Raw genomic sequence first — 55,775 nt, forward strand, 5'->3', positions numbered from 1 at the left:
ACCGACATCGTGTAATCGCCTTCGGCTGCGCTACGCGCAGAGCCCTGGTCTGAGCACCCAGGCCGCAGGCAAACCGCGCCGCAGCGAAGCAGAGAAACCGAACCGTTGGCACGGGCGACGACGATGCCCGTCGCAGACCGACTAGGACGCGCGCGCAGCGCAGTCGTAGGCGTCCCACCACTGACGCTATTGGAACGCTGTACCCGAGCCCTACATGGGGATCGTACAAGAGCCGGTTATCGCAGGCACTGGTTCTGAATCACTATGCGTAGCTGGCTCGAACGGGCAACCAGGCATCGCGAGACCAAAGCCCTTTGAACACAAGAAGCGCATCGCCGACGAAACAGCGGCGCCTGCCAAGCACGATCCCACCGCTTGAACCATTTTGAACAACTCAAACAACCCACCCCGCGCCGCCGCCCTCGGCGGCGCGCTACCATCAAAAGCTTTGTAAATCCGCTATCCCCCCATGACCTTCGTCGTCACCCACACCTGCATCCAGTGCCGCCATACCGACTGCGTGGAAGTCTGCCCGATGTCGTGCTTCCACGAAGGGCCCAACTTCCTCGCGATCGATCCTGACCAGTGCATCGACTGCTCGATGTGCGTGCCGCTGTGTCCCGTGGGCGCGATCTATTCCGAACATGACCTGCCCGAAGACCAGCGCCATTTCCTGGCCCTCAACGCCGAACTGGCGCGCCGCGCGGACTGGCCGCCGCTGCTGAAGGCGAAGGGGCCGCTGCCCGGTCACGCCGACTGGGCCGGCCATCCGGACAGGCTGTCGCTGCTGATCCGGTAAGCGGCGCGCGCCGCCGATTCAGCGCTTCTGCGCGCGGTATTCGGGAAACGCCTCGGCCAGCGTCAGCACCGTGCCGGTCAGGCTGCCGTCATAGCCCGGCAAGGCATTGACGCGCTCGCGAAAGCTCTCGCTCGTGAGCGCGCCGACGGCATCGGCCAGTGCGGGGCTGGTCAGCTTCTTCTTTTCGATCGCGAAGAAGTAGCGCTCCTTGAGCACCGGCACGAACTCCAGCCCGAAGCGCCGCGCCGCGGTTTCCACGCCAAAGCCCACGTCCGCCATGCCGCTGCCGATATACGCGGCGACCGCCGCATGCGTGAACTCGCCGTTGTTGTAGCCCTCGATCCGTGCCGGATCGATGCCGCGCGCCGCCAGGATCAGGTCCAGCAGCAGCCGCGTGCCGGAGCCGACCTGCCGGTTGACGAAGCGCACTTCGCGCCGCGTCAGGTCTTCCAGTGTCAGCACGCCGAGCGGGTTGCCCATGCGCACGAACAGCCCCTGGCTGCGCACGGCCAGATGGATCAGGCAGTGCGTGTCGGGCTTGAGCCACGTGGTGAAGTGGCGAACCATGCCATGCTCGAACTCGCCGACCGGCACATGGAAACCGGCGATGTCGCAGGCGCCTTCCGCCAGGGCGGCCACGGCTTCCACGCTGCCGCAGTACTTCAGGTCGTGCCGCACCTGCTGCTCGTCGAGGAAATCGCGCAGCGCCGCCACCGCGAAACCATGGCTGGCGTGCAGGCGCACGGCCGGGTCGGTCCGGTCCATCAGCTTCTTCAGTTCGATCTCCAGCTCCGACGCCAGGCTGTCCAGCGTCGGCGACAAGCGCGCGCCAATGCGCTTGCTGGCCCATACCAGCTGCTGCGCCAGCGGCGTCAGGGCACTGCCGCGTCCGCGCGTCTTGTCGATCAGCGGGCCGCCGAACAGCGCCTCGGCATCGCGCAGGATGCCCCACGCATAGCGGTAGGACAGCGACACCGCCTCGGCCGACTGGCTGATGCTGCCGGAGGCCTCGATATGGCCGAGCAGCGCCACCAGGCGCGAAACGTCCAGCGGCTCCGCAGTCGGGCTGTCATCGTCCCGGATCTGCAGGTGAGGGGAGATCGAGATGCGGATCATATGAAAAAAATAGCTTATTGAACCCTGCCGGACAACTACTTATAGTCGCTCCAACGGCCATAAAGCCGTCGTTATACCCCGGTAAATAGGAAAAAAATAGCATATAAACGGTCGCCCCGCCGAGGATGCGGCCCCCACAGGAGACGCCATGCCAGATACCGCTACCCTCGCTACGGCGCCGGCCGACGCAGCCCGCACAGCGGCCATCGCCGCGATCGTGGCGGCCCGCCAGGACATGCCCGGAGCCCTGCTGCCCATCCTGCATGAAATCCAGGATACCCAGGGCTACATCCCGGAGACGGCCGTGCCGGTCATCGCCAAGGCATTGAACCTGTCGCGCGCCGAAGTGCATGGCGTGATCACGTTCTACCACCATTTCCGCCAGCAGCCCGCCGGCCGCCACGTGGTGCAGGTCTGCAGTGCCGAGGCCTGCCAGTCGGTTGGCGCCGAGGCGCTGGCCGAACACGCGAAGCGCGCGCTGGGCTGCGATTTCCATGAAACCACCGCTGACGGCGCGGTCACGCTGGAGCCGGTCTACTGCCTGGGCCAGTGCGCCTGCGGCCCGGCTGTGATGATGGGCGAGCAGCTGCACGGCTACGTCGATGCCAGGCGCTTCGACGTGCTGGTGCGCCAGCTGCGCGACGTCCAGCCCGCCAACGAGGAGGCCCAGGCATGAGCGCCGCCGTCACCACCATCTTCGTCCCGCGCGACTCCACCGCGCTGGCCCTGGGCGCCGACGACGTGGCGCGCGCGATTGCGCGCGAGGCCGCGGCGCGCGGCGAATCCGTGCGCATCGTGCGCAACGGTTCGCGCGGTATGTTCTGGCTCGAGCCGCTGGTCGAGGTGCAGACCGGCGCGGGCCGCGTGGCGTACGGCCCGGTCAGCGCCAGTGATGTGCCGGGGCTGTTCGATGCCGGCCTGCTGCAAGGCGGCGCGCATGCGCTCGCGCACGGCCTGACCGACGAGATCCCCTTCCTCAAGCGCCAGGAACGCCTGACGTTCGCACGCGTCGGCATCACCGATCCGTTGTCGCTGGACGACTACCGGGCGCATGAAGGCTTTGCCGGCCTGGAACGCGCGCTCGCGATGGAACCCGCCGCGATCGTGCAGGAAGTGACCGACTCGGGCCTGCGCGGCCGCGGCGGCGCGGCCTTCCCGACCGGCATCAAGTGGAAGACCGTGTTGGGCGCGAAGTCGGCCGTCAAGTACATCGTCTGCAATGCGGACGAGGGCGATTCGGGCACGTTCTCCGACCGCATGGTGATGGAAGACGATCCGTTCATGCTGATCGAGGGCATGACCATCGCCGGCCTCGCCGTGGGCGCGGAGCAGGGCTATATCTACTGCCGTTCCGAATACCCGCATGCGATCGCCGTGCTCAATGCCGCCATCGCCATCGCTACCGCTGGCGGCTGGCTGGGCGATGACATCCGCGGCAGCGGCAAGCGTTTTCACCTTGAAGTGCGCAAGGGCGCCGGCGCCTACGTATGCGGCGAGGAAACCGCGCTGCTCGAAAGCCTGGAAGGCAAGCGCGGCGTGGTGCGCGCCAAGCCGCCGCTGCCCGCGCTCGAAGGCCTGTTCGGCAAGCCCACGGTCATCAACAACGTGATCTCGCTGGCCACGGTGCCCGTAATCCTCGCGCGTGGCGCGCAGTACTACCGCGACTTCGGCATGGGCCGTTCGCGCGGCACGCTGCCGTTCCAGCTGGCCGGCAATATCCGCCACGGCGGCCTGGTCGAGAAGGCGTTCGGCATCACGCTGCGCGAACTGCTCCACGACTACGGCGGCGGCACGCGCAGCGGCCGCGCCGTGCGCGCGGTGCAGGTGGGCGGCCCGCTCGGCGCCTACCTGCCGGAATCGCGCTTCGACGTGCCGATGGACTACGAGGCCTATGCCGCGTTCGGCGGCGTGGTCGGCCACGGCGGCATCGTGGTGTTCGACGAGACCGTCGACATGGCGAAGCAGGCGCGCTACGCGATGGAGTTCTGCGCGGTCGAGTCGTGCGGCAAGTGCACGCCGTGCCGGATCGGCTCCACGCGCGGCGTCGAAGTCATGGACCGGATCATCGCCGGCAACGAACCCCGGGAACGTGTCATGCGGCACATCAAGCTCGTGCGCGACCTGTGCGACACCATGCTCAACGGCTCGCTCTGCGCCATGGGCGGCATGACGCCGTACCCCGTGCTGTCCGCGCTCAATGAATTCCCCGAGGACTTCGGCCTCGCCCCCAACCCAGCCAAGGCGGCATAGGTCCACCTAAGCCGACTAACGAAGAGAACAACGGGAGACAACCATGGATTGCCGCGATGTGATTGACTTCGGCACCCCCGCCAGCGAATCGACCGAGCTGGTCACCCTCGAGATCGACGGTGTCAGCGTCACCGTGCCCGCGGGCACGTCGGTGATGCGCGCCGCGATGGAGGCGCAGGTCAGCGTGCCCAAGCTGTGCGCGACCGACAGCCTGAAGTCCTTCGGCTCGTGCCGCCTGTGCCTGGTGGAGATCGAAGGGCGCCGCGGCTATCCGGCCTCGTGCACCACGCCGGTGGAAGCCGGCATGAAGGTGAAGACGCAAAGCGACAAGCTGTCCGACCTGCGCCGCGGCGTGATGGAGCTGTACATCTCCGACCACCCGCTGGACTGCCTGACCTGCCCGACCAACGGCAACTGCGAGCTGCAGGACATGGCCGGCGAGGTGGGCCTGCGCGAGGTGCGCTACAACGACGGCGGCCCGATCGCGACCCACACCGAGATGAAGAAGGACGAGTCCAATCCTTACTTCACCTACGACCCGTCCAAGTGCATCGTCTGCAACCGCTGCGTGCGCGCGTGCGAGGAAACGCAGGGCACCTTCGCGCTGACGATCTCGGGCCGCGGCTTCGACTCGCGCGTGTCGCCGGGCACCAGCCAGTCGTTCATGGACTCGGACTGCGTGTCGTGCGGCGCCTGCGTGCAGGCCTGCCCGACCGCGACGCTGACCGAGACCTCCGTCATCAAGCTGGGCCAGGCGCCGCGCAGCGTCGTCACCACCTGCGCCTACTGCGGCGTGGGCTGCTCGTTCAAAGCCGAGATGAAGGGCAACGAGGTCGTGCGCATGGTGCCGTACAAGGACGGCAAGGCCAATGAAGGCCACGCCTGCGTCAAGGGCCGCTTCGCCTGGGGCTACGCCACGCACCAGGACCGCATCCTCAAGCCGATGATCCGCGCGAAGATCACCGATCCGTGGCGCGAGGTGTCGTGGGAAGAGGCCATCAACTACGCGGCTTCGGAGTTCAAGCGCATCCAGGCCAGGCATGGCAAGGATTCGATCGGCGGCATCGTGTCGTCGCGCTGCACCAACGAGGAAGGCTACCTGGTCCAGAAGCTCGTGCGCGCCGCGTTCGGCAACAACAACGTCGATACCTGCGCACGAGTCTGCCATTCGCCGACCGGCTACGGCCTGAAGCAGACGCTTGGCGAATCGGCCGGCACGCAGACCTTCAAGTCGGTCGAGAAGTCCGACGTGATCATGGTGATCGGCGCCAACCCGACCGATGGCCACCCGGTGTTCGCATCGCGCATGAAGAAGCGCCTGCGCGCCGGCGCCAAGCTGATCGTGGTGGATCCGCGCAGGATCGACCTGGTTGATTCGCCGCACATCCGCGCCGACTACCACCTGCAGCTGCGTCCGGGTACGAACGTCGCGCTGGTGACGTCGCTGGCCCACGTGATCGTGACCGAAGGCCTGCTGGCCGACGCCTACATCGCCGAGCGCTGCGAGGACCGCGCGTTCCAGCAATGGCGCGACTTTGTCTCGCTGCCCGAGAACTCGCCCGAAGCCATGGCCGAGGTGACCGGCGTGCCGGCCGACCAGCTGCGCGGCGCCGCGCGCCTCTATGCCACCGGCGGCAACGCGGCCATCTTCTACGGCCTGGGCGTCACGGAACATGCGCAGGGCTCCACCACGGTGATGGGCATCGCCAACCTCGCCATGGCGACCGGCAATGTCGGCCGCGAAGGCGTGGGCGTGAACCCGCTGCGCGGCCAGAACAACGTGCAGGGCTCGTGCGACATGGGTTCGTTCCCGCACGAACTGCCGGGCTACCGCCACGTGTCGGACTCGACCGTGCGCGGGCTGTTCGAATCGGCGTGGAATGTCCAGATCAGCCCCGAGCCGGGCCTGCGCATCCCGAACATGTTCGAGGCCGCGCTCGGCGGCAGCTTCATGGGCCTGTACTGCCAGGGCGAGGACATCGTCCAGTCCGACCCGAACACCCAGCACGTGTCCGAGGCGCTGTCGTCGATGGAATGCATCGTGGTGCAGGACATCTTCCTGAACGAGACCGCCAAGTACGCGCACGTGTTCCTGCCGGGCTCGTCGTTCCTGGAAAAGGACGGCACCTTCACCAATGCCGAGCGCCGCATCTCGCGCGTGCGCAAGGTGATGCCGCCCAAGGCCGGCTACGCTGACTGGGAAGCGACCATCCTCCTGGCCAACGCGCTCGGCTATCCGATGCACTACAAGCATCCGTCCGAAATCATGGACGAGATTGCCCGCCTGACGCCGACGTTCTCGGGTGTCAGCTACAAGCGGCTGGACGAACTGGGCAGCATCCAGTGGCCTTGCAACGAGCAGGCGCCGGAAGGCACGCCGACCATGCACATCGACCAGTTCGTGCGCGGCAAGGGCAAGTTCATCATCACCAAGTACGTGCCGACCACGGAGAAGATCACGCGCGCCTATCCGCTGATCCTGACCACGGGCCGCATCCTGTCGCAGTACAACGTGGGCGCGCAGACGCGGCGCACCGAGAACGTCCAGTGGCATGACGAGGACCGGCTCGAAATCCATCCGCACGATGCCGAGGAACGCGGCGTCAAGGACGGTGACTGGGTCGGCGTGCAGAGCCGGGCAGGGGAGACCGTGCTGCGCGCGATCGTCAGCGAGCGCATGCAGCCGGGCGTGGTCTACACCACCTTTCACTTCCCGGAATCCGGCGCCAACGTCATTACCACCGACAACTCCGACTGGGCCACCAACTGCCCCGAGTACAAGGTGACCGCGGTGCAGGTGATGCCGGTGGCGCAGCCGTCGGCGTGGCAGAAGGAGTACCAGGCGTTCAACGCGCAGCAGCTGCAGCTGCTCGAAGCCGCCAGTGCCGACCCGGCCCAGGCCGCGGCAGGCTGACAGGAGGATCGCATCATGATGCGCTGCCTGAATGCGCCGGAACTCGAACCGGCGCTGCAAGCGGACGGTGAGCCGGCCACGCACACCACCTTCGCCGTGAGCCGCTGGCGCAACGGCGAACACGCGCTGAGCCCGGACGAGCTGGCCGAAGAGGTGCCCGTTGCGCTGGAATACAACGGCATCTCGCACGCGGTGATGCTGGCCACGCCGGCGGACCTGGAAGACTTTGCGCTCGGCTTCAGCCTGAGCGAGGGCATTGTCTCCAGTCCGCGCGATGTGTACGACATCGAGGTCGAGCCGCGCGAGCACGGCATCGCGGTGCGGCTGGAGATCGCGTCGGAAGCCTTCATGGGCCTGAAGGAGCGGCGCCGTTCGCTGGCGGGCCGCACGGGCTGCGGCCTGTGCGGTACCGAATCGCTGGAGCAGGTGATGCGCATGCCGGCGCCGGTGAAAAGCGAAGCCAGCTTCCATACCGAACTGATCCAGGCCGCGTTCGTGCAGCTTCAGCTGCGCCAGGCGCTGCAGCGCGAGACCGGCGCCACGCATGCGGCGGCGTGGCTGCGTGCCGACGGCCATGTCGCGATGGTGCGCGAGGACGTGGGGCGCCACAACGCGCTCGATAAACTCGCCGGCGCGCTGGCGCGCAGCGGCGAGGACATCGCCACCGGCGCCGTGCTCGTGACCAGCCGCGCCAGCTATGAAATGGTGCTCAAGGCCGCGTCCATCGGCGCCGGCGTGCTGGCCGCCGTCTCGGCGCCCACGGCGCTGGCCGTGCGGCTGGCCGAGCAGGCCAACATCACGCTGGCCGGCTTCGTCCGCGCCAGCGGCCACGTGGTCTACACCCATCCCCAACGCCTGCAACACGAAGCGAGCCTGGCATGAAGATCGACAACCTGATTACGATGGCCAACCAGATCGGCAGTTTCTTTGAAGCGATGCCGGACCGGGAGGAGGCGCTGGCCGACATCGCCGGACACATCAAGCGGTTCTGGGAGCCGCGCATGCGCAGGGCCTTGCTGGGCCATGTGGATGCGGATGCCGGCGCCGGACTGCTGGGGATTGTCCAGGAGGCGGTGGGCAGGCATCGGGGCGTGCTGGAGTGAGGCGTTCGGGTATGGCCTGACCAGGTGCCCGGCATGGCAGGCACCTAGTCATCCGCATCGCGCGACGCCGTCTCCCTTTCCCGTCTTGCTGCCCGACGCCGCTCGGCATCCACCATCGCCTGCAGGCACGCCTCGGGCCCCCCATGCACGAGCCTGGCCGGGCAGGCCAGCATCAGGTTCTTCGGCAGCCCGAAGTCCTCGACCAGATACCCCTGCGCATCCCGGGCACGTCCGCGCGCATCGACGCCCGCGGTCGCGCGCTCGCGCAGCGACCCGTGTTCCCCGTAGTAGCCCCACACCGGCTTCTGCAGCGCCACGGCGAAGCCGACTTCGAAGGCCGTGCCCGAGTCCGGTTCGCCAGGCCCGCGGAAATCCCCGAGGTTGGCCATGACCCGGTCGGCACGGCGGATCAGCGCGATATTGGCGTCGTAGATCCAGCGAGCGGTGTCCGGCCCGGACAAGCCGGCGGGCGCCGCCTTGTCGAGCGGATACAGCCCTTCGAAGCCATACCGGGCGCATAGCGCCTTGAGTTGCTCTCCCCATTCCAGGGCATCCTCGCGGAACACATCGAATCCGGCCAGGTAGAGGGTCGTCATAGGGGTCTTCATGGCAAGGCGCGCAGGCGCAACGGTTGTTCAGGACGGCTGCCAGCATAGCGCAGCGCGCGTGCCGCTGGCCGGCAGGACCGGCAAGCCTGCGCTACCATTGCCGTTCCGTTTTTCGCCCGATTTCCATCCGCTCCCATGTCCGCAATCCAGATCCTCCAGGTGGGCCCGCTGACGCCGCCGACCAACCTTGCGCTGCAGGAGCGCTTCGGCGCTGCCGCGCTGTGGCAACAGGCCGATCCGCTGGCCTGGGCGCGCGAGCAGGGTGGCGAGGTGCGCGTCGTGGTGACCTCCGCCCGGCATGGCTGCAGCGCCGCGCTGATCGCCGCGCTCCCGCGCCTGGAGGCCATCGTCAGCTTCGGAGTCGGCTACGACTCGATCGCGCTCGACGCGGCCCGCGCCCGCGGCATCCAGGTCAGCAATACGCCCGAGGTGCTCAATGACTGCGTGGCCGACCTGGCCATTGGCCTGCTGATCGACGCGGCGCGCGGCATTGCCCACGGCGACCGCTTCGTGCGCGCGCAACGCTGGCCGCAGGGCGGCTTTGCGCTGACCACGCGGGTATCGGGCAAGAAGCTGGGCATCCTGGGCCTGGGCCGCATCGGCGAGATCGTCGCACGCCGCGCGGGCGGCTTCGACATGGAGATCGCGTACCACAACCGCCGTCCGCGCGAAGGCGCGCCGTGGCGCTTCGAGCCTGACCTGAAGGCGCTGGCGGCATGGTCCGACTTCCTCGTGGTGGCCTGCGTGGGCGGCCCCGAAACCGAGGGCCTGGTCTCGCGCGGGATCATCGAGGCGCTGGGGCCCAAGGGTATCCTCGTCAATGTCTCGCGCGGCAGCGTGATCGACGAGGCGGCAATGGTGGAGGCACTGGCCGACGGCCGGCTCGGCGGCGCGGGCCTCGACGTGTTCCGCGACGAGCCCAATGTCCCGCCGGCGCTGCTGGCGCTCGACAATGTCGTGCTGGCGCCGCACATGGCCAGCGGCACGCATGAAACGCGCGCTGCCATGACCGCGCTGACGCTCGAGAACCTGGAGGCGTTCCTGGCCACCGGCAAGGTCCTCAATCCGGTCCTGTAACACCTGCCGACCCGCGCCCTATACTGGGAAACACCGGTCGCCGGACCAGTGTCAGGAGGCAATATGGGACGCAAGTATATTGATTGCCGCGAGTTTCCGAGCGAGGCCAACTGCACGGTCGCCCTCAGCGCCGACAGCGAAGACGAACTGCTCGAAGCCGCGGTCCAGCATGCCGTGGCTGTGCACCAGCACCAGGACACCCCTGAGTTGCGCGCGCAGTTGAAGACCCTGTTCAAGGACGGCGCACCGCCGGCCTGAACCGTGTTGGCGCGCCGGCACCGGCGCGCCATCTCCCCTCCTGTCCCCTTTGTGCGGCATTCGCCGCCCGTGATATCCGCCTTGTGCCTGGGTCAATACCCATGCGGGCAGTCATGGCGCATCATTGACGCTTCGCTATATACAGCCTTATATTGCGCCTGAGAGTACGCTCAAGCCTATCCGCGCACACGCGCTTCCAGGACTTCCATGCAGACCTCCCGCTCCGCTCGCACGCCGGGCCCGGCTTTCCGGCGCCGTGCCGTTCATTTCGCCAGCGCCGCGCTGGCCGCCCTGGCGCTGGCCGCACCGCCCGCCTTCGGCGCCGACCTGGTGGTATCGGCGGCCGCGAGCCTGACCAATGCGTTCAAGACGCTGGCCGAGTCGTTCGAGAAGGCGCACCCGGACACCAAGGTAATCCTGAACTTCGGTGCGTCGGACGTGCTGATGCAGCAGATCATCAAGGGCGCGCCCGCCGACGTGTTCGCCTCGGCCGACCAGGAAGCCATGAACAAGGCCGAGGCCGAGAAGGTGGTGGTCCCGGCCACGCGCCGCGACTTCGCCGCCAACCAGGTCGTGCTGATCGTGCCCAGCGACAGCAAGCTCCATATCGGCGCGCTGCAGGACCTGACCAGGCCCGAGGTGAAACGCATTGCCTTCGGCAACCCGGCCTCGGTGCCGGTCGGCCGCTACACCAAGGGCGCGCTCGAAGCCGCCGGCCTGTGGGACGCCGTCTCGGCCAAGGGCGTGCCCGCGCAGAACGTGCGCCAGAGCCTGGACTATGTCGCGCGTGGGGAGGTCGAAGCGGGCTTTGTCTTCGCTACCGACGCGGCGGTCATGCCGGACAAGGTCAAGGTGGCCGTGCGCGTGCCCAGCCGCACGCCAGTGACCTACCCCATCGCCTTGACCAGCCTGACCAGGCAGAACACGCAGGCTACCGCCTTCGTGAGCTACGTGCTGTCGGCCGAAGGCCAGGCGATCCTGGCGCGCTACGGCTTCCAGAAGCCCTGATCCGGACCGGCACATACCATGAACGCTGTCTGGGTGCCGCTGCTGCTGTCGCTGAAGGTCGCGGGCTGGGCCACCGCGATCAACGCCGTGCTGGGCGTAGCCGCGGCCTATGCGCTGGCGCGCTGGCGCTCTCCGGCACGCGACGTGGTCGACGCGGTGCTGACGCTGCCGCTGGTGCTGCCGCCCACGGTGCTCGGCTACTACCTGCTGGTGCTGGTGGGCCGGCGCGGGGTGTTCGGCGAATGGCTCGGCACGCTCGGCATCGAACTGGTGTTCACATGGCAGGGGGCGGTGCTGGCCTCGACCATCGTCGCCTTTCCGCTGGTGCTGAAATCGGCGCGCGCCGCGTTTGAAGGCGTGGACCACCAGCTGGAAAACGCCGCGCGCGTGCTCGGCGTGCCGGAAGCGGGGATCTTCTTCCGCGTCACGCTGCCGCTGGCCGCGCGCGGCATCTTCGCCGGCGTGCTGCTGGCCTTTGCGCGCGCGCTCGGCGAGTTCGGCGCCACGCTGATGGTCGCCGGCAACCTGCCGGGGCGCACACAGACCCTTTCCGTCGCCATCTACGAGGCCGTGCAAGCCGGCGACGACAACACCGCCAACCTGCTGGTGCTGGTCACCTCGGTCACCTGCATCGCGATACTGGTGGTGGCGGGGCGGCTGGTTCCCGCCACGGCGCGCAACCCGGCCGAAATCTACGAGCGCGGACGCCTGCGGCGCACGCGCACGGCGCAGTGAGGCAGCCATGAGCATGCAGGTCAGCATTCGCAAGCGCATGGTCTCGGCCGACCGTCATTTCGAGCTGGACATCAGCTTCGATTCGGACAGCCGCCGCATCGCGCTGTTCGGCCCTTCCGGCGCCGGCAAGAGCCTGACGCTGCGCGCCATCGCCGGGTTGCTGATGCCGGATTCCGGGCGCATCGTGCTCAACGGCCGCACGCTGTTCGATGCCGAGGCCGGCATCAACGTGCGCCCGCAGGAACGCCGCGTCGCCTACCTGTTCCAGGAGTACGCGTTGTTCCCGCACCTGACCGTGGAGCAGAACATCGCCTTCGGCCTCGCCAGGGGCTGGCGCAATCCGCGCCGCGGCGCCATGCACCCGGAGACCGAACGCTGGATCCACGCTTTCGGCCTGCGCGAGATCCTCGGCAATTATCCCGCCGAGATCTCCGGCGGCCAGAAGCAGCGCGTCGCGCTGGCGCGCGCGCTGGTGGCAAAGCCCGATATCGTGCTGCTCGACGAACCGTTCTCGGCACTCGACCCCGCGCTGCGCCTGCGCATGCGCGAAGAGCTGCGCGCGTTGCAGGCCAGTCTGGACGTGCCGATGCTGGTCATCTCGCACGACCCGGCCGACGTGGAAGCGCTCGGCGAGCACGTGCTGGAGATCCGCGAAGGCCGGATCTTTGGCGGCGGTACCGCGCGCCGCCACCCGCCCGTCTACGCCCCGCTACCGGCCAGCGTGGTCTGAGCCGTGCGCAGCAGGTCGACATAGGCGCCCTCCAGCAGGGCGCCGGCTTCGACCCCCAGCTGGTCCAGCAGGCCGTGCGCTTCCGCGACGCCGTCGGCCACGCTCTCGTCATCGGCCAGCACCACCTCAAGCTCCAGGAACTCGCCGAGTTCTTCCACGCGGTCCAGGTGAATGCGCGTGCGGCCCGCCAGGTACAGCGTGCGTACCTTGCGCACGCGTCCCGCTTCGCCGTGGGCGGCCGCCAGCGCGGCACGCAGCGTATCGGGCGATGCCGTCGGGGAAAGGAGGTAGAAGCTCTCCTTGGGACCGGCCTGATCGGGGCGCGCGTAGAAGATCAGCTCGCCGCGACCGGCGCTGAACGCCCTGAGCTTCAGCCGGCCGTTGGGGCACGGGAAGAAGGTGTCGTCCTGCTCGATCCGTTCCGGTCCGCTGCTTGCCAGCGCCGCGACACGCGGCTCGATGGCGTCGATGCTGTCCAGGCGCGCCTTGATTTCGATATTTCTTGCCATGGGTACCTGCCTTGTTGTGCGTGTTCAGCCCAGCAGCAGCTTCGCCGCGATTGCCCACATGGTGACGCCGATCACCACCTCCAGCACTTGCCATGCGCGCGGCCGCGCGAACACCGGCCTCAGCAGCGCGGCGCCATAGCCCAGCGCGAAGAAGAACAGGAACGACGCCGTCACCGCGCCCGCGGCGAACTGCGTCTCGCGGCCGTGGAACTGCGTGGAGACCGAACCGATCAGCATCACCGTGTCGAGGTACACGTGCGGATTGAGCCAGGTAAATGCCAGGCAGACGCCGAGCGTCCCCAGCAGCGGCCGGGGCTCGGCATTGCTCGGATCGAGCACCGCCGACGACCGCATTGCCGCAAGGAAGCTGCGCGCGCCATACCAGACCAGGAAAGCCGCGCCGCCATAGCGCATGGCCGCGCCAAGCCACGGAAGCTGCCGGATCATGACCGCAAAGCCCGACACGCCAGCCAGGATCAGCAGGGCATCGGACAAGGCGCAGATGAGGCAGACCCAGAACACGTGCTCGCGGCGCAGTCCCTGGCGCAGCACGAAGGCATTCTGGGAACCGATCGCAAGGATCAGGGAAAGACCGAGGGAAAAACCGGCCAGCGAGGCGTCCATGTGCGGGAAGGTCGGGTCTTGCGAGGAAGCCCGACATTATGGACGACCCGCACGCGCTGCGCTGCCTGCCTACGCCACCACGCCCAGGATGACGCTGGACGCCTTGAATATCGCCAGCGCACGCACGCCCGCCGCAAGTCCGAGGGCCTGCACGCTCTCATTGGTGACGATGGCCGCCACGCTGCCGCCGCCATCCAGGTCCAGCACGATCTCCGCATTGACGGCGCCGGGCACGACGCGCGACACCACGCCGGGCAGCTGGTTGCGCGCGGACAGGCGCAAGCCGGGGTCCGGCAGCCCGATGAGGACCGACGACGCCTTGATCAGCGCAAACGCTTCCACACCCGGTTTCAGCTCCAGCGTCTCGACGCTCTCATGCGTGATCGTGGACACGATGGCCTGCCCGCCGGGCAAGGCCAGCACCACCTCGTCGTTGACGGCGCCGCCGCGGATGCTGTCGACCTTGCCGAACAGCTTGTTGCGCGCACTCGTGCGGATCATGAAACGCCTCATCACGTTAAGGTCTTCAGCCGCGCTATCGCCCAGGCGGCCAAGGTGGGCGACGAAGCGCCGGTGTTCTTCCTCGAGCGCCCGATAGGTGCGGATCAGCTGTTCGGCGCGCTCGGTGAGGCGCGTGCCGCCGCCACCCTTGCCGCCCGCGGCGCGCACCACGAGCGGTTCGCCGGCGCTGTTGTTCATGGCGTCGATGGCGTCCCAGGCGGCCTTGTAGCTGATGCCCACGGCGCGCGCCGCCGCCGTGATCGAGCCCTGTTCGCCGATGGCGGCCAGTAGCGCGATGCGATCCTTGCCGCCCCAGTCGTGTGAGCCGGAGCGGAACCAGATGGCCCCCTGGAGTTCAAGCATGGCGTGGATGGCGCCGCCCTGCGAAGGCGGCGCGGCAGAGTCGGAATGCGGTTATGGTAATCGCTTTGCGCCGTCGGCCGGGGACTCCGGCTCCTGATGCGCGGGGATATACCAGTGCATGCGCCCGCCGGCGAAATACTGCCGGTCCAACTGGCGCAGCAGGCTCCATGCCATGAAACGGTCGACCTCCAGGTCCACCCAGGCCCACGGGCGCTCGGGATCGCCTTCACGGACGATCTCCACGGAGTTGACCGGTACATGCTGCGCGAGCATGTCGCGCAGCATCGCTTCGGTGACGTTGCGGCGCAGGCCGCGGATCAGGATCTGCATGGCTTGCGTGGCCGTGCAACGCGACGCGCGCCGCGCGCTCGGGCGTTTGCGCACTCCCAGGCGATGGAATCGGCGTTGGCCACGCCGACGATCAGCACGCGCGCGGGCCGCCGGCGCGGCGCTTGCCGCCAGCCGCCGGGTTGCTTGCCTCCGGACGTGCCACGCGCGCGCGTCCGTTGCCGGTCGTTGCAGCCGGAGCCACTGGCAACTCGGCGGACTGGGCCCCGCCGTGCGCGTGGTCGGTGCCCAGCACGTCGGCCACTTCACGGTAGTGCGCCAGGCGCTCGCCCTCCAGCGGCGCGCTCACGGTCAGCACGCGATGCGCGGCCACCATCAGCCTGCGGCGCTCGTCCTGCTCCGGCACCAGCAGCGGCAGCGCGTTCAGCGCGCGCTGACGGTCAAGCTGCACGATGAAGGTCTGCTGCCGCACCAGCGACTTGAACTCGGCCAGCGTCAGGCGGCCGCGCCCCTCCGGCTGCTCGCGCGCCATCTGGCGCAGCAGGTTGAACGGGCGTTCCTCGATCGCGGCATTGGCGTCCGCGACGTAGGCCAGCACGCGAACGAAGGCTTCGCGCATGCCGCCCTGCTCGATGGCAGCCTGGGCATCCTGCAGGCGCCGCTGCGCCAGCTCCTTGCGCAGCTGCACCGTCACCGGCGATTCCAGGTTGACGGGTGCCTGCGCCGTCATGCCCACCAGCGCCGCCATCATCGGTGACTGGTATATCGCTTCGAATACCTGTTCGTACCATGCATCGCGCACATCGCGATACTGGTCGAGCGCGGTAGTGATCTGCGCCGACACCGCACGCTCCATGGTCAGGAACGGGTTGTCCTGCGAGACGGCATGGCGGTGCTCGCGCACCATCGGCGCCAGTGCGCCGATCCAGGCCATCCACGGATTGGCGTCGGTGGCCGCCGAGCGCTCCAGGCGCGACGGGTGGACAGCGCGCGAAGCCTCCGCGCCAAGCTCGCTCGATGCCGCGCGCACCAGCGGCGAAGCGAAGGTGTCGTAGAGGTGCTGGTTGACTTGGGACACGCGGCGCACGACTTCGAACGCGCGCTCGTCCTCGCGGCCATCGTCGAGCGCGAGGATGTCGGCGATCTTGCGGCGCTCGAAGCGCACCAGATAGCGCCCCTCGATCAGGTTGCGGTGCGGGGTGCCGGGCGCGATGTCCTCGATCTTCGCCTCGTACAGTCCCGGCGGCAGCACGTCGATGAGATCCAGCGCGCAGAACAGTTCGCTGTGCTCGCGGTTGGCCACGCCCGCGGACACGAAGATGCCCAGGTGCCCCACCGTCGGATGCAGGCAGTACACGATGACCTGGTCGTTGGCGACCAGCTCCTCGTCGGTGGCGTACAGGTCGGGAATCCAGTTCAGCGCCTGCTGCGGCGGCGTGATGTTGTCCCCCCATGACGCGAACACGATCACCGGCGAGCGGATATTGCGCAGGTCCACCACGGTCTTGCCATCGGCGCTGCGCACCTGGCCCGCGGTCAGGCGGTTGCCGACGAACAGGTTCTGCACGATCCAGTCGATCTCTTCCCGGTTCATCAGGAAGTGTCCGCCCCACCAGCGCTCGAACTCCAGGAAGCGCGGGCCTTCCGTATCGGCCTTGGCGTAGACGTTGTAGAGCTTGCCCCAGAGCGTGTTGGAAGGATTGAGCTGCTCGAAGTTCTGCACCAGCCAGGCGCCGTCGAAGTGCCCGTTGCCGAGGTCGGCCGTCAGCGAGGCCAGCCACGACCCGCCGAGCAGGCCGCCGCTGTAGCGCATCGGGTTGGTGCCGCGCTTGCCGGACCAGTACGCCAGCGGCGCGCCCGCCACCAGCAGCGGGCCGACGGCGGGTGCCACCGCCGCGAGGATCATCAGCGCCCAGCCGGCCTGGCAGTTGCCGACCACGAATGGCTTGCCCGGCGCATCGGGATGGCGTTCCTTGATGATCTGCAGGAAGCCGGCCTCGGCCCGCGCGACGGCTTCGATGGTCTGGCCCGGGCACGGATCGCGGAAGAACGTGATGAAGTAGCACGGATGCCCGGTGCGCAGCGCGATGCCGATCTCGCTGTCGGCCTTGAAGCCGCCGATGCCGGGGCCGTGCCCGGCGCGCGGGTCGATCACGACAAACGGGCGCTTGGCCGGGTCGGTCGGCATGTCGGCCGGCGGGATGATGCGCAGCAGCGCATAGTTGACCGGCTCGGGCTGCGTGCGCGCGTCGGCGAGCATCTCGTAGTCGAACACGAGCACCGGCGGCATGCCTTCGCGCTCATGTTCGGAGGATTCGTTGCCGCGCTGGCGCAGGATGTCGAGCAGCAGGACCGAGCGTTGCCAGGCATCGACTCCGTATTCGAGCGCGGCCCACGGCCATGCCGCGAATGGGGCAAGGGCGCCGAACTGCGCCAGTGGGCCGGTGGTCGCTTCCGTGGTTCCAGGCTGTGCGGACCCGAGAATGGTCGGGCCGGAGGCGTTGCTAGCGGGCATTCCACGTTCCCTGGTTGGCATCGGGTGTGTGCGCCACGCATGCCGGGTCAGCCATCCGGGCCTGCCCTGACGTGACGCATTGTGCTTTGCAGCAAAAACAAGCCTACCAGCGTGCCATGTCCATGGCAACCGCACCTATGTGGCCGACCGCGTGCAGACAGCGGCGATCGCGCGGCTCGAGGCGCTGATCCCGCTCGCGCCGCTGCACCGGCCGCACAATCTCACGGCGCTGAGTACGGCGAGGATGATGCGGCAGAGGGGTTAGGCGCTCCGGGGCCTTGGGGATGATGCCTGGCGCCGCCCGCCAGGCATGGCAAGCCCCCGGCCGGCTACGCCAGGTAATGATGCCTGAGGGCCTCCACATCCACCCCCAACCCCTCGGAGAGATACCGTCCCATATCGCCATACCCCGCTTCGATTGCCTGAATCGAAGCTTCCATATAACTGGCCCGCACCTCCAGCAATGGCATCATGACTTCCGGCCGGATCCCGAACTGCGCGATGCGCTCCAGCGCCTGCGTGTTGAACCGCGCATTGCGCTGGTTGGATTCGAGGTAGTTGGCGAGGATATCGTCCTGCCCCACGCCAAGCGCCGAGAGCAGCAGCAGTGACGCAAAGCCCGTGCGGTCCTTGCCCGCGGTGCAGTGGTACAGCAGCGTCTTGCCCGCCTGGGCATTGCGCATGAAATCGCCAAAGACCTGCCGGTAGCGCACCGGAAAGTCGCGATAGACGCCGAGCATGAATGCATCCACGTCTTCAGGCGTGCTTTCGCGCAGGCGCGGCATCAGCACATCCATGGCCATGCTGCCTTCGAGCACCGGCATGGCGATCCAGTTGAAGCGCTGGCCGAACGGGGCTTCGTCCGCCGACTTTTCGCCGGGCGAGCGAAAGTCCACCACGGCGTCCAGCCCCAGCCCCTGCAGCCGGTCGATGTCGGCCCCGCAGGCAAGTGCCGGATTGCCGCTGCGGTACAGGCGGCCATGCCGTACGCGACGGCCGCCGGCACCGGCAAGGCCGCCGAGGTCGCGCGCGTTGCTGACGGTTTCGAGTTGCAGTTCGCTCCCATTCGCGGCGGGCCCGAAGGGCACCGCCATATGCAGGCCCGGCGCGTGCAATGCACGCATGCCTGGGGCCCAGGCCAACCATTGGCTGATCATTTGTCGTCCTCTTGTCTGTCTTCTGTGGCGCGATCGGTTCGCGCCAGCGCCGCACGCAATGCCGCGGCGTCGACGCCGGCCCGCAGGCCTCGTACCAGAACCTTTATGTTCGACTCCCAATTATCCCAGATCGCTCCGGCGCCTGCGTCACCTGCCAGTTTGACGCATTGCGGCGAACCTCAGGGCAGGCCGCACTGGCTGGTTGCATGCGCGTTTAGTAGGGTCCTGCCGAAGCAGCGGTCCCGCCAAACGTGACGCCAGGCTGCTTGCTGGCACAATACCCGGCATGAAAAGTCTCTGGTCCGTCTTTGTCAAACTGGTGGTGCTCGCCGTGGTCGGCGGCGCGCTGCTTGCCACGGTTGCCGTGCTGGTGGCCAATCGCCAGCTGCCATCGCTCGATGCGCTCAACGCGTTCCGCAGCACGCCTGACTATGTGCCGTTACGCGAGTTTCCGCGCGACCTGGCCGATGCGGTGGTTGCCATCGAGGATGAGCGCTTCTACCTGCATGACGGCATCGACTACGTCGGCGTCATGCGCGCGGGCGTGGCCAATCTCTCTGACGAGCTGTCACAGGGCGCGTCCACCATCACCATGCAGGTCGCGCGCAACTTCTTCCTGTCGCGCGAAAAGACCTATACGCGCAAGCTCTACGAGGTGCTGCTGTCGTACCGGATCGAGCATGCGATGAGCAAGGACGAGATCCTTGAGCTGTACATGAACAAGATCTACCTTGGGCAGGGCGCATATGGGTTTGGCGATGCGGCGCGGGTTTATTTCGGGAAGTCTCTCGGCCAGCTGACGCTGGCCGAGTGCGCCATGCTTGCGGGCCTGCCCAAGGCCCCCTCGGCCAACAACCCGGTGGTCAACCCGCGGCGGGCGCGGCAGCGGCAGGCTTATATCCTGCATCGGATGCTGGAGCTGGGGAAGATTTCGAGGGGCGAATATGACGCGGCGTTGCTGGAACCCATGAGGCTGAAATAGGGGCCCGGCAACGCCGGCACGCCGGCAAGATGCGGTACCCGTCTACCGCTTCAACGCCTGCAATCCCGCCGCAATGTCATTCGCGGCCGCGGACAGGATCTCCCGGTAAGCGGCCACGACCCCCTCGACCTCGCCGGGCGCGGCCAGATCCGACTGCGTACGTCCGCTCACGACTTTCCCATCCGGCAGCCGCCGCACGGTCCAGTTGATGGTCGCCCCGGCCCGCTGGCCGATATCGGCGTCCAGCCGCACCACTTCGGTAGTGATCCGGTACACCGGCGACACATCGGCCAGCCCCTGCTGGTAGGTATCCACCGCGCCCAGGCTGGCCTGCAGCTGCTGCGACAGCGCATCGCGCATCTCGTCGGGCAGCGGCGACGACCAGCGCGACAGGTCCAGCAGCCTGAGCCCGGCTTCATTGCCATTGCGGCTGTCCCGCACCACGAGCTGCGGCCGGTTCAGGCGTTCGGGCACGCGCACGGGCGCCACCTCGATCCACAGTGGATCTGTGTTGGTCGCCGGTGTTGCCGCGCTGGCGACAGCGGCGGCCGGCCCTTGTGCGAGCGTGTAGTAGCGGGGCTCCGGCGAGGCGCAGCCCGCCAGCACCGTGGCGGCGGCCAGCGCGGCCAGCGCACAGGCGCGCGTGGCATGGGTCCGATTCATCATTCCTTCTCCGGCTTGCCGCGCAGCAGCGCTTCGGGGTGGCGTTCGAGATAGTCGGTCAGCGTGCGCAGCGACGTCGCGGTGCGGGTCAGCTCCTGCACCATGCGGCGCGCATCCTGCTGCAGCGGCGCGTCGGAAGCCAGCGTGCCGTTGGCGGTCGACAGCGTCTTGCGCGCGTCCTGCAGTGCGGCCAGCACCTGTGGCGCGACATCGCCGTTGAGCTGCTTGACGAGCTCGTCGGCGCTCGCGAGCGTGCCGTTGAGCGCGGCCACCGACTTGCGCAGGTCCTCGCCGATCTGGTCGAACGGCACCTTGTCGATGCGGTTGACGATGTCGCCTACCTGCGCCTGCAGCTGGTCGAACGTGCCCGGCGTGGTGGCGAATTCGGGAATCGGCGCGTTCAGGTCGACGTTCGCCGGTGGCGCCTTCGGGAAGAAGTCCAGCGCCACGTAGAGCTGGCCGGTCAGCAGGTTGCCGGTGCGCAGCTGCGCGCGCATGCCGCGCTTGAGCAGCCCGGCGATGATCTCGTGGCGGCGGGTCGGGTCCTGCACGTCGCGTTCGCGGAAGCCCATGCGCGACGGGTACAGCTCCACCACCACCGGCATGCGGAACGCCTTCTTGTCGCGCTGGAACTCGATGCCGATGGAGCGCACCTGGCCCACGATGACGCCGCGGAAGTCCACCGGTGCGCCCGGCGCGAGCCCGCGCACGGACTGGTCAAAGTTGAGTACCGCCAGGGTCGGCGCCAGCTCCTCGGGCTCCTTCATGGCCTCGACCTGGTCGGCGGCGAGCAGGAACTGCGTGTTTTCCGCGGCGGGGGCCGTCGCGCTGGTGCCTTCGGGCGCCTGGAAGGCCACGCCGCCGAGCAGCACGGTGACCAGTGATTGCGTCGACAGCTTCAGGCCCGACGCATCGAGCTTGAGGTCGACACCGCTGGCGTGCCAGAAACGCGTGTCGGCATTCACCAGCTTGTCATAGGGCTTGTTGACGAACACGCGCAGGGTGATGTCGCGCCCCCCGTTCGGATCGAGCTGGAACGCCACCACCTGGCCCACCTGGACGCGCCGGTAGTAGACCGGCGAGCCGATGTCGAGCGAACCCAGGTCCGACGCGCGCAGCACGAACTGCTTGCCCGACGAGTCGGATGTCACGACGGGCGGCGCCTCCAGGCCCTTGAACTCGCGCCTGCTCTCGTTGGACTTGCCCGCGTCCACGCCGATGTAGGCACCGGAGAGCAGCGTTTCCAGCCCCGATATGCCGCCGATGGCAAAGCGCGGCCGCACTACCCAGAAGCGCGTGTCGGCCACGGCGAAGTTCTCGGCGTCCTTGGTCAGCTCGATCTTGGCCAGCACGTGCGAGCGGTCAGGCGCGAGCCGCACCGATTTCACCAGGCCGATGTCCACGTCCTTGTAGCGCACGGCAGTCTTGCCCGGCGTCAGGCCTTCGGCCGAGCGGAAGGTCACGGTGATCTCGGGCCCGCGCGAGGCCAGCGTGTGGACCAGCAGCGAAACGCCGACCACGGCCGCGACGATCGGGATCAGCCAGACCAGCGACGGCAGCCAGCGCGCGCGGCGGCGGCGCTCGGGTTGCGGCAGCCCCGGCGGCGAGGGGGGAGTGTTGTCAGTCTCGGGCATCTTGTTGTTCCAGCGAGTCCCATAGCAGGCGCGGGTCGAAGCTCAGCGACGCGAGCATGGTCAGCACCACGACCGAGGCAAAGGCCAGCGCGCCGCCGCCGGGAATGATGGTGGCCAGCGCCCCGGCCCGCACCAGCGAGGCCAGCAGCGCCACCACGAATATGTCGAGCATGGACCATCGGCCGATCACCTCGATCAGGCCATACAGCCTGGTCCGCTGCCGCAGGCGCCAGGTCGAGCGCATATGCACGGAGACCAGCAGCAGCGTGAGGATCAGCATCTTCAGCAGCGGCACGATGATGCTGGCGATCAGCACGATCCCCGCGAGCAGGTGCGAGCCCGACAGCCACAGGTAGATCACGCCGGACAGGATGGTGTCCTGCTGCGTGCCGAGGATGGACTGCGTCACCATCACCGGCAGCAGGTTGGCGGGAATATAAAGTATGTAGGCCGACAGCAGGAACGCCCAGGTACGGGCCACGCTGTCGGGCTTGCGGTGGTGCAGCGTGGCGCCGCAGCGCGGGCAGGGCTGGCCTTCGAGCGAACGGGGGCTGACCAGGTCGCAGGCATGGCAAGACAGCAGCCCCAGCCGTGTGGCCGTGGTCACCTGTGGCAGCGGCGTGCGCTCGTCGTCGTCGGTGATTTCCTGCACTACGCTGCTGGCGAACTTGCGCGAGCGCTGGAGCTGCTCCCGCGCGCCCGCGAGGCGCGGCACCGGACGGCGCGGCGGCTGCGTATCGCTCATCGGCGGGCTCCGTCCGTGGCCTTGGCCTGCGCCTCTTGCGGCGATTCCAGGAAATGCCACAGGTCGCGCGGATCGAACGACAGCATGGCCGCCAGCACCACCACCAGCGCGCCGAACGACCACAGCGCGATGCCGGGCAGCACCTGGGCCATGCTCGACAGCTTTACCAGCGTGACCAGCACGCCGATCATGAACACTTCGATCATGCCCCACGGCCGGGTCTGGCGGATGCCGCGCACGACGCGGTCAAAGCCGGCAGGCATGCGGCGGGCCGCCATGGGCACCAGCAGGTAGGCCATCATCAGCATTTCCGAAAGCGGGAACAGGATGGTGGTGGCGAACACCAGCGCGGCCACCAGCGCCATGTTGTCGGCATATAGCGCCTGCACGGCGCCGAGCAGCGTGGTTTGCGTGCGCACGCCTTTCAGGTCCATCTCGACGATCGGAAAGGCGTTGGAGACCAGGAACAGGATCAGCGCGGTGATGACCAGCGGCAGCAGGTGCCGGTAGGCGCGCGCGCTTTCGCGGTACAGCTCGCCGCCGCAGCGCAGGCAGAGCGCGCGTTCGCCCGGGGCCAGTTCCGCGCGCTGGTACACGGCGTCGCAGTATTCGCAGGCGACCAGTCCGTGCAGGGTGCCAGCGTCCAATGGCGTGCCGGTGTCACCGTGTGCCATGCGTCGCGCTCAGCCGGGCCGCTTGCCCGGCGCGACAGCCGGTGCGTCGGGGTTGTCGACCAGCGCGGGCGCGGGGCTGGGCGCGGGCGCCGGCGCCATGGCTTGCGCGCGCTGCACGGCTTCGATCTGCGAGCCGATGGTCCAGTCGCGCAGCAGGGCGTAGGCCACCGCGAGCAGGGTCGGGCCGATGAATACACCCAGGAAACCGAAGGCCAGTGCGCCGCCGAGCACGCCCATCATGATCCAGATAAGCGGCATGCCCGTGCCCTTGCTGATCAGCAGGGGCTTGATGATGTTGTCGGCCATGCCGACCACGGCTACGCCCCATACCACCAGGAAGATCGCCCAGCCCGTGGCGCCAGCGTGATAGAGCCACAGCGCGGCAGGCAGCCAGATCAGCGGCGGCCCGACCGGGATCACCGACAGGAAGAACGTGACGAAGCCCAGGATGGCAGCCCCCGGCACGCCCGCGATCCACAGGCCGATCCCTTGCAGCACTGCCTGGATGAACGCCGTGCCGAGCACGCCGTAGACCACGCCCTTGACCGTGCTGCCGGCCAGCGCGAGCAGGTGGTCGGCGCGCTCGCCGGCAATGCGGCGCATGCCCGCGCGCAGCCAGTCGACCGCGTATTCGCCGCCGGTGTAGAAGAAGAACGCGAGGATGATCGACAGCGCGAGCTGCCCCAGTCCGGCGCCGACCGACAGCCCGGCGCCGAGCAGCGCATGGCCGACCGGCGCGATCAGCTTGCGCAGGTTGGCCATCATGTCGGAGTCGGCGTGGAACAACCCCTGCCACGACGTCTGCAGATAGCTGCCCACATAGGGCAGGCTGCTGAGCCAGTCGGGCAACTGCGGAACGCCCTGGTCCATGTAGCGGTCGACCAGGCCGGAGAGTTCATCGATATGCGCGGCAAAGCTGGCGCCCGCATAGACAAAGGGGCCGAGCACGATCACCGTGGCCAGCACCACGCAGATCAGCGCTGCCAGGCCGCGCCGGTTGCCGAGCCAGCGCGCCAGCACCGTATAGGGGTACCACGAACTGAATGCCAGGATGGCGCCCCACAGCAGCGCCGTCGTGAACGGTGCCAGAACCAGCAACGAGCCGCCGATCAGCACGACCAGCGCGAATACGGCGGCGATCTTTTCAATCAGTTGGCCGGAACTCATGACTTCTCCAATTCCGCCGGAGTGACGGAAACGGCGTAAATATAGCCTACGTCGGTCCCCCCGGCGGCGAGAGGGCCATTTCGGGGGCCGGTGCAGGCACTCGTGCGGGCATAGCCGAGGGAACAACCCACAGTGCCACACCTGTATGACATGCGCCAGCACCGCATGGAAAGCATGAAAGCGCAAACGGGCGCCGTAGCGCCCGTTGCCGTGCGCAAAGAACTGGCTGGTCAGGACGTGGCGCTCATCACGCCGTCCTTGAGCAGCGCTGCCACCAGGTCCGACTGCGTCACCATGCCGACCACGCGGTGGTGGTCGTCGATGACGGGCGCGTGGTGCAGGCCGCCGTCGCTGAACGCCTGCGCCAGTTCCACCATGGGCTGCTCGGGGCGCGCGGTGACCACGGCGCGCGTCATCAGGTCGCGCACGGTGCCGGCCAGGCGGCGCGCACCGGTGTCGCGCTGAGCGGAGAAGAAGTCGCTCTGGGTGACGATGCCCAGCAGCTTGCGGTGCTCGTCGACCACCGGCAGCGCCTTGATGCGGTGCCGCTTCAGCAGGTGCGAGGCCTCGGTGGCGGGCCGCTCGGCGCGCACCGTCACGACGTCGCGCGACATGATGTCGGAGCACAGCACGTTGCCGAAGCGGCGCCGGTACGCGCGCAGTTGCGCCGCCACCAGGATCGCTTCGAGATCGTCTTCTTCGATATCGAGGAACTCGCCGCGCGCCTGCAGCGCATCGTGCAGGTCGGCGCGCGTGAAGCCGACGCGCTGTCCGGGCGGAAGATCGCTGGTGTGGTGCTGCACCGGCGGCTCGGGCGGGCGGTGCGGATAGCGCCGCTGCGACAGGTTGTTGAAGGCCAGTGCCATCAGCAACAGCAGCATGGAATTGAACAGCACCGGAACGACCACGAAGCCGAAGCCCAGCGCACTGACCGCAGGTCCGCCAAACACAGCAGTGATCGCCACCGCGCCGCTGGGCGGGTGCACGCAACGGAACTGGAACATCACCGCGATGGCGACCGCCACCGCGGTGGCCGCGGCCAGGCCGGGGTCGGGAATCCAGCGCGCGCAGGCCACGCCGATCAGCGCGGCGAACAGGTTGCCGCCGATGATCGACCAGGGCTGTGCGAGTGGACTCGAAGGCACTGCGAACAGCAGCACCGCCGAAGCACCCATCGGCGCGACAAACCATGGGTTGAAGCCGCCCAGGGTCTGGTGGCTGATCCACTCGGTGCAAAACAGGCCCAGCAGCGCGCCGAGGCAACTCTTGATGCGCTCGAGACGGCTGGCCGATACCGGCAAGGGGACGAAAGTGCGCAGCCAGGCACGGGTGGTATGTGCAAGTGCAGCGACGGCGGGGGCGGAAGGCATTCGGGAACGGGGGCGCGTTGGAATGGTCGGCGTAATATATCACGGGGTGATATATTTGGCGGCCTTTGGGGTGGAAAGCACCGACACCATGTCCATGCGGCTGATCGGCATTGTCTCGCTGCGCGACCTGCTGCGGCCGAGCGGGCAGGTCTTCCATGAGGAGTTCAGCCGCGAGCGCCTGCGCGGCGTCGCGACCGGCAAGCTGAGCGCTACGCGCTGAAGCGCTAAAGCTTGTAGGTCGACAGCAGGATGCTGGTCTCCGTCGCGCTGATGCCGTCGATCAGCCGGATCCGGTCCAGCGTGCGGTCGAACGCTTCGAGCGAATCGGCGCGCAGCTCCGCAATGATGTCCCAGCGGCCGTTGGTGGTGTGCAGCGCCTGCACATTCGGCTCGCCGCGCAAGGCCTGCAGCACGGTGCGGGCCTTGTTGCCTTCCACCGCCACCGTCATCCACGCGCGGATGCGGTGCGGCTCGGCCTCCGGCCGCAGCCGCACGGTATAGCCGACGATCAGTCCTTCCTTCTCCAGTTTGTCGATACGGTTCTGCACGGTCGCGCGCGACACGCGCAGCGCCTGCGCGAGCGCCGTGACCGGCGTGCGGGCGTTGTCGCGCAGCAGCGAGAGCAGTTGGTGGTCAATGGCGTCCATGGGGCGGGTTGGCGCTTTGTTGTTTTGTCCTGGCGATTTGTACATTCAACAGCGCAGATTGTGCAAGTTGCTGGCTATTAGTTAACACCGGCCTGCACCAGAATGCAATCGAACAAATAACCGCGCCGCAGCCTGCTGCCGACGCCTTCAAGGAGCCGCCGTGATCACCACCCCTACCATCCTGCTTGTCGAACCCACGTTCTACGATGTGTCGTACAGCATCAACCCGTGGATGGATCCGCAAGCGTGGGCGCGCGATCCCCGCGGCATGCACCGCGATGCCAGCAATGCCTTTGATGCGCTGCACGATGCGCTGCGCCTGGCCGGCTTCGCGGTCGAACTGGCGCCGGGCTTCCCGGGCGTGCCGGACATGGTGTTCCCGGCCAATGCCGCCGTGGTGCTGGACGGCCGCGCCGTGCTGGCGCGCTTCCGCTACCCCCAGCGGCGCGGCGAAGAGGCGCCGTTCGCCAGCATCTTCGAAAGCATGCGCCAGCGCGGGCTGGTCGATGAAGTCATGCAGCTTCCGGACGGCTGCTACCAGGAGGGCGCGGGCGACTGCATCTGGGACGCCAGCCGCGGCCACTTCTGGGCCGGCTTCGGTCCGCGCTCCTCGCGCGAGGCGGCCGATGCCATGGCGGCCCGGTTCGGGCGCGAGGTGGTGGCGCTGGAACTGGCCACGCAGCACAGCTATCACCTGGATGTGTGCTTCTGCCCGCTGTCGGGGGGAGAGATCCTGTACTACCCGCCGGCCTTCTCCGAAGCGTCGCTGCGCGACCTGCGCGCACGCGTGCCGGCCAGCCTGCGCATCGAGGCGACCGAGGACGACCTGCGCCACTTCAGCGTGAACGCCGTCAACCTGCACGACCAGGTCGTGATGACGCGCACGACGCCGCACCTGCGCGCCGAACTGGGCGGGCGCGGCTACCAGTTGCGCGAAGTCGACCTGTCGCCGTTCATGCTGTCCGGCGGTGGCGCCTATTGCATGACCTTGCGCCTGGACCGCAGCAGCGGGACGCTCAACGCGTCTCGCGCGGCAGCGTGAACGGTTGTCACCGGGATTCGGGAGTCCACCATGAAAGACACCACCATGACGCGCTTCCTGGACGCCACGGACGTTGCCAGGCTGGTCGGCGCCATCGGCGTGCCGGTTGCCCTCGCGCAATTGTCCGACCACGTGCGCCAGGATTTCCTGCGCTGGGATCAGTTCGAGAAGTCGGCCCGGCTGGCCAGCCATTCGCCGGTCGGGGTGATCGAGCTGATGCCTGTGAGCGACGGCGTGCAGTATGCGTTCAAGTATGTGAACGGTCATCCGCGCAATGCGCGTTTCGCCATGCCGACCGTGATGGCCTTCGGCATGCTGGCCGAGGTCAAGACCGGCTTCCCGCTGATGCTGGCCGACCTGACCCTGGGCACGGCGCTGCGCACGGCCGCCACCTCGGCACTGGCCGCGCGCGCCATGGCGCGGCCGGACAGCGCGGTCATGGCGCTGATCGGCAATGGCGCGCAGGCCGAGTTCCAGGCGCTGGCCTTCCACGCCATGCTGGGCGTGCGCGAGGTCCGTGCCTATGACATTGACCGCGAGGCCACGGCGCGGCTGGCGCGCAACCTCGCGGCGGTTCCGGGTTTGTCCATCGTTCCGGTCGAAACCGTGCGGGCCGCGCTGGCGGACGCGGACATCGTCACCACGGTGACCGCCGACAAGAAGCAGGCGACGATCCTGACGCCGGACATGGTGCGCCCGGGCATGCACCTGAACGCCCTCGGCGGCGACTGCCCGGGCAAGACCGAGCTGCATCGGGACATCCTGCGCCAGGCGCGCATCGTGGTGGAGTATGAACCGCAGACGCGGCTCGAAGGTGAGATCCAGCAGCTCGCGCCCGACGCGCCGGTCACCGAACTCTGGCAGGTGCTCTCAGGCCGCGCGCCGGGGCGTGCCGGCGCGGACGAGGTGACGATCTTCGATTCGGTCGGGTTTGCGCTCGAAGACTACTCGGCGCTGCGCTGGCTGTACGCGGCCGCGTGCGCACGCCATGCCGGCCGGCAGATCGAGCTGGTGGCGATGCCGCCGGACCCGCGCAACCTGTATGGCTGGATGGTGGACGCGCAGGCGCCGCGCGCGGCAGCACCGCAGGAGACGGCGCTGGCGTGACCGGCCTCGGGCGGGGCGTCAGCCGCCCCGGCCCATCATCAGCTGCGCGCGCAGGAAGCCCTTGACCTCTTCGAGCGAGGGTGTCTTCAGGAACACCATGATGCCCCAGTGCTGCAGCGCGTCGGCCACGCCTTCGTAGGCCTGGCGGTTGGTGATGACCGCAAAGATCACGTGCAGGCTGGAGAAGAAGTTCTGCAGCTTCTCGATGGTGGCGGACTCGGCGTCGTTCAGTTCGTCGACGTAATAGAGCACCACGCGCGGCTGCGCGCTGACCGAGGCGATCACCGTGTCGAGCAGGTCGTCCACCACCGCGGTACGCAGCGGAAGGCCCCATTTGCCGAGCTGGCCGTGGATGCGCTGGGCTTCCTGGTGGTTGGGGTGGAACACCACCAGGTCCAGCGCGTTGCCGCTGGCGGGCGCGTCATGGCCGACGCGCGTCGCCAGCAGGCGGTGCACGGTTTCCTTGTGGATGCGGCGGTGGCCGCCATTGGTCTTCCAGGCGCCGAGCTCGCCGCGCTCGACCATCTTCTGCACGGTGCCCAACGATACGTTGAGCAGTTTTGCCGCGGTACGCGTGCTGTAGTAAGGCTTTTCAGCCAGTGCCGGATCCAGTTTCATCCCATCACCCGAAGTAGTCCCGATCACGGCCCCGCGCTGCGCCAGGCACCTGCGCCGCACGGCCTGCTGCCGTCATCCTGGTTGACTGACCCTGTTCGTCGGCCCGCTCCCTGGCCCGACCGCAGCTGCGTTGCTGCTCTAGTTCTTTTCTTTGTGGCTGTTCTTTGCTGACCGGTCCGTGTGGCTAAGCTGGACCCAATAATATGCCGGAAAGAGCAGAATATCACTGGTCATGAACAATAATCGACTGGCATTTTTGTTCTTTGACACACATTCCGCAATCCGCCGCAATAATGCTCAACCAGGCTGGCCCGCGCAAGCGGTGCCAGTTCCCGTCGCATTGCCGCTAGCGGGCTACAGGCCGTACTTGCGAGTCTTGTCGAACAACGTGGTTTTGGCGACGCCCAGCGCCTCGCTGGCGCGGCTGAGGTTGCCGTCGTGCCGGCGCAGCGCATCGGCGATCAGGGCGCGCTCGAACTGCTCCACCGCCTGGGCCAGCGGCAGCGCCTCCGGTGCGGTGGTGCCGTGGCCCGGATCGCAGCCAAGCCCCAGCACGTGGCGCTCGGCCAGGTTGCGCAGTTCGCGCACATTGCCGGGCCAGGGGTAGGCCACCAGCGTGGCCAGCTCGGCCGGGGTGGCCGGCACGGCGTCGCGCCCGAAGCGCAGCGCGGCCTGCGCCACGAAATGCTCGAACAGCAGCGGCACGTCTTCGCGCCGCTCCCGCAGCGCGGGCAGTTCCAGCGTGATCACGTTGAGGCGGTAATACAGGTCGGAACGGAACTGGCCAGCGTCCGACAGCGCGCGCAGGTCGGCCTTGGTGGCCGCGACCACGCGCGCGTCCACCGGCACGGGTGCGTTGGAACCCAGGCGCTCCACCACGCGTTCCTGCAGCACGCGCAGCAGCTTGATCTGCAGCGGCATCGGCATGCTCTCGATCTCGTCGAGGAACAGCGTGCCGCCTTCGGCGTGTTCCACCTTGCCGATGCGGCGGCGCGCGGCGCCGGTGAAGGAGCCGGCCTCGTGGCCGAAGATCTCGCTTTCGAACAGCTGCTCGGGCAGGCCGCCGCAGTTGATGGCGACGAAGTTGCGCGCATGGCGCTGGCTGGCTTCGTGCAGGCAGCGCGCCACCAGTTCCTTGCCGGTGCCGGTCTCGCCGTGGATCAGTACGTTGGCCGCCGTGTCGGCCAGGTCCGCGATCAGCCGGCGCAGCCTTTCGATCGCGGGCGAGTGGCCGATCAGCCGGGCCTCGAGCCTGTCACGGCCGGCCAGGCGCTCGCGCAGCGACGCCACCTCCAGCGTCAGGCGGCGCTGTTCCAGCGCGCGGCGCGTGGCGTCCACCAGCTGCTCGGGCGAGAACGGCTTTTCCAGGAAATCATAGGCGCCTTGCTTCATCGCCTGCACGGCCAGGCCGACGTCGCCATGCCCCGTGATCATGATCACCGGCAGCGCCGGGTCGCGCGCGCGCAGTTGCGCGAGCAGGGCCATGCCGTCGATGCCGGGCAGGCGGATGTCGCTGACCACGATGCCGGGCCAGCCCGCCGCGGTCTCGCGCAGCGCGGCCTCGGCACTGGCCACGCCGCGCGTGGCAATGCCTTCCAGGCCAAGCGCCTGCTCGCAGCCCAGGCGCACGTCGGCATCGTCCTCGACGATCAGTACAGTCAGCTCAGCTGGCATGAGGGGCTTCCTGGCGGACCAGCGGCAGGACCAGCGTGAAGCACGCGCCGCCGTCCGGATGATTGGAGGCGGACAGGCTGCCGCCGCTTTCGTTGAGGATGCCTGCCGAGAGCGTGAGGCCCAGGCCCAGGCCCTCGCCGGCAGGCTTGGTCGTGAAGAACGGCTCGAACAGCCGCGAGAACGCTTCTTCCGACAGGCCGGGGCCGTTGTCGCGCACGGTCAGGTGCGCCGTGCCGCCGCTCACATGGGCATGCAGCGACACCATCGGCTGTTCGCGCCCCGATACGGCGTCAAGCGCGTTGCCGATCAGGTTGACCAGCACCTGCTCGAGCCGGTTCGGGTCGCAGGCCACCAGCAGCCCCGGCTCGATCTCGCGCTGCAGCCGCGGGTGCGCGGCCTCGACGCGGGTATCGAGCAGGAACAGCGCGTTGTCCACCGCCTGCGCCAGCTCGGCCTGGCGCAGGCCGTTGCCGGGCTTGCGCGCGAACGACTTGAGCGCGCCGGTGATGCGTCCCATCCGTTCCACCAGGCCGATGATCGTGCCGAGGTTGGCGCGCACCGTGTCATAGTCGCCGCGGTCGAGGAACTTGCCGGTATTGCCGGAAATCGTGCGCAGTGCCGCCAGCGGCTGGTTGAGTTCATGCGCGATGCCGGTCGACATCTGCCCCACCGCGGCCAGCTTGCCGGCCTGCAGCAGGCCGTCCTGGGCCTGGCGCAGCACGGCCTCGGTGCGGATGCGCTCGCTGACCTCGGCCTGCAGGCGCTGGTTGGTGGTCGACAGGTCGGCGGTGCGCTCCGCCACCTTGCGCTCCAGTTCGCTGTTGGCGGCTTCGAGCGCGGCGCGCGCGGCCAGCCGCTCGCCGATGATGCGCCGGCGCACGTTCCAGGCCGCGCCCAGCAGCAGCACGAACGCCGTCAGCACGCCGGCCAGCGCCGCGCTGTTGAGTGCCGCGACGCGCGCCTGCGAGGTATTGGACAGCAGCGTGAGGTGCCAGTCGGTGCCCGGCAGCGCGGCCTGCTGCGCGAGCATCGGCGGGCCCTGGCGCAGCCGCACCAGGCGGTCGCTGCCATTGCCATTGCCATTGCCGAGCAGGCGCACTTCCGACAGCGGCAGTTGCGGCAGCGGCGCGCGGTTGTATTGCAGGCTGCGCGCGAGCCGCTCGCGTACATCGGGCGATAGAGGGTGCAGTGCCGCAAGTTTCCAGGATGGGTCCGAGGCCAGGATCACCACGCCGTTCTCGTCCGCGAGCAGCATCTGGCTGTCGGCGCCCTGCCAGCGGTTTTCCAGCGGCTCCAGGCCGATCTTGACCACGGCCACGCCGTCGGGGTTGTCGCGCTCGCCCAGCGGCGCGGACAGGTAGTAGCCCGACTCGCTGCGCGTGGTGCCCACGCCGTAGAAGCGGCCGAGCTGGCCTTCCATGGCGGTACGGAAGTACGGGCGGAAGCTCAGGTCCTCGCCCAGGTAGCTGTCGGGCCGCTGCCAGTTGCTCGTGGCCAGCACCTTGCCGCGCGCATCGAGCACATAGACCGCGCGGGTGCCGGCGCGCGTGTTGAGGGCGGACAGGTAGTCGTTGGCGCGCGCCGCCGCGGCGCTGTCGCCGGGCTGGCGCAAAAGCGTGCCGATGCGCTCGTCCAGCGTCAGCAGCCCCGGCACGTAGTCGTAGTGCGCCAGTTCGCTTTCCAGCGCCTGCGCGTACAGGCGCAGCTGCACCTGTCCGCGCTCGGCCTGCCGTGCCAGCGCGGTGTCATAGCTGAAGCGGTAGCCCAGCCACCCGGCCAGGCCGACCAGCACGGCCAGCGCCAGCAGCGCGAGCAGCGGCGCGGCGCCGCGCAGGGCGGGGGAGCGGGGGGCAGGGTGGCGGGCGGGGTCGTGGAACGGATCGGGCTGGCCGGTCATGAAGTGCTGGGTAAGGCTGCTGATATGCGGCGCCGCAAGGCTGGCGGGCGCCTACTTTTACCACACCGTGGAGACACAAAAACAAAAAAGGGAGGGGCTGGCCCAGGCTCCTGCCGGCGGCGCCATGTAGCGCGGCTTCGCGGCCCGCGGCCTTGCGGCGAACTTCCGAACCCACTGTGGCTCAGACCGTTATGGGCAGCAGCAGTCAGGCGTCGGCGTCGACGCATGGGGAGGGGCCATGAAACTGGCGGGCGAGACAGCGCTTGTGACTGGCAGTGCGAGTGGGATCGGCCGTGCCATCGCGTTGCGCTTCACGCAGGAGGGCGCCAACGTTGTGCTGGCGGTACACCGTGTCGATAACCGCGCCGAACAAGCCTTGCAGGCGTGCGATCCACGGGACGCAGGGGATGGCTGGTGGCCGGCGACATCGGCCAGGTCGCGGATATCGGCCACATGATGGCGGGAGCGCTGGTATGCGGAGCAATGATGCCCGTCGTGGCCGGCTGACGTTGCACGGTGCCTCGCGCGGCGCCTGAACGGTTGACTACTGGCCCCCAGCGCACCTGTGGGCGGCGTTCAGGGCCGCTTTGATGCCGCTCGCAGCGAATGCAACTGCGCCGTCAGCCACACTGCGCTTGGCTGTGCCGCCGCGTTGCCGCATTGAACCAGATACGGCTTGCCGGAAAAGCTGCTCTTGCTACCGGCGAGTTCGATGAACTGTTCAGTGCTCACTAACGTGGTCCGGTCTTCGATGTAATGGAGCTTGGTGAGCAAATGGGATTTCGCTTCCGATGCCGTGTGCCACACGCCATTGCGGTTGAACCGGCACCCCGATGTTTCCAGGCGGGAAAGCAGTGATGTAATTTCCAACTGCACAGCGGGCCTGGCCTCGCCGGCCGCGACCATCGTGGCCATGCTCATGGCCAACGCAAACAGAGTATTGCGAACATGCAATGACACAGCACTCTCTCATTTTGGACGTAGCGCGGGCGTTACCTTGGCGTGCCGAACGAGTCCGATATTGAACCCAGATCGGTGACACGGCAAGCTACGAAAGTACCTTGGAAGCAGAGCCGGTCATTCGTGCTACGGCCTGTTGGGCTATTCGCCGGGAATTACCGCGGGGAGAAACTCAGGCGATCGTGCCAGGTGCGCAATTCCGCGGCGCGGAAGGATTGGAACTTCCCACCAAGCGCCAGGAGAAGATCGGATTGCGATGTCCCGAGCATGGTCGCAGCCTCGGAGATTGTCAGTCCGGTGACACGAATCCGGTTGGTGATGTCCTGCACAATTCCCGCCTTGACGGGGATCTCTTCGGCGTCCGCGAAGCCAAGCTGCGCATAAACATTGCTCTTTCCATATACGAAGCGAAACATGTGGACTCCTTTGCTTATCCCTCGACAACAACCCCTTTCTGCATTGGCTGATGGTGGGTGAGGCCGCGATTATTGCGGGAGGCCAATGTAAAGACAATCTCGGGGAAACACCGATCTGGTGCAGAGCCTCCTGGGCCCTGGCAGTCATCACAGTGACACAATGCGTGCGCCGTCACCGCATGGCACAGGCTGCCCGCCCCTCGATTCGAAGCCGCGCACTGAAATCGGGAGAACGCTTTCGGATCCCTCAGATCGCCTGCAAGTTGGGAAGGAGTCGGTCGAACTCCTGCTTGACGACGGTGTAGCACTCGCACACGCGAGCCTCCAGGCCAGCCCGGTCCAGCACGTCGATGCACCCGTGGTGATAATGGATCAGGCCTGCCTCCTGTAATTTCAGCGCTGCCTCGGTCACGCCTGCCCTGCGCACGCCCAGCATGTTGGCGATCAGCTCTTGCGTCATGCGAAGCTTATTGGTGGGCAAACGGTCCAGGCTCAGCAGGAGCCAGCGGCAAAGCTGCTGGTCAATGGAGTGATGCCGGTTACAGACAGCGGTCTGCGCCATCTGCGTAATCAGTGCCTGCGTATAGCGCAGGAGCAGCCGCTGCATTGGCCCGCCACGGTTGAACTCCGCTTTCATTGCCGCGCGGTCGAGCATGAAGCCCGCGCCCGCACTCTGCACGATAGCGCGGCTCGGCATGGTTTCTCCACCCATGAAGATGGCGATTCCGACGACGCCTTCGTTTCCTACGATGGCGATCTCGGCCGACGAGCCGTTCTCCATGACATAGAGCAACGACACGATCGACGTGGTGGGGAAAAAGGCATAGTCCAGGCGGTCGCCGGACTCGTAGATCGCGCTGCCCAGCGGAAGATCAACGGGCATCAGTTGTGCCGCCAGGCGAGACCATTCTGACTCTGGCAGAACGGACAAGAGATGATTCCCTCGCGGAGCGTCCAAGTGCAGCATATCTCGCTTCCCTTGTGCAATCGCGTGTCGATGGTGAAACGAGAAACAGGCCATGCAAGCATCGGGATTCCAATATATACCTTCGGCAAGAACGGATGGGTGCGTCACGCGCCCCTTGCCCAAGGTAATGTGGCCGATCGGATTCTTCGAACACGCAAAAATTGCACGACTTGCACGATAGCGTACCGACAGGTCGCAGGCGATCTCTTATTGTGGCTGCATCGATTCTGTCCTGTGACCGTGGCGTGGAGGTTGCGCACCGAACAAGACGCCGTGGATGCGCAGGAGATAGGGGGTTGTATGGCTATCCAGCATGCAGGTCACAGCGTGATTCTCTTCCCGGCGTTGAATGGCGGTTGGTGCTTTGCCGAGGTCGATGGCGCATCGGTCTATCGCTTTGGTCCCTTCGATTCCCATCAGGTCGCCGACGAACTCGTTTCGGTCCTGTTTCCCGAAGTGCCCAGGATCGAGCTCAGCGATTCATCCGAAGTTCTGGACGACAGCGCACTGATGATTCGCGGGAACGCGGAACGAATGACAAATAGCACGTGGTCGTCAGTCCGGGCTTCCCGCACGAACTCGTGATCGAAAGATCCCCAAATGAGGCATGTGATGCGAATCGAAGATGCAGAGGTGGTTGGCAGCGGCGGTCTTTCCAGCCAGTGGGCGAAACAGGCGGATAACGAGCGTATCAGCGCGGTCGCCGCGTTATTGATGCCGTTAAGCCAGGCGTTGGATGGCGGAGACCCCTGGCCGTGGGCCCGGCGGCTGCACGACGTTGCGAGCGGCCAGGAACTTTCGGATGAAGCCTGCGCGGCATTCTGCCAGCAATGGCTTCGCACCAGCGAACCCACCCTGGAAAACCTGTACGCCTTTGTCTATGGGATTGCCGAGGCCACTTGGTAGAGGGTTACGCAAGGTGCGGTAGAAACGAACGCCTTCAATGCTGCGGAGGTTCGCCGCGCGCCTGACGGATTGCGGTTCAAGTAATCCTGCATGCCCTGGCGCAAGAGCGTACAGTGAGAGCACGGTCCAACGGAGATGACAATGGACAATTCCCCGAGTGCCAACTACAAGGGCTTCGACCTTTATCCGCTGGTCTACCGCTATGATTCGCCCCGCGAGTGGCATGAGCGGCGGCCTGACCGCACCTACAGCGCTTCCGTCGTCATCTGCCGTGAAGGCGAGGAACCAACCGCTGCCAACGGCAAGGTCTTTGCCTTGGCCGCGGAACAATGGGAAAGCCTTGGCCTCGCGAAGCGCGCGGCGGTCAGGACGGGAGAGCAGATCATCGATGGCCTTGTCCCCGGCCAGAGCATGGGAGGCGTCTAGTATCGGACAACGCTTTGACCGACCTGCCTCTGCCTTCTGCGAAAGCCGCCCATGGCGTCGCGATCCCTCGCGCGTATCAGTGCATCTGCGGCCAGCAAGTCTTCTTCCGCAACAGCCGCTGCCTGGCATGCGAAGCGCCGCTTGGCTACGCGCCATCGCTGCGGGGCTTGTATCCGTTGGAAGCGGGGCCGGAACCGGACACCTGGCGGATCGTCGGCAATGACGCGGCAAGCGCGCTCCTGTACCGCCGCTGTGCCAACTTCACCACCGCCGCGTCCTGCAACTGGCTGATCGAGCCCGACGACGCGGCGCATCCGGACTTGTGCAAGGCTTGCCGGCTCAACCGCACCATTCCGGACCTGTCCTGCAGCGAGAACCTGCCGCTGTGGCAAAACCTGGAAAGGGCCAAGCGCCGGCTGGTGTCACAGCTCATCGGGCTTGGCTTGCCGGTCAAATCCAAAGTGGTGGAGGACCGTGACAGGGGACTTGCCTACGACTTCCTGCGTCGTTTGCCTGGACAGCCGCGTGTGCTGACAGGGCACGTGCGCGGCATCATCACCATCGACCTGGAAGAGGCCGACGACGTGTTTCGCGAGCGCGCCCGCGTCGCAATGCACGAGCCTTACCGAACGCTGCTCGGTCACTTCCGCCATGAGGTCGGCCACTACTACTGGTGGCGGCTGATCATGGGAAGCGACTGGCAGGATGCCGGCCGCCGCGTCTTCGGGGACGACCGGCAGGATTACGCCGCGGCACTGAAGGCAAACTATCGACATGGCCCGCCGGCCGATTGGGCGCAGCACTTCGTCAGCGCCTATGCGAGTGTCCACCCGTTCGAGGACTGGGCGGAAAGCTGGGCGCACTATCTCCATCTTCGCGACACGCTCGATACTGCTATCAGCTTCGGCATCGCGCCGATGCAGGTGGATAGCGAGTCCGAATCCTTCGGCGTACCTGACCTGTGGTGGACCGACGACCCCGACCGGGAAGCGTTCCTTGAGATGCTCCACCGGTGGATCCGGATCACCGGCGTGATGAACGAGATGTCGCGCGCGATGGGCCAGCACGATTTCTATCCGTTCGTCCTGCCCCGGCGTGCCGTCGCCAAACTACACTTCATCCATTGCGCAGTGTCGCGCCTGCCCGGGCTGCCGCAATGCAAGTGTCCGGTATGAGTCCCCTCTGCTCGCCCAAAGTGCGGATCGAGCTGCACGTCGACCTGGCGTACCACATCGATACACCGGGCGCCGACTTCATCTTCAATATCCATCCCGCGCACACGTCATGCCAGTGGGTGTCGTCCGAGCACCTGTCGCTGAGCCAGGCCATCGAGGCTGAAATCCAGACCGATGCGCTGACGGGCAACCGCTACATGCGGTTGCGCGCCCAGCCGGGGGAACTGGCGATATCGTATCGGGCCACGGTCGACCTGCGGCACCATCGGGCCGATCCCGCTCAGTTGCAGGAGATCCCGATCCATCGGTTGCCACTGGAGGTGTTGGGCTATATCTATCCCAGCCGCTATTGCGAGTCCGACAAGTTATTGCGGCTGGCGATGGAAGAGTTTGGCAGCCTTCCCCAGGGCTATCGGCGCGTACAGGCCATCATGGCATGGGTGCAGCGGCAGATCACCTACACGGCGAACGCATCCAATGCGCGCACGTCGGCCGTCGAAACGCTGATCGAGCGTGCCGGCGTATGCCGTGATTTTTCGCACCTGATGATTGCGCTCTGCCGGGCCGTCAACATCCCGGCGCGGTTCACCACCGGCACTGATTACGGCGCGGACCCGTCGCTGGGTCCGCCCGATTTCCACGCCTATGTCGAAGTCTATGTCGGCGACCGCTGGTATATCGTCGATCCGTCCAGAACCGGCATTCCGATGGGTTTCGTACGGATCGGCACCGGCCGCGACGCCGCCGATGTGTCGTTCGCGACGATCTTCGGCGACGTCACGCCGATCTACGCGCCAATGGTTCATGCCATCGCCATCGACGAACCGGCGCAAGGCTTCGTGATGCCGTACCACACGGAGAAGGCCGTCTCGACTGGCAATCGATGAACCCGGTGCGCCGCACGGCTGGCGCGCAGCGCGGAGACTGGAAAATCCCTGGCCGGTTTGTGGCCCGCCAGCTACGTCAAAGCGTCGGTCAAGGGCCGCCACAACTGCGCGGCGTCCGGGTTGCATTCGGGGGATCCCTGCCCTATGGTCATATGGCGAATCCGGCGGAATGTGACTTACGGCGGACGTCGGCTTGTCATGACGAGGCAAGGCGGACAGATAGCGGCACTAGCGGGGAGCTCTCCGTGGCAAATACACCCAAGACGAGCATCGGCGCAGGCACGCCAGCCGCGCCGGAAGGCGCAGAGATGCGAGAGCCGGTGCTGGACGTGGTGGACCGTGTATCCGAGATGTGCTTCGGCCTGTTCATGGCGCTCACTTTTGTGGGCGCGGTGGCGAGCGGCACGGGCGGGCCGAACGCCAGCCGCACCATGCTGCATGCCGCCCTGGGTTGCAACCTGGCCTGGGGGCTGGTCGACGCAGTCATGTTCCTGGTGCGCACGCTGGCAGGCCGCGGCCAGAGGCTCGCCCTCGCGCTGGCCGTCAGGAATGCGAAGGACCGTTCGGTGGCAACCGCTCTCATACGTGATGCCTTGCCACGGAAAATGAGGTCGCTGGTGACCGAGACGGAATTGGAAGCCGTGCGGGCGCGGCTCGCCGCCGACCCGACACTGCCGGCCCGTCCCCGCCTGAACCTGGGCGACCTGCTGGCGTCCGTGCGGATCTTCTGCATTGTCGTCCTGACCACGTTTCCGGTAGCGCTGCCGTTCGTGCTGGTGGCAGACGTGCGCCAGGCACTGCTGATCTCGCGCGTGCTGACGCTCGCCATGCTCTTTATCGCCGGATGGGCGCTGGGCCGCTACGCAGGCATTGGCGGGTGGGCCACCGGCCTGGGCATGATGGCGGGAGGGGCCGCCCTGACTGCAGCTGTCATTGCGCTGGGTGGCTGAGGTGCGTGCCGCGACCTTGCTGCTGGCCCTCACGCTTGCGGCGGCCGGCGCAAGCGCAGAGGAGCCGCCCCAGCCTGCACCGGATGCTGCCCCAATGCCTGCCAGCACGCCTTGGACGTTTTCGGCAACCGGCTACTGGAACATGCCGCGCGAGAGCGGCGACTATCTCAGCGGCATCTTCATTGCTGAAAAATCGCAACTCCACCTTGAGGCAAGAACCAACTACGAGGCGAAGCATTCGCAGTCGGCATTCATCGGCTGGTCATTCGCGGGGGGCGAAGCCATCCAGTTCAAGGCGACGCCTATCGTCGGATTCGTCTGGGGCTCGACACACGGTGTGATTGGCGGGCTCGAGGCCAGCGTGGCCATCAGCAAGTTCGACTACTACATCGAAGCCGAATACCTGGATCCGAACGGGGCAGAACCGGGATACCTCTATGCCTGGAGCGAACTGGGCTACCGCCCCGTCGAATGGCTGAGATTGGGCCTCGTCGCCCAGCGCACGCGGATTTACGGGGGCGACCGCGATCTCCAGCGGGGCGGCTTTTTCCAGGTCACGGTGCGCAAGGTCACCGCTGGTTTCTACTGGTTCAACCCTGGCTCGCACGAGCAGGTCGCGATCATGTCGCTGGGTGTCAGCTTCTAGAGTAAGAGGCAAACTATGTGGATGAACTGGCTTCTTGTCTTTGTCCCGATTGCAATCGCCCTGGAGTTCCTGGCTCCCGACCATCACCTCCTGATATTTGCTGCCTCATCACTGGCCATCCTGCCCCTTGCCGGACGAATGAGCCACGCCACAGAGCAACTGGCGGAACGCATGGGCGAAGCTGTTGGCGGACTGCTCAATGCGACGTTCGGCAATGCGGCGGAACTGATCATCGCGCTGACTGCCTTGCGTGCCGGACTGCATCAGGTAGTAGAAGCGTCCATTGTCGGTTCCATCATCGGGAACCTGCTGCTGGTGTTTGGCGCCGCGATGCTCGCCGGGGGCATCCGCTATCCCGAACAGGCCTTCAATCCGCGTGGCGCTCGTTCCCAGGCGACCATGCTCATTCTGTCGGCCATCGCGCTGATTCTTCCGGCTGCCTTCGAAGCCGTCGAGGGCAAGTCGGCCGTGCTGGACCCTCTCAGCGTTTCGATCGCCATCGTCCTCCTTGTCGTCTACGCGCTGTACCTGGTGTTCTCGCTGGTTACGCACCCGGCGCTGTTCCGCAGCGCGCACGAAGCCGAAATGGCCATTCAGGAAGACACGGAGCACAAGGCACACGCATCCACGGGAGCGGCGCTTGCGATTCTGGCGGCAGCCACCGCGGCCGTTGCGTGGATGAGCGAGATCATGGTGGGTTCGCTCGCCCCCGTGATGCATGAATACGCGCTCAGCGATATTTTTGTCGGTGCCTTCGTGGTCGCGATCCTGGGCAATGCAGCCGAGCATGCATCGGCTATTACCGCGGCAATGAAGAATCGCATGGACCTGTCGTTTTCCATTGCGGTCGGCTCGAGCGTCCAGGTGGCGCTGTTCGTCGCGCCGGTGCTGGTGCTGGCAAGCCATTTCCTCGGTCCGGCGCCGATGGACCTCGCGTTCCGTCCGGCCCTTGTGCTGATTGTCATCCTGTCGGTGCTGGTCACGGCGCAGATGGCGAGCGATGGGCACGCCGACTGGTTCAAGGGCACGCAGTTGCTGGTCGTCTATCTTGCGCTTGCTCTTACCTTTTTCTTCCTGCCGGGATAGGGATGGTTTGTTTGGTGGGAGACTAATGCACCGGCGCGGCGGATCCCTGCGGCGAAAGGTCAAGTTGCATTACCCGCAAAAGACAGTATCCTTGCGACTATCATGCCCACCGCCAAACACTCTTGCGTCACTCGGTTCGCCGGCATCCCTGGCTCGCTGGCCTCCTTCTCGTTGTTTTCCTGACAGTCCAGCTGGCTGCGGCCGCGTACGCCTGTACCGGTAGCCGCTACCAGATGGAAGGCAGCGGCACGGCGGCGGCGATGACCGAATCCTGTGCCGATATGGCGGCTGGGGATAGCGACCAGGGCCCTGACCAGAGCGCGCTCTGTCTGGCGCACTGCCAGGCGGATTCCAAGAGCGCTGACCATGTATCGCCGCAGCTTCCGGCATTCCTGCCGGTGCTGATGAGCGTCATCGAACCCACACGCGTGGTCCCTGTGGAGGGCTGCATTGCCCTGCGCGCCGAGGTGGAGGCGCGCGGCCCGCCACCGCTGAATATCCTTCACTGCAGTTTTCAGACATAGCCTCCAGATCGACGCCCGTTCGGTGCTGCCCAGCTAGATTCGGGCAGCCGTCGTCGTTCATGGAGGCTTCATGCTATTTCCACGTCGCTTGACGCTGGCGCTGCTTTGCGCGCCCGCCTTCGGCCTGGCGGTGTCGCTTGCCGCGGCTGCGCCATCCGCCCCATCCCTTTCCCTCGAGGAAACCGTCGCGCTTGCGACCACCCGCGCCGGCGATGCCGAAATCTCTCCCGGCGCCGTCGAGGCGGCCGTCCAGATGGCGGTTTCCGCCGGCCAGTTGCCGGACCCGGTACTCAAGCTCGGTCTCAACAACGTCCCGGTGACCGGGCCGGACCAGTTCTCGCTCACGCGGGACTTCATGACCATGCGGTCCATCAGCGTGATGCAGGAATTCACGCGCCCGGACAAGCGCCGCGCCAGGGCGGCGCGCTTTGATGCCGAGGCGACTGCCGCCGAGGCCCAGCGCGCGGTCGGACTGGCCAACGTGCAGCGCAATGCGGTCGGCGCCTGGCTCGACCGGTGGTACGCCGAGCAGACGGGCACACTGCTCGGCCATCACGGCCACCCCCTGGACCTGGCGCTGCAGGCGGCGACGGCCGCCTATCGCAGCGGGCGGGGCACGCGCGCGGAGGTCCTGGCGATGGAACTGGAGATCCAGAAGCTGCATGACCGCCTGGACGAAAACCGGGCCGCCATTGCCTCCGCCATGCTCAATCTGGAGCGTTGGATCGGGCCCGCGGCCAACCGCCCGCTGTCCGACCGGCCCCCGCTCGAAGTGCCCCAGAGCGTCCTGCAACTGGCCAAAGGCGGGTTCGACGCGGTGCCTGAGGTCACTGCCGCGCAGCGCGACGTGGCGCTGGCCGAGTCGGAGATCCAGGTGGCAACGGAAGCCAGGACGCCGGATGTCACGGTCGAACTGATGTACAGCCAGCGCGGCCCGGCCTACTCCAACATGGGCTCGCTGAACGTCAGTTTTCCGGTGCCATGGGACCGGGGCAAACGCCAGGATCGCGACGTCAGTGCCAGGCTGGCACAGGCCACCGAGGCGCGTGCCAGGTCCGAAGTCATCCGGCGCAATACCCAGACCACGGTAGGCGTCAAGCTTGCCGAACTGCAGCGCAACCTTGAACGGCTCAAACGCTACGACGAGAAGACTTTGCCGCTCGCCAACCAGCAGGCGGACGCAACGCTTACGGCCTACCGGGCCAATGCCGGATCGCTGCTTGCCGTCGCCGAGGCCAACCATCGCGCCATCGACACGGCGGTGGAGCGGCTGGCGCTGGAGGCCAGGACGGCAAAGCTGTGGGCCGACCTGGCCTTCCTGGTCCCCCTGCCCACCGCGCAAACCGAGCCGGCCGCCAAGGAAACCAAATGAAGAAACCAGTCATTGCAGCGGTGGCCGGCGTGGTTGTCGTTGGCGCCGCCCTCTTTGGCGCCTACCAACTCGGCGTCACGCGCGGCACACAGTCGGCGCAGTCCTCGGCCGCGCCTGGCGCGGCGTCTGCGCTCAAAGCAGGCGACACCGATCCGAAGACTGGCAGAAAGATCCTGTACTGGCACGATCCGATGGTACCGGGCCAGCGTTTCGACAAGCCGGGCAAGTCGCCTTTCATGGATATGCAGCTCGTGCCTGTCTATGCGGACGGGGATGCCGGAGGCAACGGCATCACGGTCGACAGTCGTGTCGCGCAGAATCTGGGCATCCGCACGGCCGAGGTCAAGGCGGGCCGGATGGGCGCCGTGCTCGAGGCGCCTGGCAATGTCGCCATCGACGAACGCAGCGTCCAGGTGATTCAGGCGCGAACGAACGGCTTCGTTCAGCATCTCGCGGTCAAGGCGACCCTCGACCCGGTCCGGCGCGGGCAAGTGCTGGTGACTTTGTACTCGCCCGATTGGGTGGCCGCGCAAGAGGAATATCTCGCCGTGTCCCGCATGGCCGCGGGTGAACCGTCCGACCTGCGCAGCGCGGCCAGGGCCCGCATGCTGCAGGCTGGCATGACCCCGGCCCAGGTCAGCGCCGTCGAGTCATCCGGCAAGCTCCAGCCCAATCTTGGCATTGCGAGCCCGGTCGACGGCCTCGTCACCGAGGTTGCGGTCCGGGAGGGCATGACCGTCTCCCCCGGCATGACCCTGTTCCGGCTGGCCGATCTGGGCCAGGTCTGGGTGATTGCCGAAGTACCCGAGACCCAGGCGCGCGCCATCACGCCTGGACAGACCGTGACGATGTCTGCCACCGCCGCGCCGGAACCTGTGTCCGGCAAGGTCGACGCAATCCTGCCCGACGTCAATCCGGCCACGCGAACCGTCAAGGTGCGCATTGTCCTGTCCAACCAGGGCAGGCACCTGTTGCCGGGCATGTTCGTGACGGTCCGGTTCGACAGCGGCGACCAAAAGGAGGCGCTGATGATTCCGCTCGAGTCCGTCATCCGCACCGGCCAGCGCAGCATTGTCATGGTGGATGCCGGCCAGGCGGGCTATGTGGCAACCGAAGTCAGGACGGGGCGCGAAGCAGCGGGCATGGTCGAGGTGCTGGACGGGCTGAAGGCCGGCCAGAAGGTGGTCACCTCGGGACAGTTCCTCATCGATTCGGAAGCGAGCCTGCGCGGCACGGCCGAACGCATGAGCGCGACGCCGCCGGCTTCGGCAGCGGCGGCGGCGTCGGCGGCGGCGGCCGCGCCCGAGCACGAGGGCGCCGGTCGCATCGAGGCCGTGACGGGTGAGGGCCTGACCATCTCGCACGGGCCGATTCCCTCGGCGCAATGGGGCGCGATGACCATGGATTTTGCCGCGCCGCCCGCCGGCCTGCCCAAAGGGCTCAAGGCCGGTGACCGTGTCCGCTTCCGCTTCCACCTGGACAGCGACGGCCTGCCGGTCCTGTCCTCGGTCGAGCCGGCCGGCACCACCCGCGGGGCACAGCCATGATCGCCCGGCTGATCCTTGCTTCCATCCGCAACCGTTTCCTGGTCCTGCTGGCCACGGTCATGCTGACCGCATGGGGGCTGTGGGCGGTGCGCAGCACGCCGCTCGACGCGTTGCCGGACCTGTCCGATGTGCAGGTCATCATCCGCACGCCGTTTCCCGGCCAGGCGCCGCAGATTGTCGAGAACCAGGTCACCTACCCGCTGACCACCACCATGCTGTCGGTGCCGGGCGCGAAGACCGTGCGCGGCTACTCCTTCTTCGGCGACTCGTTTGTCTACGTGCTGTTCGAGGATGGCACCGACCTGTACTGGGCGCGCTCCCGGGTACTGGAATACCTGAACCAGGTGCAATCGCGCCTGCCGGCCGCTGCCAGGCCGGCGCTGGGGCCGGATGCCACCGGGGTCGGCTGGATCTACGAGTACGCGCTGGTGGACAAGACCGGCCGGCACGACCTGAGTCAACTGCGCGCGCTCCAGGACTGGTTCCTGCGCTTCGAGCTGAAAGCGCTGCCCAATGTCGCCGAGGTCGCCTCGCTTGGCGGGATGGTGAAGCAGTTCCAGGTGGTCCTGATGCCGGACTGGCTGCGCGCCTACAAGCTGTCGCAGGCCAGGGTGCTGGCGGCGCTCAGGGGCGCCAACCAGGAAACCGGCGGCTCGGTGCTGGAGCTGGGTGAGGCGGAGTACATGGTCCGCGCCAGCGGCTATCTGAAGACGCTCGATGATTTCCGGCAGATTCCGCTAGTGACCGGCGATGCCGGCATTCCGGTGCGGCTGGGCGATGTCGCCACGGTCCAGCTCGGCCCCGAGATGCGGCGCGGCATCGCCGAACTCGACGGCCAGGGAGAGGTCGCCGGTGGTGTCGTCGTGATGCGCTCGGGCAAGAACGCGCTGGACACCATCGAAGCGGTCAAGGCCAGGCTTGCCACGCTGCAGGAGAGCCTGCCGGCAGGCGTGCAGATCGTCACCACCTATGACCGCTCCGCCCTGATCAAGCGGGCGGTGGAGAACCTGACGCACAAGCTGATCGAAGAGTTCATCGTTGTCGCGCTGGTCTGCCTGGCTTTCCTGTTCCACCTGCGCTCCGCCCTGGTGGCGATTGTCTCGCTGCCATTGGGCGTGCTGGCCGCCTTCCTGGTCATGCGCTACCAGGGCGTCAACGCCAACATCATGTCGCTGGGCGGCATCGCCATCGCCATCGGCGCCATGGTCGATGCCGCGGTCGTCATGATAGAGAACGCGCACAAGCACCTGGAACACTGGCATGTGGACAACCCCGGACGGGAGCTGACCGGCCATGAACGCTGGAGCGTAATCGGCGAGTCGGCGGCCGAGGTGGGACCGGCGCTGTTCTTCTCGCTGCTGATCATCACGCTGTCATTCATCCCCGTGTTCACCCTCGAGGCGCAGGAGGGCCGGCTGTTCTCGCCGCTGGCCTTTACCAAGACCTATTCCATGGCCGCGGCAGCGGGTCTCTCCGTCACCCTCGTTCCCGTCCTGATGGGCTACATGATCCGCGGCAGGATCCCCGCGGAACAGTCCAATCCGCTCAGCCGATGGCTGATTCGCGCCTATCAACCGGTGTTGGCCAGGGTGCTCGGGTACCCGAAGACCACCGTGGCGATTGCGGCGATTCTGCTGGCCGCGAGCGCCTGGCCGATCATGCGGATCGGTGGCGAGTTCATGCCGCCGCTCGATGAGGGTGACCTGCTCTACATGCCGTCGGCATTGCCGGGGCTGTCAGCCGGCAAGGCGGCGCAGCTGTTGCAGCAAACCGACCGCCTGATCAAGACGGTTCCCGAGGTGGCCACCGTGTTCGGCAAGGCCGGCCGCGCCGACACGGCGACCGATCCGGCCCCGATCGAAATGTTCGAGACCACCATCCAGTTCAAGCCGCGTGACCAGTGGCGCGCCGGCATGACGACCGACAAGCTGGTGGAGGAACTCGACCGCGTGGTGAGGGTGCCGGGCCTGTCCAACATCTGGGTGCCGCCGATCCGCAACCGCATCGACATGCTCGCCACCGGCATCAAGAGCCCGGTCGGTATCAAGGTGGCGGGCACGGACCTGAAGGAGATCGACCGGCTGGCCACGCGGATCGAGGAAGCGGTCAAGACGGTGCCGGGCGTTACCTCGGCACTTGCCGAGCGCCTGACCGGCGGACGCTATGTCGATGTCGACATCGACCGTATGGCGGCGGGACGGTATGGACTCAATATCGAGGACGTCCAGGGCATCGTGTCATCCGCCATCGGTGGCGACAACGTGGGAGAAGTGGTCGACGGGCTGGCGCGCTTTCCCATCAATGTGCGTTATCCACGCGACTACCGCGACTCGGTGGAGCAACTGCGCGCCCTTCCCATCGTCACCGACAGGGGGCAGCAGATCACGCTGTCCGATGTGGCGCGCCTCCGGGTGGTGCAGGGCCCGCCGATGCTGCGCAGCGAGAACGCCCGCCTGTCCGGCTGGGTGTACGTGGATATCCGCGGACGCGACCTGCGGTCGGCCGTTCACGACATGCAGGCCGTGGTGGGCAAGGCGGTGCCGATGCCAGCGGGCTATTCCCTCAGCTGGTCGGGTCAGTTCGAGTACCTGGAGCGGGCCACCGCCAGGCTGAAGGTGGTGGTGCCGTTCACACTGCTGATCATCTTCGTGTTGCTGTACCTGGTGTTCGGCCGCCTCGATGAAGCGCTGCTCATCATGGGCACGCTGCCGCTGGCGCTCATCGGCGGCTTCTGGCTGCTCTATCTGCTGGGCTACAACCTGTCGGTAGCCGGCGTCGTCGGCTTCATCGCGCTGGCCGGCGTAGCGGCGGAGTTCGGCGTGATCATGCTGCTCTACCTGAAGCAGGCCTGGAACGAACGCGAGGACAGGGGCGAAGCCAGCATGTCCGCGCTGCTGGAAGCCATCCAGGAAGGCGCCGTGCTGCGGGTTCGTCCCAAGGCCATGACGGTCGCGGTCATCCTCGCCGGCCTGATTCCCATCATGTGGTCGCACGGCACCGGCTCGGAGGTCATGCAGCGCATTGCTGCCCCGATGGTCGGCGGCATGGTGACGGCGCCGTTGCTCTCCCTGTTTGTGGTACCGGCGGTGTATCTGCTGATACGCCGGCGCCAGACCAAGCCTGTCTCACTTTCCACCCACCCCTCACTTCAAGAGGAATCATCATGAAAACCGTCAAGACGCTTGCACTTGTGCTTGCCCTCGCTGCCGCCCCGGCCGCATTCGCCGCTGGATCCATGGAGGGCATGGACATGAAAGGCATGGACATGAAGCCGTCTGCCCCATCGCAAACCTCGCAGCAGGCGCCGCAACCCGTTGCGGCGGAGATCAGGAAGATCGATACGCAGGCCGGCAAGGTAACGCTCAAGCACGGCCCGATCGAGAACCTCGGCATGTCCGCCATGACCATGGCCTTTCCGGTCAAGGACCGCGCGTCGCTGAAGAACTTCAAGGAGGGCGAGTCGGTTTCCGTCACGTTCGACAAAGTCGACGGCAAGCCGACTGTTGTGGACATGCAGCGAAAATAGGCGCGCAACCGCATCAGCGATACTCGGTTACCCCGCAGGTCGGCGATCAAAAAAAAGCCCGGCTGCCTGATCGGCAGCCGGGCTCCGGCGCGCGCCCTATCGAAACAGGGCGGCTTACTTGCCCGCCAGCACCTGGGCGGATGCCAGGGCAGGGGCGCTGTCCGCGACGGGTTCATCCTCGTCGGACGGCACGGGCGCGCCGATGGCGCCTTCGCTTTTGGCGACGACAGCCGTGGCAATCGCATTGCCCAGCACATTGGTCACGGTGCGACCCATGTCCAGTACGTGGTCGATGCCGAGCACCAGCAGGATGCCGGCTTCCGGCAGGCCGAACATCGGCAGCACGGCGGCCACCACCACCAGCGAGGCGCGCGGCACGCCGGCGATGCCCTTGCTGGTGACCAGCAGCACCAGCAGCATGGTGATCTGCTGGGTCAGCGACAGCTGGATGCCATACACCTGGGCCACGAACAGCGCCGCGAACGAGGTGTACATGATCGAGCCGTCCAGGTTGAACGAGTAGCCCAGCGGCAGCACGAAGTTGGTGATGCGCTCCTTGACGCCGAAATGCGTCAGCTGGTCGATGACCTTCGGGTAGGCCGATTCGCTGCTGGCCGTGGCGAAGCCGATCATCAGCGGCGCGCGCATCAGCCTGAGCAGGCGGAACACGTCGCGGCCCAGGAAGTAGTAGCCGCCCGCGATCAGCGCTACCCACAGCAGCGCCAGCGCCAGGTACAGGCTGCCCAGCAGCTTGGCGTAGACCACCAGGACGCCCAGGCCCTGCGCGGTGATGACGGCCGAGATGGCGCCGAACACGCCCACCGGCGCGAACGCCATCACGTAGTTGGTCACCTTCAGCATGACGTGGCCGAGGCCCTCGATGCCTTGCAGCACCGGCTTGCCCACGCCGTCCTTGACGGTGCCCAGCGCAAAGCCGAAGAACAGCGAGAACACCACGATCTGCAGGATCTCGTTGGTGGCCATGGCTTCGACGAAGCTCTTCGGGAACATGTGCGCGACAAAGTCACGCAGGTTCAGCGCGCCGGTCTTGAGGGTTGACGCGGCATCGGCCGCCGGCAGCGGCAGGTTCATGCCGTGGCCGGGAGTCAGCAGGTTGGCCATCAGCAGGCCGAGCAGCAGCGAGGTGATCGACGCGCCGATAAACCAGCCCATCGCCTTCATGCCGATGCGGCCGACGGCGCGGCCGTCGCCCATGCTGGCGATGCCGGCCACGAGCGTGGCAAATACCAGCGGTCCGATGATCATCTTGATCATCCGCAGGAACACGTCAGTGAGGATGGACAGGTGGTCCGCGATGGATTTGGCGGTGGCGGCGTCCGGCGACAGATTGTGCGCGGCGGTGCCGACCAGCACGCCAAGCAGCATCGCAATGAAGATCAGGGTGGGCAGTCGGTTCAGTTTCATCGTGGGTCAGGCCGTGCGTCCGGTGCCTCGCCCGCGGACGGGGAAGGAGCCGGACGGCTGTATTGCGGGATCGGCCGGGCCGGAACGCTGTGCCGCCGGCAAGGGCGGTGCGTCGCGCCGGCGCGGGCCGGGGACGTTAGCGGGGCAACAGGCGCCGCATTCGCGCCTGGGCGGCGCGGGCAGATTGATTGGCGGGTTCCGTCATATGTCTCCTCCTTGGTTTTTGGCATTGGCCGGCACGTCGCGGAGACGGCCTGGCCTGCCTGTTGGCCCTGTCGGCGGCGCCATACATCGCACGAGACGTGCCAGGGCCGCATGCCTCGCAGTGCACGCTAAGCCGCTGAAAACAAAGGAGAAAAAATGTGATGCCGGCGCCTGCGTTCGGCCTTCCGGATACTGGGCACGACATCCGTTCGGATTTCCGAACGATTGCCGCGGCATGCCGCGCGGCCGGGAGGCCGCGCTATGGACGTTCAGTCACTTGCCGATACCAGGTTCTCGCACTCGGCAAGGTAGGCATCGAGCGGAACCGGCCGCCCGATGGCGTAGCCCTGGGCGTAGTCCACGCCGATCGCGCGCAGCGCGTTCAGCGTGCGCTCGTCTTCCACCCATTCGGCCACCGTCCGCACGCCGAGCCGGTGGCCGATGTCGTTGATCGAGCTGACGATCTCGCGGTCGACCATGTTGTCGGCCAGGTTGCGGATAAAGATGCCATCGATCTTGAGGTAGTCCACCGGGAACTGCTTGAGATACGCGAATGACGACAGCCCGGAGCCGAAATCATCGAGCGCCACCGTGCAGCCGGCGCGCCGCATTTCCGTTACCACGCGGTTGGCGGCGGCCATGTTGTTGATCAGCGCGGTTTCCGTGATCTCGAGCCGGATACGGCTGGCGGGCAGGGCCGACCGTTCCAGCTCGGCATGCAGGAAGGGCAGCAGGAAGGGTTCGTCGAGCGAGTTGGCCGACAGGTTGACCGATACCGACAGGCCCGGCACGGCGCGCAGGCGCTCGCCGTACTCCCGCAGCACATGGCGGATGACCCAGCGGTCGACGTGCCCCATCAGGTCATAGCGCTCAGCGGCCGGAATGAAGGCGCCGGGCATGATCATCTCGCCGTGCTCGTCGACCATGCGCACCAGGATCTCGATATGGCGTTCCTCGCGGCCGTCGCCGGGCTGGTGCTGCAGCGCGCGGATCTCCTGCGCGAACAGCCGGAAGTGATTGCCTTCCAGCGCCGAGTGGATGCCCGCGGCCACCTCGAGTTCACGATGGTGGCGCCGCGCGTCGCTCTCGTCGCGGCGATACACCGACACGCGGCTGCGCCCGGCCGCCTTGGCGGCATAGCAGGCCACGTCGGCGCGGCTCATCAGTTCGCCGACCGGCGGCACGTCCTGGTCGATGGCGGCAATGCCGATGCTGGCGCCCACGTCGTACACGCGGCCGTCCCACGGGAAGCGCCGGCTGCGGATGGCGTCGATCACGCCCTGGCCGATGGCCTCGGCCTGGTCGACCGTGCAGTCCTTGAGCAGCAGCCCGAACTCGTCGCCGCCGAGCCGCGCCAGCAGGTCGTCGGGGCGCACATGGTTGCGGATCAGGTAGCCCAGCTCGCGCAGCAGGATGTCGCCGGCGGCGTGCCCGGCGGTGTCGTTGACGATCTTGAAGCGGTCCAGGTCGATGAAGCACAGCGCGGCGTGGTGGCCCTGCGTGCGCGCGGCCTCGCAGGCCTCGCGCAGCCGCTTTTCGAACCAGGTGCGGTTGGGCAGCCCGGTGAGCGCGTCGTGCATGGCCGAATGGGCCAGCTCGCGCTGCATCGCACGGGCCGTGGTGATGTCCTGGAACACCAGCACCGCGCCCAGCACATCGCCGGCCGCGGTGAGTACCGGGGCGGCGGAATCCTGCACGTCGTGGCGCTCGCCGGTCAGGCTCTGCAGCACCGCGCCCTCCTGCAGGTAAGCGGGCGTGAGCGTCTGCAGGCAGGCTTCGACCGGGCTGGGGATGGGCAGCCCGGTGAGTTCGTCGACGATGCGGAACACGCGTTCGAGCGGCAGGCCGCTCGCGCTGGCCATGGTCCAGCCCGTGAGTTGCTCGGCAATCGGGTTCATGAAGGTCACGCGCATGCCGGCGTCGGTGCAGATCACGGCGTCGCCGATGGACTGCAGCGTGATGTGCAGGCGTTCCTTCTCCTCGAACAGCGCCTCGGTCAGGCGGCGCTGCTCGGTGATGTCCCAGTTCGTGCCCACCAGCGCAAGCGCGGCGCCGTCGCCGTTGCGCGTGACATTGGCCATTGCGCGCACGTGGCGTACCTGGCCATCGGGCCAGACGATGCGGTATTCCGTGTCGAACGCCTTCTCGCCGCGGATGGCCTTGCGCATCTCGCCGTTCACGCGGGCCACGTCGTCGCGGTGGAGCATGGCGATCCACTGCGCGATCACCGGCGCGCCGTGCGCGGCATCGGTGCCGTGCAGCGCGTGCATGCGGGCATCCCAGGTAATGCCGGAACTGGTGAAATCCCATTCCCAGATGCCCACGCCACCGGCTTCCACCGCGAGCTGGGTGCGGCGCGACAGCTGCTCGAGCTGCCCCTGGGCGAGCTTGCGCGTGTGGATATCCTCGATCTGCGCGATGAAGTGCAGTGGGCTGCGGCTGTGCTGGTCGCGCACCAGGGACACCGCCAGCAAGGCCCAGCGGTACTCGCCGGCCTGGTGCAGGAAGCGCTTTTCCATGCGGTAGGACTCGATCTCGCCGTCCAGCAGCCGTTGCATCTGGCGCAGGTCGGCATCGAGGTCATCGGGGTGGGTGATGTCCTGGAAGCGCTGCTGGTACAGCTGTGCGGGGCTGTAGCCGAGCAGGTCCGTCAGCGCGCGGTTCACGGTCTGCCAGCGGCCGTCCAGCCCGGTCAGCGCCATGCCGATGGCCGAATGTTCCATGGCCAGGCGAAAGCGCTGGTCGCTGCTGTGCAGGCTGGCGCGGCCATGGCGGTTCTGGTCCGCCAGGTAGGCGATGCAGACCGGGAACACCATGATCAGGGCGGCCGACAGCGGCACCGACTGCTGCACCCCTGCCGCCACGGCGGCCAGTTCCATGGTCAGCGTGGCCAGCAGCGTCAGCAGCGCCGTGCCGAACGGGTTGGCGAACATGGCCGCCAGCACCAGTGGCAGCGACATGGCGACGAACGGATCATGGCCTTGCCACAGCGCGAGCGCGCCGATGGCCAGGCACAGGGCGAGCAGGCCGGCCTGAGGCAACAGCATGCGGCGCGCAAAGGTCGCGCATGCGCGCGTCGCGTTGATGGTCAGCGCCAGCGGCAGCAGCACCACCATGCCAAGCGCGCCCGCCTGCCACCAGGCCCACCAGAGGCTGGCAAAGCGTGTGCCGGCCACCCAGGCCAGCGCCGCCGCGCCGGCCGTGGCGCCCAGCGCCGGCCCCAGCACGCAGGCCACGCCGAGCGTGCACGCGAAATTGCCGAGCGGGCCCAGGCGCTCCGCGCTGGCATGGGCGGAGACAAAGCGCAGCAGCCGTGCCGTCCATGCGACCTCGAACAGGTTCGCGGCGGCCAGCAGTACGGCCGCGTCCGGGCCGTCCAGGAACAGGCAGTTGGCGACCAGGTTGGCGCAGAACATGCTGGCAAGCAGCCACGGCGCCTCGGCGCGCGGCCGATGCAGCAGCAGGCACAGGCAAAAGGCGTTGGGCAGCCACAGCGTGGCCACGCTGCCGGGCAGGCGCGCCAGCCAGATGCCGAACGCGGCCAGGGCGAAATAGCCCATGCCGCAGATCAGCATGGGCAGCCAGCGGCGCAGCGGGGCGCCAACGGAGGGAGCGGCCGTATCGACCGTATCGGGCGTCATGGACGGTTCTGGCAGGCAGGAACGTGGGTTCAACGTTGCCAGGGCGTAGCGGGCCCCAGCGTAGCGCCACTGTATCGGTTCGGAATCGGAGGCAGGTCGGAGATAGCAGGCAGGTACCGTGCCTGTTGCCACTGGTGCTGGCGCGCTTTTTTTGGTATGGCGCCGCCGCCGGCGGAGGACGTCATGGCGACGGCCTCGGCCGGGGTCGCGCGGCCCCGGCCAAGTGTGCCTTTCCCCACAGACACCGCGATGCGTGCCCCTTCAAGCTGAACTGTCCGCGCCGCATGGGCGGTGCGATGTCCGCACGGGGGAAGCAGCATGGCTCGTTATCTGCGTGTGGCGGCGTGGTCGCTGGCCGGCGTGGTCGTGGCCGCAGCCGGGGTCGTCTATGGCGCCATGCTGATCGGCGACCAGAAGGCCGGGCGCACCATTGACATCAAGGTGGCGCCGGTGGCCTATCGCGACGATGCCGCCAGCGTAGCGCTTGGCAAGTACCTGTTCGAATCGCGCGGCTGCATGGAGTGCCACGGCGCCGCGGCCGGCGGGCGCCAGGTGTTCGACGACCCGGGCGGGCTGCAGGTGCGCGCGCCCGACCTGACGCGCGGCAACGCTGAGATCGCCCATTACCAGCCGATCGACTGGGTCCGCAGCATCCGCCATGGCATCGCGCCATCGGGCCGGCCGCTGCTGGTCATGCCCAGCGAAGACTACAACCGGCTCAGCGACGATGACCTGGCCGCGCTGGTGGCGTACCTGCGCAGCCTGCCCCCGGGCCTTGGCGCGCCCGCCGACATCCGCATGCCGTGGTTCGTGCGCGCGATGTATGGCGCGGGCTTTATCCGCGACGCGGCTTCCAAGATCGACCACAAGCTGCCGCCGTCGCCGGCGATCGTGCCATCGGTGACGGCGCAGTACGGCGGCTACGTGGCCAATGCCTGCCAGGGCTGCCACCGCGCCGACCTGCGCGGCGGCAAGATCCCCGGTGCCCCGCCTGACTGGCCACCCGCGGCGGACCTGCGGCCCGTTGCCGGGGGCGCGATGGCGCGCTACGACCGTGCCGCCGCCTTCATCGCCATGATGCGCAGCGGCAAGCGGCCCGACGGGTCGGCCATCAGCACCGTGATGCCGTTCGATTCCTTCGGCCGCATGAACGACACCGACCTGACCGCGCTTTACCTGTACCTGGCCAGCCTGCGGAGCTGAGCCGTCAACCTCGCCGGCGGGCCAGGCGCCGGCCGGCGGCGATGCCCGGCAGCTCCACCCAGCGGTGCAGCAGCATCGCCAGCAGCAGCGTGAGCGCGGCGTCGATGGCGAATCGCGCGAGCTGCAGCGCGTACTGGTCCGGCGCCAGTTCGGGCATCAGCCGCTTGACGCCCTCGATCACGGTAGGGTGGACCAGGTAAAGGGCGTAGGACAGCTCGCCCAGCCACACCAGCGCGCGCGGCACGCGCAGCAGTCCGCAGTGCTCGGCGGCGACCGCGCCCGCCAGCAGCGCGGCGGCGGGCAGGCCGCGCCCCGCCAGGCTGAACTCGGGCCCGACCAGCGGCAGCGAGGCCAGGAACCAGGCGGTGCCCGCGACCAGCATCGCCCACGCCGCGCCGCGCGTCAGCAGATGGCGCCAGCGCGCATAGGCCCACGCCAGCAGGCAGCCGAGCAGGAACTCAAGCACCAGCGGATTGCTCGCCATCGCCACCCACGGCCACGCGAACGGATAGCCCTGCGCGGGATCCATGACGGGCGCGCCGAAGCGCCACCACGGCAGCGCCAGCGTGAACCCGGCGAACAGCGCCAGCACCACCCACAGCGCGCGCCGACCCGCCAGCCATAGCCCGAGCGCGAAGGCGCCGTAGAAGGCCATCTCGTAGTTGAGCGACCAGCCCACGTACAGCGCGGGATAGCCGTAGTAGGGCGCATGGTCCGTACTGGTGGGCACGAAGGCCAGCGACAACGCGAACACCGCCGGCGTGACCGGGTTCAGCAGCAGCGCGTGGATGACCGACATGGTCCAGTACGGCGGCGCCAGCCGGCAGCAGCGGCGGATCACGAAGCTGGCCGGCGTTTCGGGCCGCGGCCGTGCCAGCACCGCGACCCACGCGATGATGAAGCCGCTGATGACGAAGAACACATCGACGCCGACATGGCCGCGCTTGATGAGGTTGGCGGTGATCCACGCGAGCACGGGCGTCTGTCCGGTGCCCAGCGTCAGGCCGGAGTGGTACAGCACGACATACGCCGCGGCCAGTCCGCGCAGGGCCTGGATGCTGTCGAGTGTCGCGACGGCGCGTTCGCTGGATTCTGGAATAGTCGGAGTCACTGTTGCTGTGGCGGCGGGCGGACGCCCC

General features: G+C 67.3%; 54 protein-coding genes. 30 read left to right on the forward strand and 24 right to left on the reverse strand.

All coding sequences use genetic code 11. The annotated features are described in order from the left end of the window. Positions 1-469 precede the first annotated feature (469 nt). The gene (fdxA, locus tag AC3FNH_RS05005) at positions 470-799 is read left to right on the forward strand and encodes a ferredoxin FdxA (RefSeq protein WP_488719259.1); all 330 of its coding nucleotides are present in this window, start codon (positions 470-472) and stop codon (positions 797-799) included. 18 nt (positions 800-817) lie between these two features. Here the strand turns inward: fdxA and AC3FNH_RS05010 are convergent, their stop codons facing one another. Continuing rightward, positions 818-1,915 (reverse strand): substrate-binding domain-containing protein, encoded by a 1,098-nt coding sequence (locus AC3FNH_RS05010; RefSeq protein ID WP_276099624.1) that lies wholly within the window; start codon positions 1,913-1,915, stop codon positions 818-820. 148 nt (positions 1,916-2,063) lie between these two features. On the opposite strand from AC3FNH_RS05010, the gene AC3FNH_RS05015 reads away from it, so the two are divergent. The 5 genes from AC3FNH_RS05015 to AC3FNH_RS05035 are packed head-to-tail and all read left to right on the forward strand — an operon-like array spanning position 2,064 to position 8,182. Next, complete coding sequence (locus tag AC3FNH_RS05015; protein WP_488719260.1) at positions 2,064-2,591, forward strand: formate dehydrogenase subunit gamma; 528 nt, start codon at positions 2,064-2,066, stop codon at positions 2,589-2,591. Next, positions 2,588-4,165: a formate dehydrogenase beta subunit gene (locus AC3FNH_RS05020; RefSeq protein ID WP_488719261.1), complete on the forward strand. Its 1,578-nt coding sequence runs from the start codon at positions 2,588-2,590 to the stop codon at positions 4,163-4,165. The genes AC3FNH_RS05015 and AC3FNH_RS05020 overlap by 4 nt, the downstream gene beginning before the upstream one ends. 43 nt (positions 4,166-4,208) lie before the next feature. Then, a complete protein-coding gene (gene fdhF, locus AC3FNH_RS05025) occupies positions 4,209-7,079 on the forward strand; it encodes a formate dehydrogenase subunit alpha (RefSeq protein ID WP_488719262.1) in 2,871 nt (956 codons plus the stop codon). 15 nt (positions 7,080-7,094) lie between these two features. Further along, positions 7,095-7,961, forward strand: a complete 867-nt coding sequence (gene fdhD, locus AC3FNH_RS05030) for a formate dehydrogenase accessory sulfurtransferase FdhD (RefSeq protein WP_488719263.1) — start codon at positions 7,095-7,097, stop codon at positions 7,959-7,961. Next, positions 7,958-8,182 (forward strand): formate dehydrogenase subunit delta, encoded by a 225-nt coding sequence (locus AC3FNH_RS05035; protein ID WP_276099629.1) that lies wholly within the window; start codon positions 7,958-7,960, stop codon positions 8,180-8,182. Before fdhD ends, AC3FNH_RS05035 begins: the two co-directional genes overlap by 4 nt. A 44-nt stretch (positions 8,183-8,226) precedes the next feature. On the opposite strand, the gene AC3FNH_RS05040 is transcribed toward AC3FNH_RS05035, so the two are convergent. Beyond that, positions 8,227-8,778: a nucleoside 2-deoxyribosyltransferase gene (locus tag AC3FNH_RS05040; RefSeq protein ID WP_488719264.1), complete on the reverse strand. Its 552-nt coding sequence runs from the start codon at positions 8,776-8,778 to the stop codon at positions 8,227-8,229. A gap of 147 nt (positions 8,779-8,925) precedes the next feature. Here AC3FNH_RS05040 and AC3FNH_RS05045 point away from each other — a divergent pair, with 147 nt between their 5' ends. The 5 genes from AC3FNH_RS05045 to AC3FNH_RS05065 all read left to right on the forward strand — a co-directional run bounded on the left by AC3FNH_RS05045 (position 8,926) and on the right by AC3FNH_RS05065 (position 12,598). Then, on the forward strand, positions 8,926-9,867 hold the full coding sequence (locus tag AC3FNH_RS05045; RefSeq protein WP_276099631.1) for a 2-hydroxyacid dehydrogenase: 942 nt from the start codon (positions 8,926-8,928) through the stop codon (positions 9,865-9,867). A gap of 63 nt (positions 9,868-9,930) precedes the next feature. Further along, complete coding sequence (locus AC3FNH_RS05050; RefSeq protein ID WP_276099632.1) at positions 9,931-10,125, forward strand: DUF1059 domain-containing protein; 195 nt, start codon at positions 9,931-9,933, stop codon at positions 10,123-10,125. Positions 10,126-10,332: 207 nt separating this feature from the next. Continuing rightward, positions 10,333-11,133 (forward strand): molybdate ABC transporter substrate-binding protein, encoded by an 801-nt coding sequence (modA, locus tag AC3FNH_RS05055; RefSeq protein ID WP_488719265.1) that lies wholly within the window; start codon positions 10,333-10,335, stop codon positions 11,131-11,133. An 18-nt stretch (positions 11,134-11,151) separates the two neighbouring features. Then, positions 11,152-11,868 (forward strand): molybdate ABC transporter permease subunit, encoded by a 717-nt coding sequence (gene modB / locus AC3FNH_RS05060; protein WP_488719266.1) that lies wholly within the window; start codon positions 11,152-11,154, stop codon positions 11,866-11,868. Between the two features lie 7 nt (positions 11,869-11,875). Further along, the gene (locus AC3FNH_RS05065) at positions 11,876-12,598 is read left to right on the forward strand and encodes an ATP-binding cassette domain-containing protein (RefSeq protein WP_276099635.1); all 723 of its coding nucleotides are present in this window, start codon (positions 11,876-11,878) and stop codon (positions 12,596-12,598) included. Here the strand turns inward: AC3FNH_RS05065 and AC3FNH_RS05070 are convergent. The 6 genes from AC3FNH_RS05070 to AC3FNH_RS05095 all read right to left on the reverse strand — a co-directional run bounded on the left by AC3FNH_RS05070 (position 12,568) and on the right by AC3FNH_RS05095 (position 18,522). Then, a complete protein-coding gene (locus AC3FNH_RS05070) occupies positions 12,568-13,107 on the reverse strand; it encodes a class IV adenylate cyclase (RefSeq protein WP_488719267.1) in 540 nt (179 codons plus the stop codon). The genes AC3FNH_RS05065 and AC3FNH_RS05070 overlap by 31 nt on opposite strands. A gap of 24 nt (positions 13,108-13,131) precedes the next feature. After that, positions 13,132-13,731, reverse strand: coding sequence for a LysE/ArgO family amino acid transporter (locus tag AC3FNH_RS05075; protein WP_488719268.1), 600 nt, complete (start codon positions 13,729-13,731; stop codon positions 13,132-13,134). A gap of 69 nt (positions 13,732-13,800) precedes the next feature. After that, positions 13,801-14,595 carry a TOBE domain-containing protein gene (locus AC3FNH_RS05080; RefSeq protein WP_276099638.1) on the reverse strand — a complete coding sequence of 265 codons (795 nt, stop codon included), beginning with the start codon at positions 14,593-14,595 and terminating at the stop codon, positions 13,801-13,803. Positions 14,596-14,646: 51 nt separating this feature from the next. Beyond that, positions 14,647-14,925 (reverse strand): RNA recognition motif domain-containing protein, encoded by a 279-nt coding sequence (locus AC3FNH_RS05085; RefSeq protein ID WP_276099639.1) that lies wholly within the window; start codon positions 14,923-14,925, stop codon positions 14,647-14,649. A gap of 91 nt (positions 14,926-15,016) precedes the next feature. Beyond that, positions 15,017-17,398: a DUF3141 domain-containing protein gene (locus tag AC3FNH_RS05090; RefSeq protein ID WP_488719269.1), complete on the reverse strand. Its 2,382-nt coding sequence runs from the start codon at positions 17,396-17,398 to the stop codon at positions 15,017-15,019. A gap of 329 nt (positions 17,399-17,727) precedes the next feature. Next, positions 17,728-18,522 carry a tyrosine-protein phosphatase gene (locus AC3FNH_RS05095; RefSeq protein ID WP_488719270.1) on the reverse strand — a complete coding sequence of 265 codons (795 nt, stop codon included), beginning with the start codon at positions 18,520-18,522 and terminating at the stop codon, positions 17,728-17,730. A 319-nt stretch (positions 18,523-18,841) separates the two neighbouring features. On the opposite strand from AC3FNH_RS05095, the gene AC3FNH_RS05100 reads away from it, so the two are divergent. Then, on the forward strand, positions 18,842-19,537 hold the full coding sequence (locus tag AC3FNH_RS05100; protein WP_488719271.1) for a transglycosylase domain-containing protein: 696 nt from the start codon (positions 18,842-18,844) through the stop codon (positions 19,535-19,537). Positions 19,538-19,579: 42 nt separating this feature from the next. On the opposite strand, the gene AC3FNH_RS05105 is transcribed toward AC3FNH_RS05100, so the two are convergent. The 6 genes from AC3FNH_RS05105 to AC3FNH_RS05130 form a co-directional block, all read right to left on the reverse strand. Continuing rightward, positions 19,580-20,203, reverse strand: coding sequence for a PqiC family protein (locus AC3FNH_RS05105; RefSeq protein ID WP_276099642.1), 624 nt, complete (start codon positions 20,201-20,203; stop codon positions 19,580-19,582). After that, positions 20,200-21,834, reverse strand: coding sequence for a PqiB family protein (locus AC3FNH_RS05110; protein WP_488719272.1), 1,635 nt, complete (start codon positions 21,832-21,834; stop codon positions 20,200-20,202). The genes AC3FNH_RS05105 and AC3FNH_RS05110 overlap by 4 nt, the downstream gene beginning before the upstream one ends. Then, positions 21,821-22,579: a paraquat-inducible protein A gene (locus AC3FNH_RS05115; RefSeq protein ID WP_488719273.1), complete on the reverse strand. Its 759-nt coding sequence runs from the start codon at positions 22,577-22,579 to the stop codon at positions 21,821-21,823. The genes AC3FNH_RS05110 and AC3FNH_RS05115 overlap by 14 nt, the downstream gene beginning before the upstream one ends. Further along, positions 22,576-23,253 (reverse strand): paraquat-inducible protein A, encoded by a 678-nt coding sequence (locus AC3FNH_RS05120; protein ID WP_488719274.1) that lies wholly within the window; start codon positions 23,251-23,253, stop codon positions 22,576-22,578. Before AC3FNH_RS05120 ends, AC3FNH_RS05115 begins: the two co-directional genes overlap by 4 nt. 9 nt (positions 23,254-23,262) lie before the next feature. Further along, positions 23,263-24,420, reverse strand: a complete 1,158-nt coding sequence (locus tag AC3FNH_RS05125) for an AI-2E family transporter (RefSeq protein ID WP_276099646.1) — start codon at positions 24,418-24,420, stop codon at positions 23,263-23,265. Positions 24,421-24,650: 230 nt separating this feature from the next. Further along, the gene (locus AC3FNH_RS05130) at positions 24,651-25,790 is read right to left on the reverse strand and encodes an HPP family protein (RefSeq protein WP_488719275.1); all 1,140 of its coding nucleotides are present in this window, start codon (positions 25,788-25,790) and stop codon (positions 24,651-24,653) included. Positions 25,791-25,878: 88 nt separating this feature from the next. On the opposite strand from AC3FNH_RS05130, the gene AC3FNH_RS05135 reads away from it, so the two are divergent. Further along, positions 25,879-26,010 (forward strand): hypothetical protein, encoded by a 132-nt coding sequence (locus AC3FNH_RS05135; protein WP_488719276.1) that lies wholly within the window; start codon positions 25,879-25,881, stop codon positions 26,008-26,010. Positions 26,011-26,014: 4 nt separating this feature from the next. Here the strand turns inward: AC3FNH_RS05135 and AC3FNH_RS05140 are convergent, their stop codons facing one another. After that, entirely contained in the window at positions 26,015-26,437 is a 423-nt protein-coding gene (locus tag AC3FNH_RS05140) for an Lrp/AsnC family transcriptional regulator (protein ID WP_276099648.1), read from the reverse strand. A 160-nt stretch (positions 26,438-26,597) separates the two neighbouring features. On the opposite strand from AC3FNH_RS05140, the gene AC3FNH_RS05145 reads away from it, so the two are divergent. Beyond that, positions 26,598-27,479, forward strand: a complete 882-nt coding sequence (locus AC3FNH_RS05145) for a dimethylarginine dimethylaminohydrolase family protein (RefSeq protein WP_276099649.1) — start codon at positions 26,598-26,600, stop codon at positions 27,477-27,479. Between the two features lie 30 nt (positions 27,480-27,509). Next, complete coding sequence (gene ocd, locus AC3FNH_RS05150; protein WP_488719277.1) at positions 27,510-28,586, forward strand: ornithine cyclodeaminase; 1,077 nt, start codon at positions 27,510-27,512, stop codon at positions 28,584-28,586. A gap of 18 nt (positions 28,587-28,604) precedes the next feature. On the opposite strand, the gene AC3FNH_RS05155 is transcribed toward ocd, so the two are convergent. The 3 genes from AC3FNH_RS05155 to AC3FNH_RS05165 form a co-directional block, all read right to left on the reverse strand. Further along, positions 28,605-29,204, reverse strand: coding sequence for a helix-turn-helix domain-containing protein (locus AC3FNH_RS05155; protein ID WP_276099651.1), 600 nt, complete (start codon positions 29,202-29,204; stop codon positions 28,605-28,607). Between the two features lie 354 nt (positions 29,205-29,558). Continuing rightward, positions 29,559-30,878, reverse strand: coding sequence for a sigma-54-dependent transcriptional regulator (locus tag AC3FNH_RS05160; RefSeq protein ID WP_488719278.1), 1,320 nt, complete (start codon positions 30,876-30,878; stop codon positions 29,559-29,561). Beyond that, positions 30,868-32,775 carry a sensor histidine kinase gene (locus AC3FNH_RS05165; RefSeq protein ID WP_488719279.1) on the reverse strand — a complete coding sequence of 636 codons (1,908 nt, stop codon included), beginning with the start codon at positions 32,773-32,775 and terminating at the stop codon, positions 30,868-30,870. Before AC3FNH_RS05165 ends, AC3FNH_RS05160 begins: the two co-directional genes overlap by 11 nt. Positions 32,776-33,013: 238 nt before the next feature. On the opposite strand from AC3FNH_RS05165, the gene AC3FNH_RS05170 reads away from it, so the two are divergent. Continuing rightward, the gene (locus AC3FNH_RS05170) at positions 33,014-33,232 is read left to right on the forward strand and encodes an SDR family NAD(P)-dependent oxidoreductase (protein WP_488719280.1); all 219 of its coding nucleotides are present in this window, start codon (positions 33,014-33,016) and stop codon (positions 33,230-33,232) included. A gap of 119 nt (positions 33,233-33,351) precedes the next feature. Here AC3FNH_RS05170 and AC3FNH_RS05175 read toward each other — a convergent pair whose 3' ends face one another. From AC3FNH_RS05175 to AC3FNH_RS05185, 3 genes are all read right to left on the reverse strand, one after another. Continuing rightward, the gene (locus AC3FNH_RS05175) at positions 33,352-33,690 is read right to left on the reverse strand and encodes a YfeK family protein (RefSeq protein WP_276099655.1); all 339 of its coding nucleotides are present in this window, start codon (positions 33,688-33,690) and stop codon (positions 33,352-33,354) included. Between the two features lie 200 nt (positions 33,691-33,890). Further along, complete coding sequence (locus AC3FNH_RS05180) at positions 33,891-34,151, reverse strand: XRE family transcriptional regulator (RefSeq protein ID WP_276099656.1); 261 nt, start codon at positions 34,149-34,151, stop codon at positions 33,891-33,893. Between the two features lie 247 nt (positions 34,152-34,398). Then, complete coding sequence (locus AC3FNH_RS05185; protein WP_488719281.1) at positions 34,399-35,118, reverse strand: Crp/Fnr family transcriptional regulator; 720 nt, start codon at positions 35,116-35,118, stop codon at positions 34,399-34,401. Positions 35,119-35,418: 300 nt separating this feature from the next. Between AC3FNH_RS05185 and AC3FNH_RS05190 the strand changes: the two genes are divergently transcribed. The 13 genes from AC3FNH_RS05190 (at position 35,419) to AC3FNH_RS05250 (ending at position 48,163) form a co-directional block, all read left to right on the forward strand. Beyond that, the gene (locus tag AC3FNH_RS05190) at positions 35,419-35,703 is read left to right on the forward strand and encodes a hypothetical protein (protein ID WP_276099658.1); all 285 of its coding nucleotides are present in this window, start codon (positions 35,419-35,421) and stop codon (positions 35,701-35,703) included. A gap of 27 nt (positions 35,704-35,730) precedes the next feature. Further along, positions 35,731-36,024, forward strand: a complete 294-nt coding sequence (locus AC3FNH_RS05195) for a hypothetical protein (protein WP_488719282.1) — start codon at positions 35,731-35,733, stop codon at positions 36,022-36,024. A gap of 141 nt (positions 36,025-36,165) precedes the next feature. Next, the gene (locus AC3FNH_RS05200) at positions 36,166-36,450 is read left to right on the forward strand and encodes a hypothetical protein (RefSeq protein WP_276099660.1); all 285 of its coding nucleotides are present in this window, start codon (positions 36,166-36,168) and stop codon (positions 36,448-36,450) included. A gap of 14 nt (positions 36,451-36,464) precedes the next feature. Beyond that, entirely contained in the window at positions 36,465-37,625 is a 1,161-nt protein-coding gene (locus AC3FNH_RS05205; protein WP_488719283.1) for a zinc-binding metallopeptidase family protein, read from the forward strand. Further along, positions 37,622-38,512, forward strand: a complete 891-nt coding sequence (locus AC3FNH_RS05210; RefSeq protein ID WP_488719284.1) for a transglutaminase-like domain-containing protein — start codon at positions 37,622-37,624, stop codon at positions 38,510-38,512. Before AC3FNH_RS05205 ends, AC3FNH_RS05210 begins: the two co-directional genes overlap by 4 nt. A 308-nt stretch (positions 38,513-38,820) precedes the next feature. Continuing rightward, positions 38,821-39,462: a hypothetical protein gene (locus tag AC3FNH_RS05215; RefSeq protein ID WP_488719414.1), complete on the forward strand. Its 642-nt coding sequence runs from the start codon at positions 38,821-38,823 to the stop codon at positions 39,460-39,462. 16 nt (positions 39,463-39,478) lie between these two features. Beyond that, positions 39,479-40,108, forward strand: a complete 630-nt coding sequence (locus AC3FNH_RS05220; RefSeq protein WP_488719285.1) for a hypothetical protein — start codon at positions 39,479-39,481, stop codon at positions 40,106-40,108. 21 nt (positions 40,109-40,129) lie between these two features. Continuing rightward, positions 40,130-41,194 carry a calcium/proton exchanger gene (cax, locus tag AC3FNH_RS05225; RefSeq protein ID WP_488719286.1) on the forward strand — a complete coding sequence of 355 codons (1,065 nt, stop codon included), beginning with the start codon at positions 40,130-40,132 and terminating at the stop codon, positions 41,192-41,194. Positions 41,195-41,316: 122 nt separating this feature from the next. After that, the gene (locus tag AC3FNH_RS05230) at positions 41,317-41,718 is read left to right on the forward strand and encodes a hypothetical protein (protein ID WP_488719287.1); all 402 of its coding nucleotides are present in this window, start codon (positions 41,317-41,319) and stop codon (positions 41,716-41,718) included. Between the two features lie 70 nt (positions 41,719-41,788). Beyond that, positions 41,789-43,090 (forward strand): TolC family protein, encoded by a 1,302-nt coding sequence (locus AC3FNH_RS05235; protein ID WP_488719288.1) that lies wholly within the window; start codon positions 41,789-41,791, stop codon positions 43,088-43,090. Next, positions 43,087-44,637 (forward strand): efflux RND transporter periplasmic adaptor subunit, encoded by a 1,551-nt coding sequence (locus AC3FNH_RS05240; protein ID WP_488719289.1) that lies wholly within the window; start codon positions 43,087-43,089, stop codon positions 44,635-44,637. The genes AC3FNH_RS05235 and AC3FNH_RS05240 overlap by 4 nt, the downstream gene beginning before the upstream one ends. Continuing rightward, on the forward strand, positions 44,634-47,804 hold the full coding sequence (locus AC3FNH_RS05245; RefSeq protein ID WP_488719290.1) for an efflux RND transporter permease subunit: 3,171 nt from the start codon (positions 44,634-44,636) through the stop codon (positions 47,802-47,804). The genes AC3FNH_RS05240 and AC3FNH_RS05245 overlap by 4 nt, the downstream gene beginning before the upstream one ends. Beyond that, a complete protein-coding gene (locus AC3FNH_RS05250) occupies positions 47,801-48,163 on the forward strand; it encodes a copper-binding protein (RefSeq protein WP_488719291.1) in 363 nt (120 codons plus the stop codon). Before AC3FNH_RS05245 ends, AC3FNH_RS05250 begins: the two co-directional genes overlap by 4 nt. Positions 48,164-48,277: 114 nt before the next feature. Here AC3FNH_RS05250 and AC3FNH_RS05255 read toward each other — a convergent pair whose 3' ends face one another. Together AC3FNH_RS05255 and AC3FNH_RS05260 are read right to left on the reverse strand one after the other, a co-directional pair. Then, positions 48,278-49,588, reverse strand: a complete 1,311-nt coding sequence (locus AC3FNH_RS05255; RefSeq protein ID WP_276099666.1) for a dicarboxylate/amino acid:cation symporter — start codon at positions 49,586-49,588, stop codon at positions 48,278-48,280. A gap of 473 nt (positions 49,589-50,061) precedes the next feature. Then, positions 50,062-53,433, reverse strand: a complete 3,372-nt coding sequence (locus tag AC3FNH_RS05260) for a diguanylate cyclase (protein WP_488719292.1) — start codon at positions 53,431-53,433, stop codon at positions 50,062-50,064. A 318-nt stretch (positions 53,434-53,751) separates the two neighbouring features. Between AC3FNH_RS05260 and AC3FNH_RS05265 the strand changes: the two genes are divergently transcribed. After that, positions 53,752-54,636, forward strand: coding sequence for a c-type cytochrome (locus tag AC3FNH_RS05265; protein ID WP_488719293.1), 885 nt, complete (start codon positions 53,752-53,754; stop codon positions 54,634-54,636). A 4-nt stretch (positions 54,637-54,640) separates the two neighbouring features. On the opposite strand, the gene AC3FNH_RS05270 is transcribed toward AC3FNH_RS05265, so the two are convergent. Then, the gene (locus AC3FNH_RS05270; protein WP_488719294.1) at positions 54,641-55,747 is read right to left on the reverse strand and encodes an acyltransferase family protein; all 1,107 of its coding nucleotides are present in this window, start codon (positions 55,745-55,747) and stop codon (positions 54,641-54,643) included. Positions 55,748-55,775 lie beyond the last annotated feature (28 nt).

It is taken from the genome of Cupriavidus sp. 22TCCZM01-5 (genome assembly GCF_057798915.1).

Coding starts and splice junctions, on each gene's coding strand:
- fdxA (WP_488719259.1), top strand. CDS start 470: ATGACCTTCGTCGTCACCCACACCTGCATCCAGTGCCGCCATACCGAC.
- AC3FNH_RS05010 (WP_276099624.1), bottom strand. CDS start 1,915: ATGATCCGCATCTCGATCTCCCCTCACCTGCAGATCCGGGACGATGAC.
- AC3FNH_RS05015 (WP_488719260.1), top strand. CDS start 2,064: ATGCCAGATACCGCTACCCTCGCTACGGCGCCGGCCGACGCAGCCCGC.
- AC3FNH_RS05020 (WP_488719261.1), top strand. CDS start 2,588: ATGAGCGCCGCCGTCACCACCATCTTCGTCCCGCGCGACTCCACCGCG.
- fdhF (WP_488719262.1), top strand. CDS start 4,209: ATGGATTGCCGCGATGTGATTGACTTCGGCACCCCCGCCAGCGAATCG.
- fdhD (WP_488719263.1), top strand. CDS start 7,095: ATGATGCGCTGCCTGAATGCGCCGGAACTCGAACCGGCGCTGCAAGCG.
- AC3FNH_RS05035 (WP_276099629.1), top strand. CDS start 7,958: ATGAAGATCGACAACCTGATTACGATGGCCAACCAGATCGGCAGTTTC.
- AC3FNH_RS05040 (WP_488719264.1), bottom strand. CDS start 8,778: ATGACGACCCTCTACCTGGCCGGATTCGATGTGTTCCGCGAGGATGCC.
- AC3FNH_RS05045 (WP_276099631.1), top strand. CDS start 8,926: ATGTCCGCAATCCAGATCCTCCAGGTGGGCCCGCTGACGCCGCCGACC.
- AC3FNH_RS05050 (WP_276099632.1), top strand. CDS start 9,931: ATGGGACGCAAGTATATTGATTGCCGCGAGTTTCCGAGCGAGGCCAAC.
- modA (WP_488719265.1), top strand. CDS start 10,333: ATGCAGACCTCCCGCTCCGCTCGCACGCCGGGCCCGGCTTTCCGGCGC.
- modB (WP_488719266.1), top strand. CDS start 11,152: ATGAACGCTGTCTGGGTGCCGCTGCTGCTGTCGCTGAAGGTCGCGGGC.
- AC3FNH_RS05065 (WP_276099635.1), top strand. CDS start 11,876: ATGAGCATGCAGGTCAGCATTCGCAAGCGCATGGTCTCGGCCGACCGT.
- AC3FNH_RS05070 (WP_488719267.1), bottom strand. CDS start 13,107: ATGGCAAGAAATATCGAAATCAAGGCGCGCCTGGACAGCATCGACGCC.
- AC3FNH_RS05075 (WP_488719268.1), bottom strand. CDS start 13,731: ATGGACGCCTCGCTGGCCGGTTTTTCCCTCGGTCTTTCCCTGATCCTT.
- AC3FNH_RS05080 (WP_276099638.1), bottom strand. CDS start 14,595: ATGCTTGAACTCCAGGGGGCCATCTGGTTCCGCTCCGGCTCACACGAC.
- AC3FNH_RS05085 (WP_276099639.1), bottom strand. CDS start 14,925: ATGCAGATCCTGATCCGCGGCCTGCGCCGCAACGTCACCGAAGCGATG.
- AC3FNH_RS05090 (WP_488719269.1), bottom strand. CDS start 17,398: ATGCCCGCTAGCAACGCCTCCGGCCCGACCATTCTCGGGTCCGCACAG.
- AC3FNH_RS05095 (WP_488719270.1), bottom strand. CDS start 18,522: ATGCGTGCATTGCACGCGCCGGGCCTGCATATGGCGGTGCCCTTCGGG.
- AC3FNH_RS05100 (WP_488719271.1), top strand. CDS start 18,842: ATGAAAAGTCTCTGGTCCGTCTTTGTCAAACTGGTGGTGCTCGCCGTG.
- AC3FNH_RS05105 (WP_276099642.1), bottom strand. CDS start 20,203: ATGATGAATCGGACCCATGCCACGCGCGCCTGTGCGCTGGCCGCGCTG.
- AC3FNH_RS05110 (WP_488719272.1), bottom strand. CDS start 21,834: ATGCCCGAGACTGACAACACTCCCCCCTCGCCGCCGGGGCTGCCGCAA.
- AC3FNH_RS05115 (WP_488719273.1), bottom strand. CDS start 22,579: ATGAGCGATACGCAGCCGCCGCGCCGTCCGGTGCCGCGCCTCGCGGGC.
- AC3FNH_RS05120 (WP_488719274.1), bottom strand. CDS start 23,253: ATGGCACACGGTGACACCGGCACGCCATTGGACGCTGGCACCCTGCAC.
- AC3FNH_RS05125 (WP_276099646.1), bottom strand. CDS start 24,420: ATGAGTTCCGGCCAACTGATTGAAAAGATCGCCGCCGTATTCGCGCTG.
- AC3FNH_RS05130 (WP_488719275.1), bottom strand. CDS start 25,790: ATGCCTTCCGCCCCCGCCGTCGCTGCACTTGCACATACCACCCGTGCC.
- AC3FNH_RS05135 (WP_488719276.1), top strand. CDS start 25,879: ATGTCCATGCGGCTGATCGGCATTGTCTCGCTGCGCGACCTGCTGCGG.
- AC3FNH_RS05140 (WP_276099648.1), bottom strand. CDS start 26,437: ATGGACGCCATTGACCACCAACTGCTCTCGCTGCTGCGCGACAACGCC.
- ocd (WP_488719277.1), top strand. CDS start 27,510: ATGAAAGACACCACCATGACGCGCTTCCTGGACGCCACGGACGTTGCC.
- AC3FNH_RS05155 (WP_276099651.1), bottom strand. CDS start 29,204: ATGAAACTGGATCCGGCACTGGCTGAAAAGCCTTACTACAGCACGCGT.
- AC3FNH_RS05160 (WP_488719278.1), bottom strand. CDS start 30,878: ATGCCAGCTGAGCTGACTGTACTGATCGTCGAGGACGATGCCGACGTG.
- AC3FNH_RS05165 (WP_488719279.1), bottom strand. CDS start 32,775: ATGACCGGCCAGCCCGATCCGTTCCACGACCCCGCCCGCCACCCTGCC.
- AC3FNH_RS05170 (WP_488719280.1), top strand. CDS start 33,014: ATGAAACTGGCGGGCGAGACAGCGCTTGTGACTGGCAGTGCGAGTGGG.
- AC3FNH_RS05175 (WP_276099655.1), bottom strand. CDS start 33,690: ATGGCCACGATGGTCGCGGCCGGCGAGGCCAGGCCCGCTGTGCAGTTG.
- AC3FNH_RS05180 (WP_276099656.1), bottom strand. CDS start 34,151: ATGTTTCGCTTCGTATATGGAAAGAGCAATGTTTATGCGCAGCTTGGC.
- AC3FNH_RS05185 (WP_488719281.1), bottom strand. CDS start 35,118: ATGCTGCACTTGGACGCTCCGCGAGGGAATCATCTCTTGTCCGTTCTG.
- AC3FNH_RS05190 (WP_276099658.1), top strand. CDS start 35,419: ATGGCTATCCAGCATGCAGGTCACAGCGTGATTCTCTTCCCGGCGTTG.
- AC3FNH_RS05195 (WP_488719282.1), top strand. CDS start 35,731: ATGCGAATCGAAGATGCAGAGGTGGTTGGCAGCGGCGGTCTTTCCAGC.
- AC3FNH_RS05200 (WP_276099660.1), top strand. CDS start 36,166: ATGGACAATTCCCCGAGTGCCAACTACAAGGGCTTCGACCTTTATCCG.
- AC3FNH_RS05210 (WP_488719284.1), top strand. CDS start 37,622: ATGAGTCCCCTCTGCTCGCCCAAAGTGCGGATCGAGCTGCACGTCGAC.
- AC3FNH_RS05215 (WP_488719414.1), top strand. CDS start 38,821: ATGCGAGAGCCGGTGCTGGACGTGGTGGACCGTGTATCCGAGATGTGC.
- cax (WP_488719286.1), top strand. CDS start 40,130: ATGAACTGGCTTCTTGTCTTTGTCCCGATTGCAATCGCCCTGGAGTTC.
- AC3FNH_RS05235 (WP_488719288.1), top strand. CDS start 41,789: ATGCTATTTCCACGTCGCTTGACGCTGGCGCTGCTTTGCGCGCCCGCC.
- AC3FNH_RS05240 (WP_488719289.1), top strand. CDS start 43,087: ATGAAGAAACCAGTCATTGCAGCGGTGGCCGGCGTGGTTGTCGTTGGC.
- AC3FNH_RS05245 (WP_488719290.1), top strand. CDS start 44,634: ATGATCGCCCGGCTGATCCTTGCTTCCATCCGCAACCGTTTCCTGGTC.
- AC3FNH_RS05250 (WP_488719291.1), top strand. CDS start 47,801: ATGAAAACCGTCAAGACGCTTGCACTTGTGCTTGCCCTCGCTGCCGCC.
- AC3FNH_RS05255 (WP_276099666.1), bottom strand. CDS start 49,588: ATGAAACTGAACCGACTGCCCACCCTGATCTTCATTGCGATGCTGCTT.
- AC3FNH_RS05260 (WP_488719292.1), bottom strand. CDS start 53,433: ATGACGCCCGATACGGTCGATACGGCCGCTCCCTCCGTTGGCGCCCCG.
- AC3FNH_RS05265 (WP_488719293.1), top strand. CDS start 53,752: ATGGCTCGTTATCTGCGTGTGGCGGCGTGGTCGCTGGCCGGCGTGGTC.